Annotated in this window: 49 protein-coding genes, 1 tRNA gene and 1 pseudogene (2 of these 51 only partly in view); 28 read left to right on the top strand and 23 right to left on the bottom strand. The window is 67.0% G+C overall.

Features of this window, described 5'->3' with window-relative positions; translation table 11 throughout:
* The 6 genes from ACFHWT_RS02945 to ACFHWT_RS02920 form a co-directional block, all read right to left on the bottom strand.
* Positions 1 to 2309, bottom strand: the 5' portion of a protein-coding gene (locus ACFHWT_RS02945; RefSeq protein ID WP_416593010.1) for a glycoside hydrolase family 9 protein. It extends 22 nt beyond the left edge of the window; the window shows 2309 of its 2331 coding nt (coding positions 1-2309); it begins with the start codon at positions 2307 to 2309; its stop codon lies off the left edge, out of view.
* Positions 2310 to 2398: 89 nt separating this feature from the next.
* Entirely contained in the window at positions 2399 to 3334 is a 936-nt protein-coding gene (gene rsmI / locus ACFHWT_RS02940; protein WP_416593009.1) for a 16S rRNA (cytidine(1402)-2'-O)-methyltransferase, read from the bottom strand.
* Positions 3335 to 3362: 28 nt separating this feature from the next.
* Positions 3363 to 4100, bottom strand: a complete 738-nt coding sequence (locus ACFHWT_RS02935; protein ID WP_416593008.1) for a cation transporter — start codon at positions 4098 to 4100, stop codon at positions 3363 to 3365.
* A complete protein-coding gene (locus ACFHWT_RS02930; RefSeq protein ID WP_416593007.1) occupies positions 4100 to 4429 on the bottom strand; it encodes an ArsR/SmtB family transcription factor in 330 nt (109 codons plus the stop codon). The genes ACFHWT_RS02935 and ACFHWT_RS02930 overlap by 1 nt, the downstream gene beginning before the upstream one ends.
* Before the next feature lie 493 nt (positions 4430 to 4922).
* Positions 4923 to 6881 (bottom strand): hypothetical protein, encoded by a 1959-nt coding sequence (locus ACFHWT_RS02925; protein WP_416593006.1) that lies wholly within the window; start codon positions 6879 to 6881, stop codon positions 4923 to 4925.
* Positions 6878 to 7315 carry a DivIVA domain-containing protein gene (locus ACFHWT_RS02920; protein ID WP_416593005.1) on the bottom strand — a complete coding sequence of 146 codons (438 nt, stop codon included), beginning with the start codon at positions 7313 to 7315 and terminating at the stop codon, positions 6878 to 6880. Before ACFHWT_RS02920 ends, ACFHWT_RS02925 begins: the two co-directional genes overlap by 4 nt.
* Positions 7316 to 7675: 360 nt before the next feature.
* Between ACFHWT_RS02920 and ACFHWT_RS02915 the strand changes: the two genes are divergently transcribed.
* The 6 genes from ACFHWT_RS02915 (at position 7676) to ACFHWT_RS02890 (ending at position 10589) form a co-directional block, all read left to right on the top strand.
* Positions 7676 to 7897: a winged helix-turn-helix domain-containing protein gene (locus tag ACFHWT_RS02915; RefSeq protein WP_289211424.1), complete on the top strand. Its 222-nt coding sequence runs from the start codon at positions 7676 to 7678 to the stop codon at positions 7895 to 7897.
* Between the two features lie 103 nt (positions 7898 to 8000).
* Positions 8001 to 8264 (top strand): hypothetical protein, encoded by a 264-nt coding sequence (locus ACFHWT_RS02910; protein ID WP_416593004.1) that lies wholly within the window; start codon positions 8001 to 8003, stop codon positions 8262 to 8264.
* A gap of 11 nt (positions 8265 to 8275) precedes the next feature.
* On the top strand, positions 8276 to 8533 hold the full coding sequence (locus ACFHWT_RS02905; RefSeq protein ID WP_416593003.1) for a hypothetical protein: 258 nt from the start codon (positions 8276 to 8278) through the stop codon (positions 8531 to 8533).
* Positions 8533 to 9159, top strand: coding sequence for a hypothetical protein (locus ACFHWT_RS02900; protein WP_416593002.1), 627 nt, complete (start codon positions 8533 to 8535; stop codon positions 9157 to 9159). Before ACFHWT_RS02905 ends, ACFHWT_RS02900 begins: the two co-directional genes overlap by 1 nt.
* A complete protein-coding gene (locus ACFHWT_RS02895; RefSeq protein ID WP_416593001.1) occupies positions 9156 to 9584 on the top strand; it encodes a hypothetical protein in 429 nt (142 codons plus the stop codon). Before ACFHWT_RS02900 ends, ACFHWT_RS02895 begins: the two co-directional genes overlap by 4 nt.
* Before the next feature lie 72 nt (positions 9585 to 9656).
* Positions 9657 to 10589, top strand: a complete 933-nt coding sequence (locus ACFHWT_RS02890; RefSeq protein ID WP_416593000.1) for an Eco29kI family restriction endonuclease — start codon at positions 9657 to 9659, stop codon at positions 10587 to 10589.
* On the opposite strand, the gene ACFHWT_RS02885 is transcribed toward ACFHWT_RS02890, so the two are convergent.
* Both ACFHWT_RS02885 and ACFHWT_RS02880 read right to left on the bottom strand, forming a co-directional pair.
* Positions 10581 to 11357, bottom strand: coding sequence for a very short patch repair endonuclease (locus ACFHWT_RS02885; RefSeq protein ID WP_416592999.1), 777 nt, complete (start codon positions 11355 to 11357; stop codon positions 10581 to 10583). The two genes, ACFHWT_RS02890 and ACFHWT_RS02885, sit on opposite strands and share 9 nt — an antisense overlap.
* Positions 11354 to 12643, bottom strand: coding sequence for a DNA cytosine methyltransferase (locus ACFHWT_RS02880; RefSeq protein ID WP_416592998.1), 1290 nt, complete (start codon positions 12641 to 12643; stop codon positions 11354 to 11356). Before ACFHWT_RS02880 ends, ACFHWT_RS02885 begins: the two co-directional genes overlap by 4 nt.
* A gap of 147 nt (positions 12644 to 12790) precedes the next feature.
* On the opposite strand from ACFHWT_RS02880, the gene ACFHWT_RS02875 reads away from it, so the two are divergent.
* Positions 12791 to 13213, top strand: a complete 423-nt coding sequence (locus ACFHWT_RS02875; protein ID WP_416592997.1) for a DUF4259 domain-containing protein — start codon at positions 12791 to 12793, stop codon at positions 13211 to 13213.
* Positions 13214 to 13314: 101 nt separating this feature from the next.
* On the opposite strand, the gene ACFHWT_RS02870 is transcribed toward ACFHWT_RS02875, so the two are convergent.
* From ACFHWT_RS02870 to ACFHWT_RS02855, 4 genes are all read right to left on the bottom strand, one after another.
* A complete protein-coding gene (locus tag ACFHWT_RS02870; RefSeq protein ID WP_416592996.1) occupies positions 13315 to 16176 on the bottom strand; it encodes a Z1 domain-containing protein in 2862 nt (953 codons plus the stop codon).
* 74 nt (positions 16177 to 16250) lie between these two features.
* A complete protein-coding gene (locus ACFHWT_RS02865) occupies positions 16251 to 17237 on the bottom strand; it encodes a PD-(D/E)XK motif protein (RefSeq protein ID WP_416592995.1) in 987 nt (328 codons plus the stop codon).
* Entirely contained in the window at positions 17234 to 18742 is a 1509-nt protein-coding gene (locus ACFHWT_RS02860) for an ATP-binding protein (RefSeq protein WP_416592994.1), read from the bottom strand. The genes ACFHWT_RS02865 and ACFHWT_RS02860 overlap by 4 nt, the downstream gene beginning before the upstream one ends.
* Positions 18742 to 20757 (bottom strand): AIPR family protein, encoded by a 2016-nt coding sequence (locus ACFHWT_RS02855; protein WP_416592993.1) that lies wholly within the window; start codon positions 20755 to 20757, stop codon positions 18742 to 18744. Before ACFHWT_RS02855 ends, ACFHWT_RS02860 begins: the two co-directional genes overlap by 1 nt.
* A 397-nt stretch (positions 20758 to 21154) precedes the next feature.
* On the opposite strand from ACFHWT_RS02855, the gene dcm reads away from it, so the two are divergent.
* The gene (dcm, locus tag ACFHWT_RS02850; protein WP_416592992.1) at positions 21155 to 23122 is read left to right on the top strand and encodes a DNA (cytosine-5-)-methyltransferase; all 1968 of its coding nucleotides are present in this window, start codon (positions 21155 to 21157) and stop codon (positions 23120 to 23122) included.
* A 6-nt stretch (positions 23123 to 23128) separates the two neighbouring features.
* On the opposite strand, the gene ACFHWT_RS02845 is transcribed toward dcm, so the two are convergent.
* From ACFHWT_RS02845 to ACFHWT_RS02820, 6 genes are all read right to left on the bottom strand, one after another.
* Positions 23129 to 24439, bottom strand: coding sequence for an ATP-binding protein (locus tag ACFHWT_RS02845; protein WP_416592991.1), 1311 nt, complete (start codon positions 24437 to 24439; stop codon positions 23129 to 23131).
* A gap of 11 nt (positions 24440 to 24450) precedes the next feature.
* Positions 24451 to 24858, bottom strand: coding sequence for a very short patch repair endonuclease (locus tag ACFHWT_RS02840; protein WP_416592990.1), 408 nt, complete (start codon positions 24856 to 24858; stop codon positions 24451 to 24453).
* A gap of 243 nt (positions 24859 to 25101) precedes the next feature.
* Complete coding sequence (locus ACFHWT_RS02835) at positions 25102 to 26208, bottom strand: AAA family ATPase (protein ID WP_416592989.1); 1107 nt, start codon at positions 26206 to 26208, stop codon at positions 25102 to 25104.
* Complete coding sequence (gene drmB / locus ACFHWT_RS02830) at positions 26208 to 27989, bottom strand: DrmB family protein (protein WP_416592988.1); 1782 nt, start codon at positions 27987 to 27989, stop codon at positions 26208 to 26210. The genes ACFHWT_RS02835 and drmB overlap by 1 nt, the downstream gene beginning before the upstream one ends.
* A 20-nt stretch (positions 27990 to 28009) precedes the next feature.
* Positions 28010 to 31168 carry a helicase-related protein gene (locus ACFHWT_RS02825; RefSeq protein WP_416592987.1) on the bottom strand — a complete coding sequence of 1053 codons (3159 nt, stop codon included), beginning with the start codon at positions 31166 to 31168 and terminating at the stop codon, positions 28010 to 28012.
* Positions 31165 to 32757: an NERD domain-containing protein gene (locus ACFHWT_RS02820; RefSeq protein WP_416592986.1), complete on the bottom strand. Its 1593-nt coding sequence runs from the start codon at positions 32755 to 32757 to the stop codon at positions 31165 to 31167. The genes ACFHWT_RS02825 and ACFHWT_RS02820 overlap by 4 nt, the downstream gene beginning before the upstream one ends.
* 324 nt (positions 32758 to 33081) lie before the next feature.
* Between ACFHWT_RS02820 and ACFHWT_RS02815 the strand changes: the two genes are divergently transcribed.
* Both ACFHWT_RS02815 and ACFHWT_RS02810 read left to right on the top strand, forming a co-directional pair.
* Entirely contained in the window at positions 33082 to 33618 is a 537-nt protein-coding gene (locus tag ACFHWT_RS02815; protein ID WP_281555732.1) for an NADH-quinone oxidoreductase subunit B, read from the top strand.
* 174 nt (positions 33619 to 33792) lie between these two features.
* Entirely contained in the window at positions 33793 to 35049 is a 1257-nt protein-coding gene (locus tag ACFHWT_RS02810) for a DUF2252 domain-containing protein (protein ID WP_416593151.1), read from the top strand.
* A gap of 15 nt (positions 35050 to 35064) precedes the next feature.
* On the opposite strand, the gene ACFHWT_RS02805 is transcribed toward ACFHWT_RS02810, so the two are convergent.
* The gene (locus tag ACFHWT_RS02805) at positions 35065 to 36237 is read right to left on the bottom strand and encodes a serine hydrolase domain-containing protein (protein ID WP_416592985.1); all 1173 of its coding nucleotides are present in this window, start codon (positions 36235 to 36237) and stop codon (positions 35065 to 35067) included.
* 106 nt (positions 36238 to 36343) lie between these two features.
* Between ACFHWT_RS02805 and ACFHWT_RS02800 the strand changes: the two genes are divergently transcribed.
* Positions 36344 to 36820, top strand: coding sequence for a hypothetical protein (locus tag ACFHWT_RS02800; protein ID WP_416592984.1), 477 nt, complete (start codon positions 36344 to 36346; stop codon positions 36818 to 36820).
* Between the two features lie 79 nt (positions 36821 to 36899).
* On the opposite strand, the gene ACFHWT_RS02795 is transcribed toward ACFHWT_RS02800, so the two are convergent.
* A complete protein-coding gene (locus ACFHWT_RS02795; protein WP_416592983.1) occupies positions 36900 to 37466 on the bottom strand; it encodes a TetR/AcrR family transcriptional regulator in 567 nt (188 codons plus the stop codon).
* Between the two features lie 93 nt (positions 37467 to 37559).
* Here ACFHWT_RS02795 and ACFHWT_RS02790 point away from each other — a divergent pair, with 93 nt between their 5' ends.
* From ACFHWT_RS02790 to ACFHWT_RS02780, 3 genes are read left to right on the top strand one after another with little or no spacing between them, the layout of a single operon-like run.
* A complete protein-coding gene (locus ACFHWT_RS02790) occupies positions 37560 to 38009 on the top strand; it encodes a nuclear transport factor 2 family protein (RefSeq protein WP_416592982.1) in 450 nt (149 codons plus the stop codon).
* Positions 38002 to 38874, top strand: a complete 873-nt coding sequence (locus tag ACFHWT_RS02785; protein ID WP_416592981.1) for an NAD(P)H-binding protein — start codon at positions 38002 to 38004, stop codon at positions 38872 to 38874. The genes ACFHWT_RS02790 and ACFHWT_RS02785 overlap by 8 nt, the downstream gene beginning before the upstream one ends.
* An 18-nt stretch (positions 38875 to 38892) precedes the next feature.
* On the top strand, positions 38893 to 40104 hold the full coding sequence (locus ACFHWT_RS02780) for a PQQ-binding-like beta-propeller repeat protein (protein WP_416592980.1): 1212 nt from the start codon (positions 38893 to 38895) through the stop codon (positions 40102 to 40104).
* Between the two features lie 52 nt (positions 40105 to 40156).
* Here ACFHWT_RS02780 and ACFHWT_RS02775 read toward each other — a convergent pair whose 3' ends face one another.
* The gene (locus ACFHWT_RS02775) at positions 40157 to 41194 is read right to left on the bottom strand and encodes a glucose 1-dehydrogenase (protein ID WP_416592979.1); all 1038 of its coding nucleotides are present in this window, start codon (positions 41192 to 41194) and stop codon (positions 40157 to 40159) included.
* An 86-nt stretch (positions 41195 to 41280) separates the two neighbouring features.
* Between ACFHWT_RS02775 and ACFHWT_RS02770 the strand changes: the two genes are divergently transcribed.
* The 11 genes and pseudogenes from ACFHWT_RS02770 to ACFHWT_RS02720 all read left to right on the top strand — a co-directional run bounded on the left by ACFHWT_RS02770 (position 41281) and on the right by ACFHWT_RS02720 (position 54005).
* The gene (locus ACFHWT_RS02770; RefSeq protein WP_416592978.1) at positions 41281 to 41985 is read left to right on the top strand and encodes an NADH-quinone oxidoreductase subunit C; all 705 of its coding nucleotides are present in this window, start codon (positions 41281 to 41283) and stop codon (positions 41983 to 41985) included.
* Positions 41985 to 42950, top strand: a complete 966-nt coding sequence (gene nuoH / locus ACFHWT_RS02765; protein ID WP_416592977.1) for an NADH-quinone oxidoreductase subunit NuoH — start codon at positions 41985 to 41987, stop codon at positions 42948 to 42950. Before ACFHWT_RS02770 ends, nuoH begins: the two co-directional genes overlap by 1 nt.
* Positions 42947 to 44734 carry a hypothetical protein gene (locus ACFHWT_RS02760; protein ID WP_416592976.1) on the top strand — a complete coding sequence of 596 codons (1788 nt, stop codon included), beginning with the start codon at positions 42947 to 42949 and terminating at the stop codon, positions 44732 to 44734. The genes nuoH and ACFHWT_RS02760 overlap by 4 nt, the downstream gene beginning before the upstream one ends.
* A gap of 196 nt (positions 44735 to 44930) precedes the next feature.
* Positions 44931 to 45469, top strand: a pseudogene (locus ACFHWT_RS02755) (NuoI/complex I 23 kDa subunit family protein); the annotation flags it as partial.
* Entirely contained in the window at positions 45470 to 46009 is a 540-nt protein-coding gene (locus ACFHWT_RS02750) for an NADH-quinone oxidoreductase subunit J (RefSeq protein ID WP_416592975.1), read from the top strand.
* Positions 46009 to 46401: an NADH-quinone oxidoreductase subunit NuoK gene (nuoK, locus tag ACFHWT_RS02745; protein ID WP_416592974.1), complete on the top strand. Its 393-nt coding sequence runs from the start codon at positions 46009 to 46011 to the stop codon at positions 46399 to 46401. Before ACFHWT_RS02750 ends, nuoK begins: the two co-directional genes overlap by 1 nt.
* Positions 46398 to 48287, top strand: coding sequence for an NADH-quinone oxidoreductase subunit L (locus tag ACFHWT_RS02740; RefSeq protein WP_416592973.1), 1890 nt, complete (start codon positions 46398 to 46400; stop codon positions 48285 to 48287). The genes nuoK and ACFHWT_RS02740 overlap by 4 nt, the downstream gene beginning before the upstream one ends.
* 16 nt (positions 48288 to 48303) lie before the next feature.
* Positions 48304 to 49872 carry a complex I subunit 4 family protein gene (locus tag ACFHWT_RS02735; protein WP_416593150.1) on the top strand — a complete coding sequence of 523 codons (1569 nt, stop codon included), beginning with the start codon at positions 48304 to 48306 and terminating at the stop codon, positions 49870 to 49872.
* Complete coding sequence (locus ACFHWT_RS02730) at positions 49869 to 51482, top strand: NADH-quinone oxidoreductase subunit N (protein WP_416592972.1); 1614 nt, start codon at positions 49869 to 49871, stop codon at positions 51480 to 51482. The genes ACFHWT_RS02735 and ACFHWT_RS02730 overlap by 4 nt, the downstream gene beginning before the upstream one ends.
* A 142-nt stretch (positions 51483 to 51624) precedes the next feature.
* On the top strand, positions 51625 to 52512 hold the full coding sequence (htpX, locus tag ACFHWT_RS02725) for a zinc metalloprotease HtpX (RefSeq protein ID WP_416593149.1): 888 nt from the start codon (positions 51625 to 51627) through the stop codon (positions 52510 to 52512).
* A 218-nt stretch (positions 52513 to 52730) separates the two neighbouring features.
* Entirely contained in the window at positions 52731 to 54005 is a 1275-nt protein-coding gene (locus ACFHWT_RS02720; RefSeq protein WP_416592971.1) for an MFS transporter, read from the top strand.
* Between the two features lie 6 nt (positions 54006 to 54011).
* Here the strand turns inward: ACFHWT_RS02720 and ACFHWT_RS02715 are convergent, their stop codons facing one another.
* Entirely contained in the window at positions 54012 to 54506 is a 495-nt protein-coding gene (locus ACFHWT_RS02715; protein ID WP_123607343.1) for a YajQ family cyclic di-GMP-binding protein, read from the bottom strand.
* Between the two features lie 147 nt (positions 54507 to 54653).
* Between ACFHWT_RS02715 and ACFHWT_RS02710 the strand changes: the two genes are divergently transcribed.
* Positions 54654 to 54737 (top strand) — tRNA-Tyr (locus tag ACFHWT_RS02710).
* 244 nt (positions 54738 to 54981) lie between these two features.
* Here ACFHWT_RS02710 and ACFHWT_RS02705 read toward each other — a convergent pair.
* Positions 54982 to 55500, bottom strand: a complete 519-nt coding sequence (locus ACFHWT_RS02705) for a hypothetical protein (RefSeq protein WP_416592970.1) — start codon at positions 55498 to 55500, stop codon at positions 54982 to 54984.
* Positions 55501 to 56579: 1079 nt separating this feature from the next.
* On the opposite strand from ACFHWT_RS02705, the gene ACFHWT_RS02700 reads away from it, so the two are divergent.
* Together ACFHWT_RS02700 and ACFHWT_RS02695 are read left to right on the top strand one after the other, a co-directional pair.
* Complete coding sequence (locus ACFHWT_RS02700; protein WP_416592969.1) at positions 56580 to 56795, top strand: hypothetical protein; 216 nt, start codon at positions 56580 to 56582, stop codon at positions 56793 to 56795.
* Between the two features lie 28 nt (positions 56796 to 56823).
* Positions 56824 to 56903: the beginning of a putative bifunctional diguanylate cyclase/phosphodiesterase gene (locus ACFHWT_RS02695; protein ID WP_416592968.1), read on the top strand. It continues 2446 nt past the right edge of the window; the window shows 80 of its 2526 coding nt (coding positions 1-80); the start codon lies at positions 56824 to 56826; its stop codon lies off the right edge, out of view.

Raw genomic sequence — 56903 nt, 5'->3', positions numbered from 1 at the left:
ATGAAGGCCGCGATCCAGGACAGCGGGGCGTTCCAGTTGATGGTCAACTCGTTGGTGGCCCAGGACTCGATGTCGTCGACGTAGCAGAACTGCGGCGCGCAGCCGGTCAGCAGCCGCTGCGCCACCGGGTCCTGGATCGACGAGTTCGGACCACCGGCGAGCGTGCCGCGCGGCGGGTTCGGCAGCTCGGGGTTGAGCTGCCGGGCGTACCAGCGGGAGTGCTGGTTCTGCGACGACACCGTGCCGTAGCCGGTGACGTAGGAGATGTTCAGCGCGTTGCGGCCGAAGATGTAGTCCATCGTCTGCAGCACTCCGTCGCGGTACTTCTCCTTGCCGGTCAGGTCGTAGGCGGTGGCGATCACGATCGCGTTGTTGACGATGATGCTGTTCGAACCCCAGTCGTAGATGTTGCCGGCAGGGGCGTACGGGATGCCGTACGGGTGGGCCTTGAGCGTGGCCAGGTAGCGGTCGGCCGCCTCGATCACCGACGCCCGCACCTGCCACCAGCCCGGCAGGTCGCTTGGCGTCGTGGCCAGCGCCATCCGGCCCAGCGGAGCGGTCCACTGCCAGCCGAAGGCACCCTCCTTGAAGATGTCACCGGTGTGGTGCGGCGAGGCGAGCACGAAGTCGCGGAACTCCCGCTCCCCGGTGGTCAGGTACAGCTCGGCCGCCGCCCAGTAGAACTCGTCGGTGACGTCGACGTCGTCGTAGGGACCGCCGCCGATGGCGTCGGCCGGGTCGGCGTACATCTGCGGGTTGGCCTTGGCCGCCGCCCACGCGGTGCGGGCCGCGTCCAGGTTGCGGTCGGCGAAGGCCGCGTCGTACGGCTTGAACACCCGCGCCGCCTGGGCGGCGGTGGCCGCCAGGTTGAGCGTGGCGGCGGTCGACGGCGGGTGCAGCTCGCGCAGCTGGGAGTCGAGGTGCGGCAGCAGCGGCAGGCCGGTCCACGCCGCGTCGTGGATCTTGTGGTGGGCCATGCCGGCCAGCGGCTGCCCGGCCGGGACCTGCATCTTGAGCAGGAACTCCTGCTGCCAGCGGACCTCGTCGAGGATGTCCGGCAGCTTGTTGCCGCTCTCCGGCAGGTCGAGCACGCCGTCACGCTGCAGCCACGGCTTGCCCTGGTGCACCCGCAGGGCCCGCTCGTACTCGTTCATCAGCTGGTAGACGGAGATGCCACCGTTGACGACGTACTTGCCGTGGTCACCGGCGTCGTACCAGCCGCCGGAGACGTCCAGGGTGTAGTCACAGACGCCGGGCTGGCACGGTACGGCGGTGTCACCCTGGTTGGGTGCGACGCCGACGTGCCCGGCCGGGCGGCCGTAGCCGGGCCGCAGCTCGTCGCGGATCTCGATGCCGCTGCGCTGGGTGTAGTAGAACTTCAGCGCGTCGGCCCGCAGCTGCGTGTAGAAGCTGGTGCCGATCTCGAACGGGTGGCTGGTCTCGCCGTCGGTGACGAGCGTGTAGCCGGTGCCGGGTCGGACGAAGCGGCTGAACGTGATCGAGTGGACATTCTGCCCGGAGGATTCGTCCAGCCCACGCGGCTTGGTCTTGCCGTTGACGACGACTCTGCCGGTGGAGTCGTACAGTTTCCACGGCAGCGGGTCGGTGGCGTCGGTGACAAGGGTGGCGTTCTTCGGCCCCTTCGGCAGGTAGCCGACCTGATTGACCCGTACCCGGGGCCCGGTGTCCGGCACGTACTCCTCCGGTTCGGCGCCGCCGCGCAGCGACACGTCGTCTAGGCACAGCCGCCACGGGTCGGTGCTGCCGCCGACCTGGAAGGCGACCTGGGCGTTGGGCAGGTCGGTCGGGGCGGTGAACGTGTACGTGTAATTGTTGCCGGAGACGCTGACCTCGGGGTTGGCCGCCATGAACTGGGTCCACGGGTCGACCGGCAGTTGAATCAGCGCCCGGATCACCTTGTTGGGGGTGGCGGTGGCGAAGAACTTGTATTCGTACGTCTCGCCGGCGACCAGCGGGACGTCGTCCTGGCCGATGATGACGTCCCACGGGTTGACGGTGCCACCGGGGATGTCGGCGCAGAGCTGCTGGCTGCTGGAGTCGAGGGTGATGTTGGGGGTGCCCCACCAGGGGGCGTGGCCGTCGTCGAAGGTGCCGTTGACGATCTGTTCGGGTGCCTCGTCCTGCGCTTGCGCGGGAGTCGCGGCGGTGAGTGCGGTGGCGGTGAGCGCCGTCACCGCAGTGACAGCGAGCGGAACGGTCCGTCGCCGGGAGGGTATCGACACGCCTGGTCCTTTCGATGGTCGTGCGGCACCCGGCGTGGGCAGGACGCCGCGAGGTTGGTCGTGCATCGAAAGCAGCGGGTGGGAGCGCTCCCACCCGCGATACCCGATTATTCGCAGCGTGTTACGCGCATGTCAATAGATCTATGCGGGCGCCGTCAGCGGGGGCGCAGCGCCGACACCCGGTCGTAGACCTCGTTGCGGGCCAGCCCGGTCAGCTGACCGGTCAACGACCGTACCGTCCGGGTGTCCAGCCCGGCACCGAGCAGCAGCTCGATCACCCGGTCCGGGTCGAGGCCGCCGGCCCCGACGCCGCCGCCGTTGGTCGACTCACCCCGCCGTAGGCCCTCCACCACCACGGTGATCTCGCCCTTGACCTCGTCGCGGGCGGCCAGCTCGGCGTGCACCTGGGACAGCGGGCCGCGCAGCCACTCCTCGTGCGACTTGGTCAGGTTGCGCACCAGTGCCGTCGACCGATCGCCGAGCACCTCGCGTACGTCGGCGAGCATCTCCACCACCCGGTGCGGCGCCTCGAAGAAGATCAACGTGGCGGCCACCGGGGCGAGCTCGGTCAACGCGGTGCGCCGCGCCGCCGACTTGCGGGGCAGGAAACCGACGTACAGGAAACGGTTTGCCGGCAGCCCGGAGCCGACCAGGGCGCTCAGCGCGGCGCTCGCCCCCGGTAGCGGGTCGACCCGCAGCCCGTCGGCCAGCGCCGCCCCGACCACCAGGTAGCCGGGGTCGTTGACCAACGGCGTACCGGCGTCGGAGATCAACGCGACGTCGGTGCCGGCGTTCAGCACGGAGATCAACTCGGCGGTACGGGCCTGCTCGTTGTGGTCGTAGCAGCTGACGACGCGGACGTCGATGTCGTGCGCGTCGAGCAGCCGCCTGGCCCGCCGGGTGTCCTCGGCGGCGACCAACCCGGCGGTACGCAGCACGTCCAGCGCCCGCAGCGTGATGTCACGCGGGTTGCCGATCGGCGTCGGCACCACCGACAGCGTGCCGCGCCGCTCGTCACCCCGGCCGCTCGGGTCGACCTGCTCACCGGTGGTGCCCTGTTCGCCCCTGCGCTCATCGGCTGCCTCGTTCACCCGGCGATGGTAGCCACCGGGCCGGCCGTCACCGCTGCTGGCCGCACGAACCAGGGCTGGCCCCGGTCGGGGCGCAGCAGGTGTCGCCGCGCCAGGCCTCCCGGCCTTCCTTGACGGCGACGGCGGCGATGACGAGGGCGGCGGCCGGGTCGGCCCACCACCAGCCGAACAGCGAGTTGACCGCCAGCCCGACGAGCAGGACGGCGGACAGGTAGGTGCAGAGCAGGGTCTGTTTGGAGTCGGCGACGGCCGACGCCGAGCCGAGCTCGCGGCCGGCGCGGCGCTGCGCGGTGGCGAGCACCGGCATGACCGCCAGGGACAGCGCGGCGAGAATCAGCCCGACCGTGGAATGGTCCGGGCGGTGTGCGCCCAGCAGTGCCCGGACCGATTCGAATCCGACGTAGCCGGCGAGGACGAAGAACGACACGGCGATGACCCGCAGCGCGGCGCGTTCGCGGCGTTCGCGGCGCTCGTGGTCGGCGCCGGTGAACTGCCAGGCGACCGCGGCGGCGGAGGCCACCTCGACCACCGAGTCGAGGCCGAACCCGATGAGCGCGGTGGAGGAGGCGACGGTGCCGGCGCTGATCGCGACGATCGCCTCGATCACGTTGTAGGTGATGGTGGCGGCGACGAACCATCGGACTCGCCGGGCGAGCGTCGCCTGCCGGGCGGCGGACGGCCGGGCCGGGCCGGAATGCCCGGACGGCTGGGTCGGGCCGGTCGTCCGGGGCGGGCCGATCGGGATGAGCGGCAGCTGGGCGGACATCAGCAGCAGTCGTCGGTGTCAGCCGACGGGCAGGCCGCCGGGTCGACGGACAGTACCAGGCCGAGCAGGTCGCCCAGGGCGTGGGCGAGCCGGGGGTCGGCCAGCTCGTAGCGGGACCGCCGGCCTTCGGGCACCGCCACGACCAGGCCGCAGCCGCGCAGGCAGGCCAGGTGGTTGGAGAGGTTCTGCCGGCTGGTGCCGAGCAGGTCGGCCAGCTCGGCGGGATAGCCGGGGCCGTCGCGCAGCGCGAGCAGCAGCCGGGCCCGGACCGGGTCGGACAGGGCGTGCCCGAAGCGCGCCAGCACCTGTCCGTACGTCAGCGTCTCCATGGTTTGCGACAGTACATCGACTACTGAATAAAGCAAAGGCTGAACCGTTGCTCCGTCTGCTCTGGCTGCTCCGCCTGCTCGGGTCGCTTCGATCGCTTGGCTGCCCCGGAGGCAGGGTGTCTCTACAGGCTTGATGCCACAGGTGCATCACGATGCATCTCCGGCATCAAGATGCACCGGTACCCATGACTTCGATGGTCACGCTTCGTCAACGTCAGGGTTCTTATTGTCACCGACTTGTCCTGTGCAGACCCAATCTGTTGTCGCATTAGCAGCGGAGCGCGCATCGAGGTGAGGCTGACGCACGTCATTCTGCGTTTTGACGTGCGTCAGCCTCACCTCGATGTGGGGTCAGGCGGCGGCATCGACGGCTCCGGTGAGTGTCGCGGCGGTGTCGATGTTCGCGACGGTGAGGACGAGCTGGGCGCGTCGCCCGCTGTCGGGTGCGGTCGGCGCGGTCTCCCGCTGGTGGCGCCGAACCGGCGGCGTTCAGTCAGATGTCGGCAGTCACCGCGGTGACTGCTCCGTCGAGGGTGGCGGCGGTGGCGATCAGCCTGGTGTGGTGCGGGCCGTCGGGCAGATGCACTTCGCATCGCCGTGGGGTGAGCAGGACGGTGACGGCGGTGCCGGGGTGGTGGGTGGCGAGCGCGGTGAGCGCCGGCACCGGGTCGGGTAGGCCGTTGTCGGGCTGGGCATCGCCTGCGCTGTCGGGCTCACCTGGGCTGTTGTGGAGGTTGGTCGGCACCGGGATCGGGGTGGTCGGGTCGGCGGGCACGGTCTGGTCGGTGGCGTTGGGGAGGTACTCCAGGGCCTGCGCGATCGCTTTCGGCAGGCTGGGGCTGTGTGCCCCGGGATCCCAGCGGCCGAGGTGGCGGGTGGTGTCGGGTGGGGCGAAGCGGATCCCCCACCGGAGGCCCTGCACCTGGTAGGGGATGCCGTCGTTGCGGCGGTGGTCGGCGACGCTGACGACCAGGGCCAGGCCGAGGGCGTACGCCAGTTTGACCACTGTGGCCAGGGGCGGCACCTTCGGCGGGGTGGCGTGCAGCAGGATCCGCCCGCCGGGGTGCCCGTTGGTGACATTTTCGAGGTACGCCGTGACCGGGTCGCCGCCGGGCCGGTGCACGGTGGCGTAGCCGTGCAGCAGCTCGTGGTCGCGCAGGTGCATGGTGAGGCCGTCGAGAGTGGCCAGCTCGGTCGGGTCGAGGCCGAGCGCGGTCAGCTGGTGGGTGAGCTGGTATTCCGGTGGGAGCTGGTGGATGGCTTTGCCGCCCGGGTGGTAGCCGATCCAGGGCGGTGCGGCTGGCGGCGTACCGCCGAGGGGTGGCCAGTTGAGGTGGCGGACCCGGCGGCGGCCGGCGGCGATGGTGACGGTCGCACCTTGATAGATGCGGTGGCTGCCGCCGCAGGTGCGGCAGCCACCGATCGGTTCGCAGTCGCAGTCTTCCCAGTGGGGCAGGTGGGTGCAGTCGGGGCAGCGCCGGTGCGGGATCGGTGGTCCCTGCCACGATGGTGGGGGCGGCTGCCAGGAGCGGGCCAGCCGCCCACCGGTGCCGGTGTGGGTGTCGGTGGTGCGCAGGGTGGTGTGCCACCAGCGGCCGTCCCGCCAGATGGCGTGCGCGCCGGGGGTCGGTTCGCCGGTGAGCACGGCGGTGCAGTCGGCGACGATGCGGCGTTCGAGCTGGTCGACGTCGACGGGTGGCGGGCCGAGGCTGATGCCGTTGGCCGGGCGCGGGGTGACGTAGTGGGCGGGGGCGTGCTGGCTGCGGTCGACCAGCTGGTAGCAGGCGCGGGCGACACTGACCCGGGTGGCGGCCTCGGCGAAGCTGCCGTAGCGGCCGGTGCCGGCGGGGACCGGGCTGCCGGGCAGTTCGAAGCGGACGTCCCAGCGGAAGCGGTCGCTGTCGGGGGCGAGTGGGTCGCGGCGGGCTTCGACGACCAGGTCGAGGCAGAGCAGTTCGGCGGTTTCGCAGAGTTCGCCGAGGCGGCGGGCCGGGTCGGGTGGTGGTGGGGCGGCGGTGCGGCCGTACCAGATCCGCCATGGTTCGTAGCCTTCGCCGGCGATCGGTGCGGCTTCGAGCGCGTGCCGCTGGTGGTCGGGCAGGTCGGGCTGCCAGCCGGCGGGCAGCTCCGCCCACGGGGCGAAAATCGGTTCGCCGGGTAGTTCGGGGTCGTAGACGTGGGCGGCGCCGACCCGGGCGGCGAGGCCGTCGACGACGGGTGCCAGGTCGAGGCACCAGAAACGGCCGTCGTCGGTGCGGGTCGGGGTGACCGCGCCGGGTACGACGTTCGCCGACGCGACGGTGGCGGTGTCGATGTTGGCGACGGTGAGCACGAACTGGGCGCGGCGTTTACCGGCCCCGCCGCAGCGCGGGCACGCTGCGGCGGGGCTGCCGTCGCAGCGGGGGCAGCTGACGACGGTGACGGTGTGGTGTGGGGTCGGGTCGTGGGTCACGACTGCCCCGCGTACGCGCTGGTGGTGGGGGCGGCGGCGCCGGTCCAGGCGGGCAGGTTGACGGTGGCCTGCGCGGCGCGGGCCTGGCTGGTCTGCCAGCGGCGCAGCGCGTCCTTGATCCGGTCGTTCTGCTCGTAGGTGCGGTCAAGTTCGGCGTAGACGACGCCGAGGTCGTGGGCGACCCGTTCGAGGAAGGCGGCGACTTCGCCGGGGTCCAGGCCGGGTCCATGGGCCTTGCGGGCGACGGTCGGGAAGCGGTGGGCGCGGATCTGCCAGGGCCGGATCGGCCGGTACGCGGCGGGTCGCTGGTTGCGGCTACGACCATCGGCGGGTACGCGGTAGACGCCGCTGCCGTTGGGCCAGTCACGCGGTGGCGTGCCGGCCATGGTGCAGCGTTGCCGGCGCAGCCGCCAGCGTCGCCAAAGCTCTCGCATCACGTCTTCCTCCCCATTCCTTCGCTGCTGGTGTTCGGGCCTCGCGGTGTCGTGGACCGTGTGTCTGGACGGGGGGTGGCCCTGCCGCTTGCCGATCCCGGCAGGGCCACCCCCACCCCGATCGCCGCAGCCCTCCTCGGCAGTACGGCGACCAGGGCAAACCTTCGGGGCCGGGACGCCCAACGGCGTGACCCGCTGACCGCCCCGACCGGAGCACCCGTGGCGGTCTGGGTACTCCTCTGCGTCCCTGCCAGGTTTGCCGACCGGAGGGAGGCGCGATTCAAGCTCCCACAGGTCCCCTTGGGTAGTCAAGGGCCAGTCGATGGTGGTTGACTTTTACTGCCGACCGGAGGGACCACCTTGCCACCGCGTTACCGATACGAGCAGATTGCCGACGAGCTGGAAGAACGTATCCGGGCGGGAGAGTTCCCGCCCGGGTCGAGGCTGCCCAGCAGACGGGAGCTGACCGAGTACTACGACGTGACCGAGCCCGTCATCGACCGCGCGATGCAGAACCTGCGGGTCAAGGGCCTCACCGAGACTCTGCCCGGCGTTGGCGTCTTCGTCGCCGAACCGAAGTGACTGCTTCCTGACACTGTCGAGGACAGGGCAGGAAGCAGGATGACTGGCCTCGATAGGCTCGACCGGCGCGGCGGAAGCCGAGCGGACATCGGGAGGCGGCAACATGTCCAGCATCCAGGAAGTCAAGGCAGGGCTGGCGCAAGCAGGTCAGCACGGCAATGCCACCGTCCAGCAAATTCGGTCAGCGGTCGACGCTCTCGATCGCATGATCGCCAACCTGCGCGCCGCAGCCACAGGCACCGGCCACCCCACCATTGGCGAGGCGATCAGCCGTTGCGAGCAGAGCAAGAAGCTCCTCAACGATGCGACATCCCTTGTCCATGGTGCCGGCGAGGCGACCCGCAACTACAGCAGCTTGCTTGGCTGAGCGCCGCTGACATGACCGTCGATGACATCAAGAGTGACCTCAACCGTGCCAGGACCCTGATGATGCAGGGGAAGGCAGGCTTCGAGGAGGCCACCGAGACGGGCGCGCAAGGTAGCGCCTTGGCGCTGCACACGGTGCAGGACAGTGCCGATGACGACATCGAGAAGGCAGCAGCGGCCCTCAAGGCGGCTGACGACGAGTTCAACCGGGTGCTCAGTCGGGTCAACGCGGCGATCGAGCTGGCCGACGCCTACCGGGACGCGCTCTGATGTCGGCCGGCATGGAGCAAGTCATTGCGCAAGTGCGACGCGCCAAGGACCAGTTGGCTGAAGCCGCTGTAAGCGCGATGCGGGCCAAGGCGGACTTTGACGAAGCCTACAGATTGTATTTCCAGCTGTCCGAGGGATCCGCTAATCCGAACATCAGTCGCGCGGCGTCAGAAGCACAAACGGCCGCAGCCAAAGCAGGTAGATATGCCAATCTACTCGATCGAGCGCAGCGGCACTACCAGGCGTACTTCGCAAGAGTCGCACCTGCCGCCGACTTCGACGAGCCGTCGGGTATGCCCTCGGGCGAGTCGCTGTTGTCGGACTCTGATCGTCGACGCCGTCGGCAGGATGCCTTCTGGAATCGTCAAGTTCAGAAGGCGGACGATATTCAAGACGCTTTCGCGAATGCCGAGACGCACGCCAAGGCGATCTTCAAGAGTCTTCCGGAGCCGCCGGGTGCGACCAGCTCAAACCCTGTGAAAGTCGAGCCTGCGCACGGCGTTGACCGTGTCGAGGTGGACAATCCGATCACAGCTGCTGCAATGGCGGCCGGCGCAATGGCGGTTGCTGCTAGGTCTATCTGGCAAGGTGCAAAGAAACGCCGAGAAAGGAAGCGGTCGCAATGACCCTGCATCCCGAGTTGCCTATGTACATCCGTACCCTGGTCCGAGGAGAAAACGATCTGAACGACGAGATCGAAGCCAGGCTGGACCGAGACGGCTGGGACGGGTTTCCGCGCTTCCTCGCCTCCCTGTTCTTCATCGCCGTCGACCGCAGATTCAGCGAGGATGCTCCTGCTGGTGAGATCATCAGATTCGTCGCCGCGCTGCGCGAGGACTTGAGCCATGGGGGCCCAGACATCGATCCGATCGGTGCGGAAGTTTTGATCAGATCGGCGCTTGACCCGGCTGTCGATTATGAGCTGACGCCAGAGATGGTCACAAAAATTCAGGCTGCAACGATGTACAAAATCTTCTCTGAGGGCGACCTGTCCGACGCGGAGCTAGACGAGATCCTCGCCGAGGCGACCGAGTTCGCAACGCAATCCTGATCGGTGGGGCGGGCGTCGAGGCACGAGGCGCAGGGGTCACGATGTCGCATCAGGTTGGGGTAGCCTCGGACCGTGCCACTTCCAAAGAATCGCAACAATCGCGGCCAAAGCATAGTCAAGCAACTCGCGGCGCTGGTCGACGAGCTGGAGACTGCTACCCTTCCGGACAGGGTCAACATTCGGAACTCGCTGCGCGAGGCTCTGGCGGCGGAGGTGGCTCGCCTCGAACTTGCCGTCAGCCGCCTTGACCCGACCCTGCGGCCGAGTAGCATCTTCGACCCCAGCGCGCCGGAGACGACCGGCCGCGTTGTGGCGCTCACGGCGATTGCCCAGCCCCGTCACCCCTTGACCAAGCTCCGGCCCTTTTACGGCGCCGGTGTCTATGCGCTCTATTACAAGGGGCCCTTCGACGCGTATTCTCTTCTCGCCAATACCGAACAGCCAATCTACGTCGGCAAAGCTGATCCAAAGAGCGCCGAGGCAAAGAACGCCGTCGACCAAGGGACGAGTTTATTCGACCGACTCAACGAACATCGGAAGAGCATCGAAAAAGCAACTTCGACCCTGCGACCCGAGGATTTTGACTGTCGATTTTTGATCGTGCAGACGGGTTACCAGCGCGCAGCCGAGCAGTATCTGATCAACTTTTTCAAGCCGATCTGGAACAGCGAAATGAGGATCTGCTTCGGAATCGGCAAGCACGGAGACAGTTCAAAAACTCGGGCAAACAAGCGGTCGCCATGGGACACCATCCACCCTGGCAGGCGCTGGGCTGACAGCCTGGTTGATGATCAAAAGTCGGAGAGCCAGATCAGGAGCGAAATTACTGAGCATCTATCTCGACTGCCGCCGCATCGGACGCTTGAGTCGATCCTTGCGGACTTTTTGAGTGATCTTGGTCAGATCGCACAGGGTAGCTTCACGACCGCTACGGATGACGAAATTCCTGTCGAAGATGAGTCTGCGCTTGAGGCTGATCAGGATCGTCCCGGACTCTCACCCTAACCGTGCCACAGCGGCCATGACTCGGTCGGCGGCCTCGCTCGGCTCCTCGTGTTCCCAGACGCGAATTGCCGTCCAGCCAGCTTCGGCAAGGATTCGGTCGGTTTCTCGATCGCGTACCCGGTTGCCCTCGATCTTCTCCCGCCAAAACTGAGCGTTGCGCTGTGATGGCCGGTGGTGATCGGGGCAACCGTGCCAGAAGCAGCCGTCGATATACACGGCGACGCGGACTCGTGGGAACGCGATGTCGGCAGTGCGGCGGACCGATGGGACAGGCCGGAAGTTGACTCGGTACCGCAGGCCAGCCTTGTGAAGGAGTGAGCGAACCTTCCTCTCGGGGCGGGTGTCACGTCCCTTGTTGGCCCGCATGATCGCCTGGACGGCTGGGCTCGACGCCCAGGACGTGTCGCTTGCGGTCTCCTTCACCGCCAGCAGCTCACGCGACCAGGCGAGCCGCCAACCCTCGGCGAGGTTTTCTGCCCTGGTGGCGTGACTGACCTCGCCCAGGTAGCGGGCGGGAGACTTGCCGCGGTCGGACCAACGGAGATAGGCGCGGATGCGCCTGGACTTGGGCAACAGCTTGAGCTCCACTGACGCGCGGGCCCAGCGTCCGTCGCCAAGATCCACCCATCGCTGGTCGTGGCCGCCGGCGGCGCGATCCTGCTCGGCGACGACCGACTGCCGACTCCGACCCTTTCGACCCTTCCACGCACGTGCGCTCGGGAGCTTGTCGGCCCAACGATGATCGGACTGTTGGAGATCCTCGGTCATGGCTGCTGGCCGGCCTCGTCAAGCGCGTCGGCAATCTTGCGGGCGAAGAACTCGCCGAGAACCACGGGGACGGCGTTGCCGAGCTGTCGCATCTGCTCACCGCGAGGCCCAGCGAGCTTCCAGTCGTCGGGGAACGTCATCACCCGAGCTGTCTCCCGTACGGTCATGTATCGGTGTCGGTAGGCGTCCGCCGAGGGGTCTAGATCGTCTGTGAGCATGACGGACTCCCCACCGGGTACGCCGTGCACGCCAGCCTTGACGGTCTTCGCCGGCCGGTCGAGCTCGTTCGGAGTGTGGCCGGCGTAGATTCGCGCACCGGGCCAGCCGATGTGGTCGGTGACCCCCCCCAGCAGATGTTCCTGTCGGTCGAGTCGATCCCAGGGCATCGGAGGTAGGGGCGGCTGGCCATCGGTGCCAGCGATCGCGTCGCGTAGCGTGCGCCAGGGGAGAGTGCCGTCAGCGATGGTGATCGCACCGGACAGCCGCGACATGACGCGCCGGCGGACATGGCTGGGCACTCTTGGATGCCGATCCCAGTAGGTCCCGTCCAGCATCGTCCGGGCTAGGGCGGACTCCGAATGCGTCGGCCTGACTGACTGCTCGAAGCGGTCGAGGTCGACCCCGAGATCAGTCCTGAAGGCCACCAGGATGATCCTGTTGCGAATCTGTGGCACTCCGTAATCGGCGGCGTTCACCGGAAAGGTCCGGACCTGGTAGCGCTGCTTCGGGTCGGATGGCGTCTCGCCAAGCCTGCGACGGAGGATCTCGTCGTGCTCCTGCCAGGACGCCGCCTCATCGCGCTCCTCGAAGGGGAGCTGCAGCTCCCGCTCGATGTAGTCGAAGTAGGGACGGAACGACGGCCGGAGTAGCCCGCGCACATTCTCACAGATTACGGCTTTGGGCTGGATCTCCCGGATCGCGCGGAACATCTCCGGGAACATGTTGCGCTTGTCCTCGTCACCCTTGGCGACGCCGCCCAGGCTGAAGGGCTGGCAGGGGGGACCTCCCGCGAGGAGATCGACGCGATCCCACAGGTAGCGGAAGTCGACCTCGCGTACGTCACCCTCGACCAGTGGCCACCGGTCCTCGCGTGTCGGGATCCGCTCCTCCTCCCCGCGCGTCGTGGCGGCGTTGAGCTTCAACGTGTCACAGGCGTACCGGACTATCTCGTTGACCAGAAGGGGGCGGAAGCCCGCTCCGTGGACGGCCATGGCCAGACCGCCGCCGCCGGCGAAGAGCTCCACCGACGTGCGGTCCACGGTTGGCTCTTCTGGCAGATCAGACATGGCAGAACTATACCGCGGAGTTGTAGATCTTGGAAGTCCGGCTCGCCGGAGCAAGTCGGTGTGACCGAGATGGGCAGGTGCGGGGGACACCCTTGCTTGACCGCCGCCAACATGTGGTTGGGTCTACATGCGTTCGAGGGAGGGACGATGGCGACCTGGCAGGTAGGCCCGTTCGACAACGATGAAGCGGTGGAGTGGTGCGCCGCCTTGGAGGACGCCGATCCTGATCAGCGTGCCGAGCTGACGCGCGCGGCATTCGCGAAGCTGACGTCGCCCGTCGGCATCGGAACTGCGGAGGACGCGGCTCGCGCCATCGCGGCCGCAGCTGTGGTCCTCCAGGCGCTCACCGGCAAGCCGGTCTCCACGTCGGCGTACAGCCCTCGGTTCCTGGAAGGGCAGGAGTGCATCCAGGCCAGCCCTGAGCTGCGGGACCTAGCCGCGCGCGCACTCGACGCCGCTCTCGCTCCCGGATCCGCCTGGCGCCTACAGTGGCATGACGACGTCGAGGAGGAGGAAGCGATCGCGGTAGTAGAGCAGCTTCGACGCGGCTTGGGCTCAGAGGTCTACTAAGGAGCCAACCACCGTCGCGCTCTGCGTCGCGCGCTGCTCAACGCAATGCAGCCGGACGATGGTTGCTCAATTCGTCAGACAATGAACTCCCAGCATGTCCCTTATGCGTCTACTACCACTGCCATTGGGTCTCTGCTGCTGCGAGTCTGCCACTTGATCAACTTGCCATTCAATGGCATGGTGCTCATGGGAGTTACAAGATGAAACGCAAGCGTTATCTGGTCATCCGGGGCGGGCTTGTCGACATAACGACTTGTGTCCTCCACGGACGGATACATGATCAGTGCGCCCGTGCCCGGCTTGTTGAGTGAATCTGCCGCTGGGTCGGGGACCGGTGTGGATATCCCGGCAATTCGATTGGCGGCATTGCGATGGCGTGACTCACTAACGGCTCTCAACGAGCCTTTGGACGGCGTCCATGCGCGTTTAAATATGCTGAACGGACCGTGACTCATGACATCTTGGACGATCCCACGGTTCGACGTCTGGAATGGGAAAAGGACTATCCATCGGTTGAGCTGGTCGGTACGGAGGTTGCTGAGCCAGGCGAGTTCGGGTTGGAAGGTATCTGGACTGCTCCAATGGAGTGAACCCAGAATGCTGAGCATCTCGGCGTGCTCGACCTCGGCTACCTTAGAATCAAAGTAGGTACCAGTTTCCTGCATTAAAGGCGCACCATTAACACTGGACACCCTAACCGTCTTGAACTCCTCAAGACTGATGGCGCTGGCCAGTACGGGACTCCAGAGCTTGTTGTTGTCCAGTGTTCTACGTGCGTTTCTGCCGGCGGGGTGAGGGTAAGCGACAGGCTCCATGGGCTCGCCTGGGGAACTGCGCTCCACGAGTCGAGCGTTCCACATCTTGTTACGGCCGGTGGGACGTAGATCGGGGCGATGTTGGGCGATCAGCGGTGGTATCTGTCGTGGGGTAATCTGTGCCTTGCCGTCAATAGGCTGGGCGTACCGTCGGAGCTCAGTACGCAAAAACTCCTCGTCTCGACACGCTGCAGCAAACATGCTGTGTAGTTCTTCCGTCGTGTAAAGACGAACCAGATCTCGATAATGCGGTCGAAAACCGAACCACCGGCCCATCTGCATCAATGTGTCAACCTGGGCTGTCGTGCGCCGATAGTACGTCACAGTAAGGCCTTCGACGGTAAACCCACGGGCAAGCTTATTGCCACCGACAAGAATGCGCCAAATTGGTCGACGGTCAAAGTCAAGGCTTTCTTGTTGGCGTTCGAGTTCGGGATCACTGTTAACGACGATAACTGGGCCGGCATCCCGATCGGGAGGACTGATCTTGCCGACTGCTGCACTGACGTCAGCCCGTAGACTGTCGAAATTGGTCGGCGTAGCCAATTGTGGTGCGGAATGCTGGCTGACAGGGAGTATGTCGGTTTCGTACAGGCGGCGAAGGCGACGCAAGCCCGACGGACCATGGTAGTCGCCGCTATTCCACAAGAAGTTAATCGTCGCCGCTGCCTCCCTATGCGTGTCACGTCCCATGGCTTCGTGTACGAGCATGGTGTGGTGGCGGTAGCTTGCCTGCCCCAGCCGCTGGCGGTGCAACTTCACGGCGCCCGTCAGTACGTACATGTCCAGCGCGGCGCGAAGCTCGCCGTCATCCGGTTCTTCGCTGAGCAGACGCACGTGGCGGCGTTCCTGAGAATCGGAAAATCCGCGATTATCGGATAGGGGATCCGTATCGAAATCGTGGAAGTCCTCAGCGCCCATGTATCCAACCGGGCGTGGGAGCGAGACCAGGAAGTCTCGGGGAAAGATGTCCTCGACGTCGGACGGGTCTACGAAGACATTTGCGTAAGGGGTTGCTGTATAGCCGACGTATTGTGCGCGGGGCATCATCTGCAGTAGTTTGCCAATTAGTCGATTGATGGCAGTGCGTTCACGGCTGTCAGCTTTCCACTTCTTCGGACTGGTGGTATTGATTGAGGCTTGATCCGACTCGTCATCGATTATGAGCACCGGAACCTCACCGAGACGATCACTGATCCTGCCTAGGTCCGCTACGAGATCCTCAAGGATGTTCTTGTTCTTTTTCGCAACGATCAGGCGGGCGTCGCTGGTGAACAGGTTCACCGGCTCGAAAAGTCGCCTTGAGCGGTCATGACGGTGGTATTCAAGCGCGGAGAACCCCTGCCTTAAGCGGCGATAATCCCAAGCATGAGTACTGAGCCGTCGGATATCCGGAAATCCTGCGTCGGAAGGGCGGCTGCCGTGACGTATAAAGCGATTTCCGAGCCAATCAGGATCGTCCTGATATTCGTGACCATGCGTATCGTGAGCTGATATCTCGAGTTCGAGATTCTCGCGCCCTAGTAGCTCAATGTCCAAGCGGCGCTGCGTCTGGGCGCGTAGCATATTTGTAGTCCCTGTCAGTACTAGGACCAAACGGTATCCAGCGTCGACAGCCTTCGCTATAACCCCAGTGAAGTTGGCAGTCTTGCCGCTCTGGACATAGCCTACTACTAGCCCTTTTGCCTGGTATGCTTTGCCTCGAGTTGGGTCCGACAGCCGGCGTACTACCTCCTCGGTTGCAAGATCGAGTCCAGTCACCGCCTCCGAATGCCAACCTTTGTCGAGCAGAAACTTTCGATAGTGGGGCCAATAGAAATCATGTTCGTGGCGCCGCTGCTCGGTTCGCCATTCCTCCCAATCATCTGCGATGACAATTGGTGCAATATTGGCACCGTATGGGAAACGGTCGGCGAAGAGCTTCCGAGTAGCGGTGTCCAGATTGAGTGAATCAAGGATGGCGCTGCGGCGTTCCGCTGTGCCGGGAGAAGTTCCCGCCGCCCAAGTTGCGTCGGTGGCGGCTTGGTCCCAGCCTCCGAGAACATGCGCGAATTGGTGGCGAAGTGCGTCCTCCGGACCTGCATTCTGAAGGTGAGCAAGCAGCGCCGTACCGTCCGCCAAGTTGCCATCACCCAGCAACGCAGCCAATGGGTGGAGGCTTTTGGGCCCGGTGCGAGACATAGCCTCGAGAGCCGCACTGTAGGCAGTGACTAATGTGCCACTCATTGAAGCTCCAGTTCTCCTGCCTTTACGGCACAATCCAGTAGACTTGGCGCTTGGTCCCTAGACCTGCCGGTGAGGTCAACGCGGTAACTTACATTGGTGATCGCTTGTAGGTCGGCGCCAGCGGTTGCGAGGAGTGCGGGAGTGAGTCGAGGGAAGTCTCCTGCGACTTGGAACGTCGCAGGTTCGTTACGTAGGCGCCAGCGTTGTAGCGAACCATGTTCATAACGATGTCGCCAGCCTGCCGTACGGACGCGTAAATCGAAGTCTTCCCGGTTTGCTAAGGTGGTAAAACTGCTGCGGACCTTTGCGATAAGTTGGGCCACCGTGACGCCGGCTGTTCCGGCCTCCGTAATCTGCAACGAGAGCAGCCATAGAGGACGGTTTGCGGTAGGCTGTAACTGAGTGAGTGACGAGACGCGGTGTGTGCGACTCTCGGACGTTGTACTTTTTACCTCAACATCAAATTCCGAAAGGCCGAAGTCGTGTTCCTCGGTGCCTCTACGCCAAGCAGAGATTGCCGCATCCGGACTCATCGTGTTCGCTAGTCCGGCGAGTAGAGCGAGTTCGCCGAGCAGTCCGGTCTCCACCTCACGGGTCAGCGTTTGCTCGGATCGGATCAGGTGGCCTAGTCGTCGTAGCGTCACCTGCATGGCTTGGCTAACGGTCATCCCGTCCAGCTGTGATCGATCTGCGATGCCGCAGAGAACTGGGTACGCATCGAGAAAGAGCTGCGGCTCAGTTACGGCAACCTCTACCATTCGACGGCCACTGTAGTGCACGATCGACATTCTTAGGTGCTCTAGACCCGTGCTGAGGCCTTCCTCGTTCCTGTGAGCCGGCGCCCGCAGACCGATTCGGTGACGTTCAGGATCAAAGAAGAGGATCACCCGAGGCTTACCCTGAATCGGGTGATCAAGCCTCAGGCCGGTGGCGATGTATTTAGCGAAACTGTCGCCGCTGAGATGGCGCTGCACGTCAGTCATGCTCGCCTCGTATACGTGTCGAGCTCAGCCATGGCGGCGATGGTGAGAATTTGCTGCCAGAGCTCGATATTGTCTCGGTCGCGCGCCCCGAGGTGTGAGCCTTGGAACAGGTTTTCCATTAATAGGAAAATGATGCTTTTCAGTAATGGTGCATCATTTAGTCCGCCGCGACGTCCGCCGAGGACTGCGGTCCGGTAGCGGTTGTTAAGCCGCAATGTGCTGTTGGCACGATCTACTTCGAAGAAACTCTCATTATCGAATCTCGCCCAAATTATATTGAGTGGCGATTCATTCAATTGTGGTAGCTCGTCGACGATCTCGCGAGCGACTTTAGGATGGAGCCCTTTGCCGGGAGGGAGGACCGCGCTACGTTGGGCCGTAGCTCGTCGGTTAGTAGTAGACCAAACTGATTCTGCGGCCTGTAGATAGTCGGTGATTGTAGTTCCGTCGGGCGCCTTGGCCGCAGTTATAGCCCGAGCGAAGTCTGGACCTACGGTTACCCGGGACTTCTCGGGATTCATGGAAGCTAGACCGGCGACGTCTCCGTCAATATCAATACTTGCCCGGGCAAGCTGCAGCTTCTTGTCGGTAGCATGTATTCCCTCCCAGCCGCCGGCGTGAAGAAGTCGGTCTCGCCGGTAGAAATATAGACCTTGTCTATTTTCCGCCCCTCCAGGAAGCCTGTATTCCGGCTCATTCGACCTTCGGGGCCAGATGTGACACACTAGATTGAGGCGCGTGCCGTTTGTTTCGGCAGTAAGCGTGCGAGGCCACCCCGGAGCGGGCCTAGGATAGCCGAATGGGTCGATTGGTGCGACCTCCGCTGAGCTTCCGGCCGTATCATTGACGTCTTCGACGTCAATTAATATCCTTCTTTGTTCTGTGCCAAGTAGGCGGTGAAACGTTAATCCTAAGTGGCCGCGGATATGGTTGATGGAACGTGTTAAAAATGTGGTGACCCTGCTGTCGTCGCTCGTTGCTGGAAATCCGTGCACTCGGTCCCATCGGATAACTGTACCCGATGGTGTCGTGCTGAAGACCCAACGACGGTCAAGCTCGGCTGCGGCGAAGTCCGTCGGCACGATATCGCACAGAAAGCTCGTGCTGCCCTCTCGTAACCAACGTCTACCAACGGCAGGATGTCCGGCGGCACGGCTAAGGACGGTCAGGCTCGCAGCTTGGCTGAACGAGGCGGCCTTGAGCCCGATTCCGAACCGGCCTAGGTCGCCGTCACGGTAGGTGCGTCGACCGCCTATCGTCATCGCAGAATCGATCTGGTCCGGGGTTAATCCACGGCCGTCGTCCACGACGTATAGGCCGATCAGTTGCGCTCCGCTTCGGATGAAGCGAATTAAGACGTTGCGTGCTCCGGCGTCGATACTATTGTCTACCAGGTCTGCCAATGCGGTCTCGAGTGAGTGGTTGCGCCCCAGTGAGTCCAAAGCGCGAGGGTCGGGCCGAAGCTCGACCGTTCCATCCGTTGGGACTTCACTGGTCCAAGTCATTATGCTCTCCTCGCGGCTTCGCTGCTGCGGTTGTGTGGTTGGCTAGGCCGAAACCCTCGATCTAGGGCGAGCCCCATAAGTCGGGAAGCTGCGCGCAACTGTTTCCCTGCAGGGATATTGCCCTGTGCTAGGGCATGAGCGACGTCACGGACCGCCGCTCGCTGCTGGTCATCGAAGGTGCCTGTACTCGCGCCCCAGGCTGCTAGGTCCTGCCAGTCGCCAGCTTGTGAGTCGCGCAGTGCCCTGACGTCGTCGGTATAGCTGTCCAGCGGCGTGAGTTCGGCATTGAACGTTGGGGGTGGAACCCAGTCGATGTCGCGAACAGCCTCCCAACACTCGTCCTTTTTTGTCCATTCGCCAACGTGTGTGCTACTGCCAGGAGGAGATGTGATTATCTTCTGAACGAGGATGGAGATCTCGGTTAAGCTCTCAGTGAGAGCTGGGGTTATTGCTTGTTCGCGCCAGACTCGGTCGAGGTCTACTCTTGATCCAGTGGCATGGGCGATCTTTGCGACAGTGTACGCAACGATGTTTGCTTTGTACCCGCCGAAGTTCTGTCGGGCTACAAGCCGATCTGCTTGTCGAAAGAGGATGGCCTTGGCGACGAGGCGTTGACAGTAATCCTTATCTACAAGTGGTTGCCGTTGATCGATCCATTCGGAGAACAGTGTGAAGTTTTTCTCTGCCCCTAGGCATACCTGCTGGGGAAGCATTGCCCACGATGCTTCGTATTTTGCCAACTCAGATTTAGTAATTTTCTGACTTGCGGGATTAATTTCCTTGAATATCTTCTGGCGAGATCTAGTCGATTCGGCTGCCAGGGCGTTCGCGTATTGGCCTCTGGCGCGTTCATAGAACCAGTGGGTATCGTTGTCGTGGGTGGGTCCTGGTGGTGCCCACAGTGTCCGCATGATCCGTTCGACATCGACGTGGAAGCCGGAATTTGCCTTAAGGTCAGATGCGGTTACCTTGTTCTGGGTGTTCGAGTAAGCGGAAATTCGTGGAACGATCTCGTCAAGCCGCTCAGGTGACACCACGGTTAGCTTCATTTGCACTAGCACCGAACTTATATTGGTCGTGCGACGCGCGTGGTGAATGGATGCTGTTGTCTGTCCTCCATTTACGATCTGGAGATCGTAAATGCGGCGAATTTTCCGCTGCTGATCGGGGCCGCCTTCGTCGAAGTCCACGGCAGAGGCTGTTGCTGCGATGCCATTGTTGTAGGCCAGGAAGCGTTCGGGATATTCTCGCAAGGTGCGTTGAATTCCTGCGTTCACAGCGCCACGTACCTGCAGGAAAGAGCGAACGTTCAGTTCAAGCAGTCGAGCGCCATGGCGTGCGTAAAGCTCGGCTAGGTCGACTCCGGGGACGATTGTAAGGAGGACCGAGTAGTCGTCCGTTGTGTTCGGTGTGCCGAGGCATGGTAGGCCTGCCGGAAACTCGGCAATGATGGGCTCTGCGCGGCTGCCAGATGTGGTCCAGTTCGCCAACCGGCGGAGATCCCAGACCTCACGCGTGACAGCTCGGCCATGGAGCTGTATCGGAACGATCGGATCCTTCGTGACGCTCCGGGCATTAGTGATGAGTAAGAACCGAACCCGATCGACCCTTGGGTAGCTCTCTACCACGCGGCGGATCAGCCCAGTAACCTCCGAGGAGGGATCCTTCCTGGCAAGCGCTCCTGACAGGCTGCGCGAGACGAAGTTCTCGAGTCTCCGGAAGGCGGCCTCGATCTCAGTGCGATTGATCTTGTGGGCATGGTCAGCTCTCGGGCTGTAGTTCGTAATAAAGAGATCTAGGCTGCGGTTATCCGATGTCACGCCGAAGCCGCTCACCTCTACGCCGTGGTCCCTAAATCGTACGACTGCCGGATCCTCGGTCAGCCCATCTCCGGCGAGCTGCTCGAGCATCACGCTGGCAAACGCCTCCTGTGGATCGGAGTCGTTCGTCTCCGCTAGGGCCCTTACCTCCTCGAGGAGGTTGTAGGCGTAGGTATCGACGTCCGACTCACGCATCGAACACCTCCGTCAACGTACGGGAAGCCGACGCCTGCCCGACTGGAACACCAGGGTGGGTGCTGACAGCGGACATGGTCACTCCGAGGGCCGAGCGGCCTGCCATGTCGTTGACTTGGCCGACCGCGTGGGAAGACATCCAGCATAGGGAAGAGGCTCGGGACCGCCATCGTCGGTGGAGTCTCTGCGTCACTGCCGTTAGCCTGGCCCATCCCGTAGGACCAGGTCTGCCTGGCTGAACGGTTGCGGAGGAACCGGAGCTCGTCGCGAATTCTGTCCGGGTTGCCGTTGACAACTTCTCGGTCGGCGGTTCGACGTGCTGTAGGTCCTGGGCGCGCCCGACGGCGACCGCGTCGGCGCTGGGAACGCTGGCCTTCTGACGGTAGTGTGCGTTGTCGTGCCTGCCGCCGACGAGGACTACTCTCCGCCCACACGTGATCCTTCCGTCAAGCGGGGTGCGTATGCCGTCAGGCTTATCCGCGGGCCGTTCGTCCAGTTGCCGAAGCATCCGGACGCATGCGACGAGCCCGATGCGATGCTCACGTACGCGGAGCAGGCCCGTAGCCGTGGCGAGCGGCTCGCTGCGGACTTGTTCAGCGGTGCGGGCGGGCTCAGCCTTGGCTTGGAGGAAGCCGGCTACCGGGTAGTCCTTGCCGTCGACCACTACCCGGAGGCGGTCGAGACCCACCGTCACCATCACGCCGGTTTGAGCGTCAACTGGGACCTCGGCGACCCCGAGCGCATCCGGGAGGTTGCCGACCTGGTCAAGCGCGCCGGCGTCGAGTTGCTTGCCGGAGGCCCGCCCTGCCAGCCGTTCTCCAAGGCTGGTCGGTCGATGATCCGACACAAGGTCCGCAACGGCCTGCGGGACCCGTACGACGAGCGCCGTGACCTGTGGCGGTCCTTCCTCGAAGTGATCCGCCTGGCGTGTCCGCCTGCGGTCCTGATGGAGAACGTGCCGGACATGGCCCTCGACAAGGAGATGTTCATCCTCCGGACGATGGTGCACGAACTGGAATCCCTCGGCTACGCGGTCGAGGAACGTGCCGTCGACACCTGGCGCTACGGCGTCCCGCAGTTCCGGCAGCGACTGATCTTGGTAGCGCTGAGGGACGACATTTCGTTCCAATGGCCCGCTGAGTCACCGGAGCGGCCCACAGTGTGGAACGCCATCGGTGACCTGCCTGAGGTGGAGGGTGGCTGGCGTCCGGCTGGTGGCGCCGACGGCTGGGCCGACTATGCCGGGCCGAGGACGGACTTCCAGCGACGGATGCGCCGCAAGGTGGTACCGGAGGACGAGGCAAAGGTCTTCGACCACATCACCCGTCCGGTCCGCGAGGATGACCTTGAGGCGTTCCGGCTCATGGATGCGACGACCCGCTACTCCGACCTGCCTGCGGAGATGAAGCGGTACCGAGACGACATCTTCGACGACAAGTACAAGCGGCTCGACATGCACGGGCTGTCCCGCACCATTACGGCGCACATCGCGAAGGACGGATACTGGTACATCCATCCTGAGCAGCATCGCACCATAACCGTCCGTGAAGCGGCCAGACTGCAGACCTTCCCCGACGACTTCCGGTTCGCAGGGCCACCGTCGGCGGCGTTCAAGCAGATTGGGAACGCCGTACCCCCTATGCTCGGCGAGCACCTGGCCAACGCCATCTCGACGTCCCTGCAGGCCGCCACTCCGGCGAAGGTGAACACCCAGCAGGTCGCGGCGGCGCTCGCCGAGTGGTTCGACGGGGAACACGTTAACGGCATCCCGTGGCTGCGGGCCCAGACCCGCTGGCAGGTTATCCAGGGTGAGATCCTGCTCGACAGGACACATCCTGACGTACTCCGGCAGGTGTGGCGCATGCTGCAGACCTGGCGGCAGCCTCAGGACACAGTCGCGCGCGAGGACGATCTGCGGAGAATAGGGCGCTTTATCTCCCGGGAGGCGCGAGCTGACACGGTGGCCCAGCTTGCGCGCACCCTGGCGGATGATCCGACTCTGCTCCGCGATGACGACGCCCTGCGGCGGGTGCCAGGACTCTACGAGTCCGTTGCTGACCTGGCCATCCTTGTCGTTCCCGCCGGCGATGACGACAACGCTGAGGAGCCGGTCCTCGTCACCAAGGGCGTCCTGCGCGTCGCAGCACGGTTCAGCGGTGCTCCGGTCGGAAGCCGGAACCGGCTCACCGATGGGCGGCTCGAGGTCGCTCGGATGATCGGCATCGACAGTGACGCACGAAGCGCCCACCTAGGCCTGATCGATCTGGCGAACACCCTGTGCCGCCCCCAGGAGCCGGTGTGTTCAGCCTGTCCATTGGCCAAAATCTGCGTCGAGACCAGGACCCAGTCGGACCCGCTGTTCTGACCGGCGCTACCGTTCGAGCCCGAGTAGCTCCACCACCTCCGGTGCGGTCTCCCGGAGGACAGATTCGATCTGCTCCCATGGCGCCCACTGATCAGCCTGCATCGCTGCCATCCGAAGGGCGAGCCCGGCGTGGACTGCAGCCTGGCTGACAGCTCGTACCTCGGCCGGTGAGCGGAGATCGGCAGGGACCTGAGCGCGGTCCCCGCTGCGGGACGTCTTCCGGTACGCGTCGTCGGCGAGGATGCAGAGCTCGTTGACCGATGGTTCGATTAGCTGTCGGAGCTGAGCCGGAATACTGACCTTCATCTTTGCGACATTGATCGTGAAAGCTGCATCGAGGTCGGTGTCAAAATCAACGGCGGCGCGGGCAAGTTTGGTGTGTTCGTCAATTCCCCGGATGCCTCCCCAGCCGCCCCACTGGACCAGCCGGTTCGCGCGGTAGACGTACAGCCCTTGCTGCCGGTTCCACTTGAGCGGACCGGACATGCGGTCGAACCCTGCCGGATCGGCGAACTTGTCCCGTGCCGGAAGGACGAACCTTCGCAGAGCCACCTTTCCGTTGATCCCGGACGACTCGATCTCGAACCGTTGTTCCGGAAGCTCAACAGTCGCCGGCTCCTGCGATGCGAACGGGTCCCACGGCTCGACCTTCTCTCCGTTGACGGTGACGACCAGCTCAGGCAGCCCGCCCACGCCCTCGATGAAGCGGTGGAAGACCATCCCGAGATGTTCAGCGGTCCGGGTTGCGAGTGTCTCGAGGCGGCGCCGTGCCCATCCGCCCTCCGGCCGTCGCTCGGGGAGAACTCTGTCGAGGTTCTGCCAGACCACGACCGTGCCCGTTCCCTCTGCAAGCCACTGTCGGGCACGGGCGACCATCGGTTCCGTGCTGGCGGGATCGATGATGACCCACTGGTCCAGCTCGCCGATCAGGTCAAGGTCGAGTGCTCTCGCGCAGGTGCGGGGGACGGCCGCCGAACTACGACTGACGACGGTCAGGAGGCGGCACTGGGACAGTGACGCGGTTTTGAGGCCGAGACCGTAGCGCCCGAGTTCACCACGCTCGTAGTCACGACGGGTGCCGAAGCGCAGCGCCTCGAGGAGGCCGGACGGCGGCATGCCCCGTCCGTCGTCGGCGATGAGGACCCGTGAGTCGGCACCGTCATGCTCGATGGTCACCTCGATGCGGGTTGCGCCGGCCGCAACGCTGTTGTCGACCACGTCGGCTACTGCGGTCTGGAAGTCGTAGCCGATGTCCCGCAGCGAACTCGTCAGCCGTGCCGCCGACGGCGACACCTCGTACCACGCTCTGCCGGCCACTGCGTCCTCCGTCACGTAGTCGGTGACGACCAGGATGCCACAGGATCCCCAAGATCAGTTAGGCGACCCGTCGGCCTGTGGACAAGGTTGTCCCGCAGCGTGCGCCAAAGGTCCTGAATCCTGTCGGCAGCCGCGACAACATCCTCATGTTCCCAAATGTGCAGGACGTTCCAACCCATCGTGAGCAGCAGCTGGTCCTTCTCTCTGTCCCGTTCGACATTCCGTTCCAGTTTTGCTTTCCACCAATCCGCATTATTTTTCGGTATGGTCGAATGCGTAGGGCACATGTGCCAGAAACAGCCGTCGACGAAGATGGCAAGACGAACTCTGCTGAAGACGATGTCCGGTCGGCCCGGCAGGCCGGCGAGGTTCACCCGGAACCGTAGGCCTCGCCTGTGCAACTCGCGCCGCAGCAGCATCTCGGGTTTGGTACGTGCCCGGGGCATCCGACGCATCTGAGCCGAGACCGATGGGCTGAGCGGGGCTGGCGTTCGGCTCAACGACGTACCCGATGTCCGTTGCATCTCGAGCGGTTCGCTGTCTACTAGTGACGGTTGAGCTCCACAGGAGGACGGCCACCGGAGGCGGGCGTCTGCCTGTGGAGCAGCTACGGTTGGGCGGGACCACTTTGCCGAGGTGTGATCGGTGGGCTGCATGGCCAGTCAATCGGCAGGGATCGAGGTGTCGACTAACTCCTTGGGCAACAGCGCGATGAGACTGGGCTCTCCGGCGCCGCTGTACATGAGAGTCAGGTTGCGGCGTGCCCTTGTCGCAAGAACAAAGAGCTTCCTCCGTGCGTCGTCGGTAGTCGGATCACCCGGCGCCGACTGGAGCTCGGGTAGGAAAACGGAGTCGAACTCAAGTCCTTTGGCGCTCGTCGCGGTCATCAATTTTATGCCTGCCCCGGTGAACGCAGGGTTAGAGAGGGGGCCTGTTCGCCGGTTGCTTACGTAGCCTTGGACTGGATTCACCGCACGGTCGGTCAGCGCCCGGTGGAACTTGCGGAGGTCTTTGGCCAAATAAAAAATCACGCCGATCGTCTCACCCGGATGTTCCCTCTCGTAGCGGGCAATATATTCCGCCGCACCCACATGGTCCTTGTGACGGATCACCTGCGGCAGTGGTCCGTGGGGCGACCCGCTGGCGTTGCTCCGGGCCGCAGGATTTAGGTGAGCAGCGAATTCCGTGATAGGTCGACTGTTGCGCATATTCCTTGACATGGTCAGGGTCGATTTGATTCCAGCATGACTGGCGATTTCCCTGACGGTGCTCTGGTTCGCGCTGATACGCTGATCTTCGTCGGCAAACACGGTCAAATATGCTGGCATTAACCGAAGGGTGAGATAGAAGTCTCTCGGAAGATCCTGCCCTTCGTCAATGACGAGATGCCATGGATCTAGCTTTATGGGTGGCTGATCCATGATTTGGTTAACGCAAGCTACCCAGTCAATCTCCCAGCGGGCGATCATGGGCGGGCTTTTCCCGTAGCACGCACTCCAAAAATTATGAAACCATTTGTGATAGGTTGTTACGGCGTTGCCGGCTCCGAGGCCGGCGGCAGCGCCGTGGCTATACGCCGACAGAACTCTGCTGTACATGAGCATTGTGGTCCGCCTGCCAGACTGGAGTAGCCAAGCGGAACGGTGAACGGCAGTAGTTGTTTTTCCTGTTCCGGGCCCTCCTGTAACAAGACAGGAGTGATTGAACGGAAGCTCTACTACTTCACGTTGCACGGCGCTGAGGTTCCTGAATGCGGGTACATGCAGCATCATTTAGTCCCTGCCCGTACACTGATCAGCTCGGCGAGCGGTTCCATCATGAACCCATATTCGTCATGAATGACGAGATTTCGATCGAGCAGGACGTTGCCCAACGTGCAGCTGGTCTCAGCCGCGAGAGTGCATGCGTGGCAAGCAGCCATTGATAGGCCATCAGGACCTTGCGCTGTGGATTCGGAGCAGACTGGGTCGAGTGAGCACCATTGGGCGGAGGCGAGGGCGGACGTGATAGTCACCGCCAGTCGAACGGCTTCGCCTGAGCGGGCGAGCCCGCCCAGCGTGCCCTCGCTATCGCCAGCGGCGGTGTAAATCAGGATCCCAGCCATTGGTATTTGCGCCCCAGGAAGGCTCGCGTAGACCCGTTCGCGCAGGGAAGAGGATGGGTACCCTGCGTCAAATGCCAGCTGGCGCATCAGCAGATGCGCAATGGTATGCAGCAGGACTAGTCGTGGCATTGGCTCAGCTTCGATCCATCGAGCATGCATGCTGCCAGCCAGCCGTCGGCGTAGCTCTGAAACGCGTTGGAGTACTGGTCGCTTGTACTCCCACTTCTGGAGTGCAGCATCGTTGAACCGAACGAAGACTCCTTCGCCGAAGATCTCGATAGCGGGCAGTACGCCGGTCCGCTTGCCGAGGTCTGCTGGGATATAGCTATCCATCGTGTGCCGGCGGAATCCCCGAAGTACGCGGATTTCCCGCAGCCGAGAAACCATGACTACATCGGAGATTCGGCGAACGAGTTGATCGACAACCGGCTGTAGCGCGCCATGTCCTGCTGGAGCCGGAAACGGTACTCTCTGGCTGATGAAGCGGTCGCGGTGATCGTGAGTGCTGCGCGGGTTTGTCAGCGCTAGCCATTCCCGTTCGATGAGATCCCCAGGCGGGTCGCTGGAAGCAGCCGCCATGCCGAGGCGGTCGTCAAGAACGGCGCGCACCTGTGCCGTCGTTACTCCATTCTCGTCCGCGATCACCTCGATCAGGTTCTCACTGAGTGGCCCGTCGGGCCTTTTAAGTAGGGTGAGGAAGTACGGGTTTTGTTCGATGCGGACCGCGTCCTCGCTCCAAGTTGTCCAGTCGGAGTCCGGCGGAAGATCTATCGCTGACCCCACACTAGGGAAGTAGACACTTGATGCCCCGCGCTGAAGAACGACCGGAGGCTGGTCACATGCAACAGCCTCGTTGTCGTTCTGCCACGGCTGCCGTCCGCAGCACTGCAGGTTCAGCCGGCTCAGCGCCTGAGGGGAGGTGAGATTGGCAAGGTCCCTCTCCGCCTTGCAGGTACTGCAACGAATGCGAAGCGACTCGAGTCCACCGCCAACCGAGTTCACATGAAGAAACTTCAGCCTTGCAATACCGCATTGTCGCTGCTCCCGTCCCACCTTCACGCCAGAGTGTGCCCAAGTGGGCCAAGGGACATCGTCGAGGTGCCCGTTTCCGCAAACTGCCACAAACCTCATTGGGACGAGCTGTGGAGAGCGATTGCAGTTGTCGCATCGGGGTGGTCTTCCGCTTTTCTCCCTGCTAATGCTCCACTGCGTCATTGATCGGCAGGATCCGCAGAAAAGCCATTGGGGAAAGCGGAAGTACGGCAATCCGGATTTGTTCGCTAGATCGGGTGGTGTTCGAAGCTCGACCGCGCCGAAGTCTGCCGCAATCCTAGCGGCCGGGATCGTATCGAAACGTCCTTTCCAACGGGTGATGTCCTCGGCAACGAAGGACTCGCCGAGCATGTCGACGATGGCGCCGACCCCGAACGGTGTCAGCGTCTGCATCCGTCGCAGCCTTCGTCCGGTCACCGGTTCTCCCCACGTACCTGAAGCCGAGTCTCGGTGTCGACATTTCGCATAGAGTCAAGTGTTGGCCACCCCGGTCCGGATGTCCCGAACTGGCGTAGCAGTTGCACTCGCTCACGCCCTCCACCACGATAGGTAAGCCCTCCCATAGGGCGGCTGTGGTCGACGAGGCCGGCCCACTCATCCTGTAACTGTTGTAGATGTCGTACTATGGCGTCTCGCTCGTCGGGATCTGCCACTGCGGCTCGGCTAGCGAAGGCATTGACCAGGGCGTGCCAGCCGTCGTCGTCCAAGTCGAAGTCGGCGGCGCTGTTGTCGTGTCGCCAGGTGTGTGCATGACGGGCGAGGATGACAAGACCAGCATGCAGAGCTCTCGTCCGAGCCGGCACCGAAAAGGGCGTGACCGAGGTCGGCTCGACTGCTCGATAGAGGGATGTGTGGTACGGCACGAAGGTCTCGTAATGAGATCGGTCGCGTGGCTTCGACGGTGAGTAGAGGGTAACCACCAGTCCAGGCTGGCGACGGCCTACGCGACTGGTGGCTTGAATGTACTCGGCAGTGGTCTTGGGCTGCCCGACCACGAGCATAAGCCCAAGCCGAGGAACATCGACGCCAACGGAGATCATGTTTGTGCTCGGGACGAATGACACGGCTCCTACTTGGCTTCGGTGCAGCGACAATCGCTGAAGGTAACGTGGAATTTCTACTGCTGGGACGTTGCTCGTCAACTCGATGATGTCGGAGTCATCAAGAGCTCGTCGGTCATCCTCAGCGGGAGCAATGACGCCAAGGCGGGCGGGTATGTCGTCATGGGCGAGTGTGACGGTCTTGCCGAGTTCCCGCAGACTATTGTGGTAGGCAATTAGCGTCCAGTAGGCGTCTGCTGCATCTGGGCCGAGTGGGACTTGGACCGGCGCGTTGAGCATTGCAGCAGACAGGTGCACCATCCCGGTGAGTGGAGTGTGGCCTTGAGGCATGATGCCGGCATAAAGGCGCCCCGGCCGCGTTTCGTCGGTCCTGACGAAGTAGGAGTCCGCCGCGTCGAGTCCGGATGGAGGGAAAAGTGCAATTGGCCGGCCAAAGACGCTGCGGGACTGGGCGTCGGCTCGCCTGATCGTAGCAGTTGAAGCGACGATTTTGGGCCGCACACCGTGGGTGGACATGACGACATCAAAGGCGGCTTCGTAAATCCCGACGACGGTGCCAAGCGGCCCCGAGATGAGATGGAATTCGTCCTGAACGATGAGGGAGGGGCCTGGATCGGTGCCGGCTCCGAGAAATACGCCAGCGCGGGGTTCGCGGGTGAGCCGTGCAAACTTGTCGACGGTTGCGACGAGAAGCGTAGGTGGAGTGGTGTACAGATCCTCGTCGACTGAGGAGACCGGTAGCGAGGTGTGGAACTCGCAGTCGGAGTTGGGGCAGTTGATGCGGAAGCTATTGTTGTCCGCGTGGATGCCCCACGCTTGTGGGGGCGCCTCCTGGCTGGGAAGAATGCTGGTTCCGCACCATGGGCACTGCTCCACCTGGAACCCGACAGTTGTCTCTTCGCGGTTCTTGATGTCGGCGAGCAATTTGACGGCTTCGGTGAAGCGGTTGGGGCTGTTGCCGCCACCGACCCAGATGCCGATCGTGATCGGACGAGACCCGAGCTCGTCCCTATTTTGGCGTCGGATCACTTCGCATGAGCAGATGAGAGTCGCAGCGCGTTGGAATTGCTGGGCGGTTAACAGCCTTAGGGTGTACCGCGTGATGACCGTCGTGCCCGCACCAGCATCGCCTAGGGTGAGTCGGCGATGCATCACCGTGAAGGCGACGAGTCCGAGGTAGGCCTCAGTCTTCCCACCCCCGGTAGGAAACCAGATCAGGTCGACGAGGTCTCGGTGCTCGTGTTCGGCTTCCACCACCGATCGCAGCGTGAGCAGGAGGAACGCGAGCTGGAAAGGGCGCCATCGGCGACTGGGATCGGCATAGTTGGGCTTTTGGGGCAGAGATTCATCCCAGGGCCGGACTGTAGCAGCGAATTGCGGTCCGGTATGAACCATCTGCATCAGCATTGCAGTGTTTGCCAGAGCGAATGCTCTTCGGGCTGTGGCGTCGGTCTCCAGCAGTTGCACCCCGTCACGCATCCGCTTCCTGGCCTCGTCAACCCGCGCACAGATGCGATCGGCGGCCTCCTGAAGTGATGGCTCGATCGAGTTGCGTGTTACTTGCAGATTTTCGGCCCATTTGTCGTAGTGAAAGACGAACTGGTCGAGCTGGGCGACGACCCCTTCGGTATTCGTCTCAATGTCGGCTAGTCGGACTAGGCAAAGGATTTCCTCCCAGGCGGTGTCCGTCTCGTTGCTGCGTCGGGGTAGACTGAAGGATATATCCGGTACGATGTGGTGTGGGAGCGATGTGGTCTCCACCGATATTGCGGCGGCGCCAGATGCTTTCCAAGTTGCGGCGGTGCCATGTCCGATTGCGAATACGGGAATGTCGCGGTAGAGAAGGGAAAGTTCTTCCTCCTCCGGATCAGCGAGCATCCTCAGGCTCGATGGATAAGGGGAAATTGATCCTTCAATCGGAATGCAACGCAGCCGGACCTGTAGAAGACAATCGGCGGGATCTAGCCTGCCGGCTGTGGATAAGGTGCGGTCATTGACCAGTGAGACCGTTACAAGCGCGCCGTCACCAAAGGGTCGCCAGGCGATGCTAATGTACGAAGCTTCTCCTGGTACGTCGTGCCGAGTCCGGCCCGATGCAGCCGGCGGCTCCGCAGTGATGGCTCGTTCGCCACCAACCGTTATGGATCGACGCCGCCACCGCTGTCGACCCTCGCGCTCATAGCGGGCTGCTTCGATTTCAACCTGGAGTGCCGACCAGGCTGTTGTCACGAAACTCAAGCCGATGGAACTCGGCAGTAGCTGCCCTGCAAGTGCGACAGGGTCGTCGGCGACGTCATCACCCCCGCCGGATGTCGGAGAGTCATCCATTATGTCATCGTCAGTGCCGGAGGTAAGCGGGGCCTCTCGGGGGAAGAGTATGCCACTGAGATAGCGGCGGTCAGGGCGCTCGCCGAGTACCTCGTCCTCGCCCTCCCACGGCCCGATGAGCTGCCGGCGCAGATATTCTAGGACCAGACCCCTGTCCTTCTCGCTGGACGGGAAACGCGTCATTGGTTGGCCTCCGAACTGCCGGGGTGTTCACCGGCCACGATCCATAGCCCGACTCTGGCCCTGGTCATCCCAACGTAGAGACTCGGGATGCGTTGCGTTACGGCCAAACCGGCTGGATCTACATCCCCCAGAAGGACGAACGGGCTCTCGAGTCCCTTGAACTCCTCCACTTGGGCGAACGCGATCCGACCCCGTGTCGGTCGTTGCAAGCTGTGCAGGTTGAGCACGTCGATGCGTCGACGCCAGCGCTCCGGCAACTCTGAGAACAGGGAGGTCTCCAGCGGCAACGGAGAGAGGAGGGTGATGTCCCTTGGAGGGATTCCGCTCTCGTCGAGACGGTCGAGCTCGGCAGCTGCTGCGGTGGACTGTGCCGTGCGAGTCGGCTCGACGATTATTCTGACCTCGGGCCCGTCCCCGGCCGAGGACACTCCGACGTCTGCGCCAGTGGTTCGGCGCGTAGACGCCACGATCTGGCGGGTGTTGCGACAGTTGTCCCGTAGCGCCAGTTCAACGGGGCGCCACTCTCGTATGTATTGCAAGGCCTCGTCGTCACATGAGCCGACTAGCCCTCGCTGGTTGTTGCTGTCGAGAAACATGTACCAGGAGCCGTTGCTAAGGCCATCTCTCAATAGCTCGTCCAGCTTTGAAAGGTCAGTGAAGTTTATGATGTCTTGCGCTTCGTCTACGACTATGACATCAAATTTCTCAAAGCCCGACCCGGACAGGTTCGCGAAGGCGGTGACATGCACATCTTGCATCCCTTGCTGATGGCGAACGAAGCCGGATACCACCTGACTGTGGCAGGTGAATAGTGTCTTTTGTCCGGCAGCTGCCGAACGCCGGCACAACTCGGCGGCCAGCATGGTCTTGCCGGTCCCAGCGCCCCCTTCGATCAAGATGCGGGGGTTGCGGCCGTAGGCATCCAAGGTGCGGTACTGGTAGTCCGTGAGCGCTACCAGGTCCGCCTCGGCCTCGGTTGCGATCTGACGTAGGGTTGGCACCGTGTCGAATGTAGGGCGGAGTGCTTGGACGATGCTGTCGACGTCCAGACTGTCCAAGGTGGCTCGCCGATCACCCGGCTTGGACCGCCAGTAGGAGGCCAGTCGGCCGAGGCTTCGCCGTAGTCCGTCTGGTCTGTCCAGCTGCCTTCGGTCAATTAGGGTTTCTTCGCTCCACTCGACGGAGGATTGTGACAGGTTGCAGTCCGGTACAACGACGGCGTAGCCGACCGGAACGTGTCGCATCGCCTCATGCCCAACGAGGGCCTCAAGTCGTCGCTGCAAGACGAACATCGCTTCTCTGGCCTGCGTGAACGGGCTTTCCCTGCGGCGTCGTTCGGTCCCGAACCGGTCGCGGTGGGTCCAGACGCCGTCCGAGCAGCTGATGTGCCCGCCCTTAACCTCGAGTATGTAGATGCCTCGTGGACCGATGACCACGAAGTCGACCTCACTGACCCGCTTCCAGGAATGTTCGGGCAGGTTGAGGCTGTGCAACGCCACAATCCAGTCGGACTCGAGTAGCTTCAGCCTCCGGTAGAGGGAGACCTCGGCCGCGCTCTTCGTGGAGGGGGAGATCGGTTCAGGGACCATCCGCACCATCGAATTTTGCACCACGCAGCAACGCCGTGGTCCGTCGGGGCTTGGTTGTGCCTGATGGCCACAGTAGAACCTGGGTTGTGCTGCGACGAATGACTCTGTGCTGCGATGATCGGCGCTGCTTGGTGGTTGCCGGAGGCGCCGCCGCTTAGGTGGTGATCGCAGCCTTTCCCTGCCGAGATCGTTACGATGTGTTCCGCAAAATGGTGCAGACCGTTATGTAAGCCGTTGAACTGCTCCGCACTTCACATGGTGGTGTGGTTGACTGGGTGGTACGTACGTGGGGGAGCAGGGCCCGGAGGAGGTGGCGGCGCGGTGGTGCAGGTGCCGGCGGTGCTCGGTGAGCCGATCCGGTTCGTGCTGAACTGGGGTCGCCGCTACTCGCTGTGGGTGTTCAACTTCGGCCTGGCCTGCTGCGCGATCGAGTTCATTGCCACCAGCATGGGCCGGCACGACTTCATCCGGCTCGGCGTCATCCCGTTCGCCCACGGGCCGCGCCAGGCCGACCTGATGGTCGTCTCCGGCACTGTCACCGACAAGATGGCGCCGGCGATCAAGCGGCTCTACGACCAGATGCCCGAGCCCAAGTACGTCATCTCCTTCGGCGCCTGCTCCAACTGCGGCGGCCCGTACTGGGACTCGTACTCGGTGACCAAGGGCGTCGACCAGCTGATCCCCGTCGACGTGTACGTGCCCGGCTGCCCGCCCCGGCCCGAAGCCCTGCTGCACGGCATCCTGCGCCTGCAGGACAAGATCGCCGCCGAGCGGTCCGGCATCGGCGGCGTGCACCGGCCCGACCCGCTCGCCTCGCCGGTCGACCGGCTCACCGCACCGGTCGTCAAGCCACCGAGCTGAGCCGGCCCGCCAGCCAGAACCCGACTGACCGGCGGGCTGACCCGGCGTACCGCCGGGATCTGACCTGGCGCTCAGCGGCGCGGTTGCTGAAACGCGGTAGCCTGCGCGAACGTGAGTGATTCTCAGCGCGCGACGCAGATCGTCGACATCCTGACCGCCGAGTTCGGCGAGCTGATGGCGGTGGACCCGGCCGCCTTCCGCCGCAAGTTCCGCAAGATGGCCGCCAGCCCGTTCGCGTTCTACCGGGGCACCGCCTGCCTGTTCTACGCCGACCAGACCGAGCCCGACGGGCCGTTCAACGACGACGGCTTCTGCGACAAGCAGACCAGCCGGGTCTGGATCCACGGCGACCTGCACGCCGAGAACTTCGGCACCTACATGAACGGCTCCGGCGAGCTGGTCTTCAACGTCAACGACTTCGACGAGGCGTACGTCGGCCCGTTCATCTGGGACCTGCGCCGCTTCGCCGCCAGCGTCGCCCTGATCGGCTACGCCAAGGCGCTCTCCGACGACATCATCGGCACCCTGGTACGCACCTTCGCCACCGCCTACCTGGCCGAGCTGCGGGCAATCGTCGCCGGCGGCGAGGAGGCGATCGGCTCGATCACCCTCGCCAACGCCGACGGGGTGCTGCGCCACGTGCTGCAGGAGGCCCGGCTCAACACCCGCGTCGGGCTGCTGGAAACCCTCACCACCATCAACGACTACGAGCGGCGGTTCATCATCCGCGACGGGGTGTACGAGGTCGACGACGACACCCGGGCCGCGGTCACCGCCGCGTTCGCCGACTACCTGGCCACGTTGCCGCACCGGGCCGGCGGCGGTCGCGCCGTCGCCGCCCAGATCAAGGACATCGTGCTGCGCAAGGGCGTCGGCATCGGCTCGGCCGGGCTGCCGTCGTACAGCATCCTGCTCGAAGGCCACACCCAGGCGTTGGAGAACGACGTCGTCGTCTACATGAAGCAGGCCCAGGTGCCGGCCGTCGCCCGGCACGTCCACGACGAAGGTGTCCGGTCGTACTTTCGGCACCAGGGCCACCGGACCGCCGAGTCGCAGCGGGCGCTGCAGGCCCACGCCGACCCGTGGCTCGGCTACACCGAGCTGGCCGGCGTCGGCCAGCTGGTCGCCGAGGTGTCGCCGTACGCCGCCGACCTGGACTGGTCCGACGTCAACGAACAGGACGAGCTGACCGGCGTCGTCACCGACCTGGCCCACTCGGTGGCCCGGATGCACTCGGTCGCCGACGACGAATCCAGCCACGACCTGGTCGACTACTCGACCGAGGAGGCGATCGTCGCGGCGATCGACACCGACGAGGCCGGCTTCGTCGCGGGCCTGGTCGACTTCGCCCACCGGTACGGTGCCCGCGCCCGCACCGACCACCGGATCTTCGTCGACCTGTTCCGCAACGGCCAGCTGCCCTGGGTCTGAGCCGCCCGACCGCCGTCAGTCAGGTTGCCGGGTCACCGCGTCCCGCAGCGCCTGGACAAGGGCGGTCGTTCGAGGGTCCGGTCCCATCGTGACGCGGAGTCCGTTCGTCACGTACCCGAAGGCGATGCCGCTGGCCGGATCGGCGTAGCCGAGCGAGCCGCCGTGGCCGGGGAAGCCGAAGGCGGTGGGCGACCACCATGGCTGCTCCGGCAGCGGCAGGCCGAAGCCGAGCGCCGGTCGGGTCGGGACCATGAGCACCTGGTCGATCCCGTTTGTTTGTTCGCGGGTGGCGGCGGCGAGGGTGGTCGCGTCGAGAATCCGGATGCCGTCGACTTCGCCGATCAGGCCGGCGTAGAAGCGGGCCAGTGACGAGGCGGTGCAGATGCCGTTGACCGCTGGGATCTCCGCCGCCCAGGTGCGCGGATCGGTGAGGTCGATCGGCGGGTCGGTCACCGCCATCGACCGGACCACCAGAGACGTCGGATCGGTGTACGCGGCGAGCACCTGCCGCATCTGCTCTGGCACCGCCCCGGCCGCAGGTGGGGTGGCCGGCTGCTCCACGGTCCGCGCGACCCGGTGTGCCTCGGTGTCGGGCAGGCCGATCCAGAAGTCCAGGCCGAGCGGTTTGGCGATCTCGTCGGCGAAGTATGTGCCGAGGCTTCGGCCGCTGACGCGCCGTACCACCTCGCCGACCAGCCATCCGTAGGTGAGGCCGTGGTAGCCGTGCGCCGTACCCGGCTTCCAGGCGGGTGCCTGGGCCGCGAGCGCGGCGACGACCGGCCCCCAGGCCAACGCCTGCTCCAGTGGGACCGGGCGGTCGAGCACCGGCAGCCCGGCCTGATGGGACAGCAGCCAGCGGACCGGGATGTCGCTCTTGCCGGCTGCCGCGAACTCCGGCCAGTACCCGGCGACCGGTGCGTCCAGGTCGAGCTGTCCACGCTGGGCCAGCAGGTGCGCGCAGGCGGCCGCCGCGCTCTTGGTGGCCGAGTAGACCACCTGAAGCGTGTTCTCCCGCCACGCGCTGCCGGTGGTGGGATCGGCCACCCCGCCCCACAGTCGGACCACCTCGCGGCCGTGCCGGTAGAGGCTGACGGCCGCACCGATCTCGGACCGGGTTCCGAAGTTCGCCAGGAACGCCTCCCGGACCGGCTCGTAACCCGCCGCGACAGTGCCGCTGACGAAAGACATGCGCTCTCCTTCGGATTGTCGGGCCTGGGCGACGACCGGCCGCGAGTCGCTGTCAGGGTATCCTGACAACGTCGTCAGGATACCCTGACGGACCTATGCTGGTGGCGTGGCGGAGGAGATGGTTCCCGGGCATGCGGACCTCATCGGGTTCCGGCAGCCGGACGGGACGCTGAGCACCGACGCCGAAGCTCCGGCCGGCACAGTCGGCTACCGGGCCCGCTGCAGTTGCGGCTGGCTCGGCACCAGCGACTACCCGGCTGCCGAAGAGGGCCGCTGGATGGCCACCTCCGAGTGGGCCGGACACATCAGGCCGATCCTGGCCGCCACGCCCCCCGGATGGCTGCTGAGCCGCTCCGACACCCTCCGCGACAACGTCGCCGAGCTGGCCACCACCTGGCCGTTGCAGGCACTCGGCGTCCTCGCCGATGTGGAACGCTGGCAACGGCAGTTGACCGAACGCGCCGTGGTGGCCGCCCGGGAGGCCGGGCTCTCCTGGGCCGAGATCGGCAACGCCCTCGGCATCAGCCGACAGTCGGCACACGAACGGTTCCGCGGCATCGTTCCGCGCAAGGAAGCTGGGTAACGGTCCGCTCCACTCCCGGGCGCCGCCGTCCAGACGGTTGCTGGCGCTGCTGACCTGTCCGGGTGACGGGCCAGCCCGGTCAGCTCAGGACGGCGCGGATCAGGGCGACGACGCCGGCCCGGATCCGCTCCGGCGGCTCGTCGCGCAGCTGGTGCAGCAGGTCGCTGCGGACGGCGGCGAGCAGGGCGTGCGCCAGGAAGTCGGCGTGCTCCGGGCCGCGTACGCCGGTGATGATGTCGGTAAGGCGTCGGTGCAGGTCGCCGTACGCCGGATTGAGGTACGGGCTGCCCCGGCCTGCGCTCTCCAGCGCCAGCGCCAGTGCCCGGTTGGCGTGTTTGTAGTCGAGGATCGCGTCGAAGATCGCGATGACCCCGGCCACCGGATCCTGGCCGGCTCCCTGCCGAAAGTCTTGCAGCGTGGCCTGCAGGGCGGTGCTGCGCTGGGCGGCGAGGGCCTGCAGCAGGCCGGTGCGGTCGCCGAAGCCGCGAAACAGGGTGCCCTTGCCGACGCCGGCCGCCTGGGCGACGGCGTCCATGGTGACCTCGTCCGGGTCGTCGGCGGCGTCGAGCAGCCGGCCGGCGGCGGCCAGCACGGTTTCCCGGTTGCGGGCGGCGTCGACCCGTTCCTTACGTGCTGCTGCCGGCACAGTTGACCGTCCTCTCGCCCCCGCCTCGAATATGCGGACCGACGGTCCGTATAGTTGATGCGGACCGCTGGTCCGTATCTTAGAGGAGGCACCGTGACCGAAGCGCCCAGCCCCACCGTCAGCCCCGCCGCCCAACTGCTGCACCGCTGCGTCGACCACCTGCTCGCCAAGGACATGCCCGGCTTCCTCGCGCACTGGCACGACGACGCGGTCGCCGAGTTCCCGTTCGCCCCACCCGGCTACCCGCGCCGCCTCGACGGCATCGCCGCCGTCACCGGCTACCTGATCGACTACCCGAAGCTGATCGACATCGCCGAGTTCCCCGACGTGACCGTGCACCAGAGCGTCGACCCCGACGTGGTGATCGCCGAGCTCACCGCCACCGGCACCGTCGTGCCGACCGGGCAGCCGTACCGGATGTCGTACGTCGTCGTGGTGACCGTGCGGGACGGCCGGATCGCCCACTACCGCGACTACTGGAACCCGCTGGCCGCTCCCGACCTGACCGGCGCCGCTGTGATCCCGGTGGGCACCGATGTCTGACCAGCGGACCGTCCTGGTCACCGGGGCGACCGGCAACATCGGCCGGCACATCGTCGCCACCCTCGCCGCAGCCGGCCACCCGCTGCGGGCCGCCAGCCGGCACCGCCCCACCGACCCGGCCGCCGCCACCAGCCACGTCCCCTTCGACTGGCACGACCCGGCCACCCACCAGCCTGCCGTCGACGGCGTCCACGCCGTCCACCTGATGCCGCCGCCGGCCAGCGCCGACCCGGTCGGCCAGGTCGGCGCCTTCCTCGACCTGGCCCAGGACGCCGGCGTACGCCGGATCGTGCTGCTCAGCTCATCGGCGATCCGCACCGGCGACCCCGGCCCCGGCCAACTGCACGCCACAATCGTCGACCGGTTCCCGGAGTGGACGGTGCTGCGCCCGTCCTGGTTCATGCAGAACTTCGTCGCCGAGCACCATCACCACGGTGCCGGCATCCGCCGCGACGGCGAGATCGTCACCGCCACCGGCGACGGCCGGGTCGGCTTCATCGACGCCGCCGACATCGCCGCCGTCGCCGTCCGGGCCCTGACCGACCCGGTGCCGCACAACGCCGAACATCTGCTCACCGGCCCGCAGACCCACAGCTACGCCGACGTCGCCGCGATGATCAGCGAAGCCGGCGGCCGACCGGTCCGGCACCGTACGGTCGACGTCGACACGATGCGCCACCGGCTCACCAGTTTCGGCATCCCGGACGGCTTCGCCGCCCTGCTGGTCGGCATGGACGGTGCCATCGCCGGCGGAGCCGAGAACCGGACCACCAGTACGGTCCACGATGTCACCGGCCGGGCACCGACCAGCCTGCGCGACTTCTGCGCCGCCCACGCCGACCACTGGCGACGGACGGTGGCGTGACCGGGCTACCGTCGAGTGGTGGCCCGACCCGGTTGGCGGTTCGAATCGACAGAGTTGCTGAGCGCCCCACTGGTGGCCGGTGGACTCGTCCACGTCGCCGGCGAGGACGGACACGTCCACACCCTCGACGCCGGCAGCGGCCGGCCACGGTGGCGGGCCCGGCGGGGCGAGCCGAAGCCGAACCCGTACTTTCCGCCGCTGCCGCCGGTGCTCGCCGGTGACACCTTGGCCGTCACCGCCTCCCTCGGCGGGTCCGGCTGGGCGGACGCGGTGCTCGGGCTGGCCGCCGCCGAGGGCACCCAGCGGTGGACGTACCCGCTCGTCGGCACCAGCGTCACCGGGCTCGCCGCCGACGACACGGACATCGTCGTCACCGGCCGCGACGGTCTGACCTGCCTCGACCCGGCCGACGGGCGGGTGCGCTGGACGGTGCCGCCGCCGACGGCGACCGGGCCGTGGCAGGCCAGCTTCGACCAACCGGCGGTCGACGACGACCACGTGTACGCGATCGCCCGGTTCAGCCGACCGGACACGGCGCTCGACGGCGGGTACCTGATCATGGCCTTCGACCGGTCCACCGGCGCCGAGGTCTGGGGCGTGCAGGTCGACGGCGGCTGGGGTGCCACGCTGACCGTCGGTGGTGACCTGGTCTGCGTCGGCGACGGCAAGGGGCGGTTCATCGTGCTCCGCAGCGACACCGGAGACACGGCCTGGTCGACGCAGATCCGGCCGAAGATGGGGCTGCCGATCCGGTCCGGGCTGCTCCCGTTCGCCGGGCCGACCGGGGCGGCGGCGTTCGCCGGTGAACAGGTCGACCGGCCGGTGCTCGCCGAGCAGGAGATCCACGTGCCCAGCCGCAACGGCGACGTCCACCTGATGGACCGGGACACCGGTGCGGTGCGGCGCGTCTGGCGGATCGGCGTACCGGCGCTCAGCATCGCCGTCTCCGACGACCTGCTGCACGTCGGCGGCATCCATGGGCTGCTGGTCGCGTTCCACCTGGACCGCCGCGAGGTGAGCTGGTGGCGGAGGCTGCCGATCGGCCGGATCGACGCGTTGACCGTCGCCGACGACCTGCTCCACGTCGGCGGCGAACGGCACGTTGCTGCGGTCGACCCGGCCACCGGGGCCGGTGCCTGGCGTCGCCTCTCGGCCCGGGTCCAGCGGTCGTCGTACCCGCCGGGATCGGCCGACCGGGAGCTGACCAACGCCGACCTGCCCTGGGCCTGACAGCCCGTCCTCGGCCCGGAGCGACGGCCCGCCGGCCCGACGAGTGGACCGGTCAGAACTCGATGACCGTCTTGATGCCTTCCTCCTCGGCGTACGCCTGCTGGTAGTCGTCCAGCCCGTACCGGTGGGTGATCAGGCCCATCAGCCAGTCGTGGTCGGCGCGGGCCAGCGCGTCGGCTGCCTGCCGCCAGTGCCGCCGGTTGGCGTTGACCGTGCCGAACAGGACGTTGTTCTTCAACACCAGGCAGCGGTTCAGCTCGTTGAGGTCCAGCTCGATGTGGTGGGCCTTGGCGTTGATCCCGGTCAGGCAGCCGATGCCGTTCGGTGCCAGTTTGCTGAACACCTCACGTACCACCGGCGGCGCGCCGGTGCACTCGATGATGACGTCCGGGTCGAAGTCCAGCTCCTCCACCGGCACCGCGTGGTACGTCGCACCCAGCCGGCGGGCCAGCTCCGGCTTCGGCCCCGACGTGCCCCGGGCCAGCACGTGTGTCTCCAGACCGCGCTGCACACTCAGCAGCGCCGCCAGCAGCCCGATCGGGCCGGCCCCGGTGACCAGCACCCGCTGCGGCGCCCAGAAACCACGCGCGCCGATCCTGTCGACGTGGTCCCAGGCCTTCGCGACCACGCTGGTCGGCTCCAGCAGCACCCCGGCCAGCCCCAGCTCCGGCCGCAGCGGTACGGCGTACTCGGCCGGCACCCGCCACCGCTGCCGGGCGAACCCGTCGATCGCCTTGATCCCGCACTCGGTGTACCGCCCGTTGGTGCACATGTCCCACTCACCGGCCGCGCAGTACCGGCACGGCACCGGGTCGGGCCGCCGGACGATCCCGGCGACCAGGTCACCCGGCCGGGTCGTCCCGCTCGGGTCCTCGACCACCCGGCCCAGCGACTCGTGGCCGAGGACCAGCGTGTCCCGGCCCGGCGGCGGTTCGCCGTAGTCACCGCCGAGGATCTCCCCGTCGGTGCCGCAGATGCCGACCGCGACCGCCTCGACCAGCACCTCACCCTCGTCGGGTGACGGCTCCGGCGCGTCGTCGACGAGCCGCAACGAATCGGCCTTGCCCGGGGTGACAGTCAGCGCACGCATGCCGTGGATGTTTCCCCGCAGGTCAGTACCTACACGGGAAATGTCGGACCCGCTCGCGCCCCACCCGCGCCCTTAGGATCAGACCCATGACCCCCGAGGAGATCGGCGCGCACCTGGCCAGCCTGCTCGGCCAGCCGGCGGCTGCGTCGGCGGCTGAGGCGGAGGCAGCGCAGGTCACCGCCACGGTCTCCGGCGGCGGCGACCGGTACGCCCGGGCCACCGTCGACGTACCGGCCGACAGCTGGCCGGCCGCGCTCGCCGCCGCCCGCGACGACGCCGACCTGGCCTGCGACTTCTTCGACTGGCTCTCCGCCGTCGACGAGCTCGACGGCGGCTTCGCGATCGTCGCCCACCTGTGGTCCACCCGGCACCGGCACGGACTGCTGCTGCGCACCCGGGTGCCGCGCGAACGCCCCGAGCTATTGTCCGTGGTCGACGTGTTCCCCGGCGCCGACTGGCACGAGCGGGAAACCCACGAGATGTTCGGCGTCCACTTCGTCGGCCACCCCGCCCTCACCCCGCTGCTGCTGCCCCCCGAGTTCGAAGGCCACCCGCTGCGCAAGGAGTTCGTCCTCGCCGCCCGGGTCGCCAAGCCGTGGCCGGGCGCGAAGGAGCCGGGCGAACCGGCCGGCGGCGGCGGGGGAGCCCGGCGGGCCCCGATGCGGCCACCGGGCGTACCACTGCCGACCGAATGGGGTCCGCAGGCCGCCAGGTCCGCGCCCGACGCCGACCCCGACGGCGGTACGCGGTCCGCGCGCGACGCCGGCCGACCCGACGGGGGTACGCCCTGATGCCGCTCTGGCTGGAGTTGACGATCCGGGTCGGTGCCGTCGTCGTTGCGTTCCTCACCCTGCCGCTGCTCGTCGGGCAGCTGGAACACAAGGCGATGGCGCACATGCAGGGCCGGCTCGGCCCGATGTACGCCGGAGGCTTCCACGGCTGGGCGCAACTCATCGCCGACGGCGTCAAGTTCGTGCAGAAGGAGGACATCACCCCGCGTGCCGCCGACCGGCCGGTGTTCCGGCTCGCCCCGGCGATCGCCCTGGTGCCGTACCTGCTGGTCCTGCTCGTCATCCCCCTCGGGCCGGGCGACCTCGTCGGCCAGCCGCTCGACGTCGGCCTGTTCTTCGTGCTGGCCGTGATGGGTGTCGGCGTCGTCGCCGTGCTGATGGCCGCCTGGGCGTCGGCCAACAAGTACAGCCTGCTCGGCGGGCTGCGCGGCGCCGCCCAGCTGCTCGCCTACGAACTGCCGCTGGTGCTCGCCGCCGCCAGCGTCGCGATGGCCGCCGGCACCCTGTCGCTGTCCGGCATCGTCGAAGCGTGGCGGCCCTGGTGGCTGCTCTGGCAGGCACCGGCCCTGGTGGTGTTCTTCCTCGCCGGCATGGCCGAGATCCGTCGCCCACCGTTCGACATGCCGATCGCCGACTCCGAGCTGGTCTTCGGCTACCTGACCGAGTACACCGGGCTGCGGTTCGCGTTCTTCCTGCTCGCCGAGTACGCCGGCATCGTCGTCATCGCCGCGCTGACCACCGTGCTGTTCCTCGGCGGCTGGCAGGGGCCGTTCGGCGTCGAACAGCTCGGCTGGCTGTGGACGCTGCTGAAGGTCTTCGCCGTAGCGTTCGTGATCATCTGGCTGCGGGTGTCGTTCCCCCGGCTGCGCGAGGACCAGCTGCAACGGTTGTGCTGGCTGGTGCTGGTGCCGCTCGCCCTGGCCCAGCTGGTGCTCACGGCAGGGGTGAAGGTGACCATCGGATGACCAGCGCCACGCACACCCAGGAGCGTGCGGACGGCCGGGCCGACCGAACCGCCGGGCCCGACCGATCCGACCAGCCGGCCGAGCCGCCGCCGGCCGGCACCGCTGGGGCGCTGGGGGACCGGCTACGCCAGCCGACCCGGGACCGGCTGCGCTGGCTGGACCGGGACCGGCTGCGCTGGCCGGCCCGGATCGCCCTCGCCGTGGCCCTGGTCGTCGGCGCCGCCGGGCAGATCATGGTCTGGGCCGCCGGCAACTGGTTGTGGAACGACGAGACCGCCATCGCCATCAACCTGCGCCGCACCTTCCTCGAACTGACCCGGGGGATGGAGTTCCAGCAGGTCGCCCCGGTCGGCTGGCTCTGGCTGGAGAAGACTCTGTGGTTGGCGTTCGGCGACGGCGAACGGGTACTGCGGCTGCCGTCGCTGGCCGGCATGCTGGCCGTCCTGGCGCTGACCGCGATCATCACCCGCCGGCTGGTCGGGCGGTGGGCGGCGGTCGCCGCGACCGCGCTGATCGCCGCCGCGCCGATGATCCTGACCTACGTCGGCGAGCTCAAGCAGTACGCCGTCGAATCGGCGGTCGCCCTGGCGATACTGCTGCTCGGTGACCGGTACCTGGCGTCGGTCGGCACCCGCCGGGGCCGGTCCCGCTGGCTTGTCCCGGTCGGCTGGGCGGCGGCCACCGGGGTCGCCGTCTTCGTCAGCCTGACCGCGGTGCTGGTGCTCGCCGGTGCCGTCGCCGGGATGACCCTGCTGCTCGCCCTGCGCCGCCGCTGGACCGACGCGGCGGGCCTGCTCGCCGGCTCCGCGCCGGCGGTCGCCTTCGCCGGCTACCTGATCCACCGCCGCCGCCGGTTCCCGTTCATGCCCGGCCAGTCCGACTACTTCGCCGACGGCACCCCGCCGGCCGGCTCCGGGCCGGTGGAGATCCTCGCCTGGCTGCCCCGGATGTGGTCCAGCTTCGTCACGGTGACCCTGGACTGGCGTCAACCGCTGCTGGTCCTGCTGCTCGCCGTGGCCGGCGTCGCCGTGCTGATCTGGCGGCGCCGGTCGCTGTGGGCGGCGATGCTCGGCGGGACCCTACTGGTGGCGGTGGCCGCTGCGGCGGCCCGCGGCCTGCCGCTCGCCGACCGGGTGGCGACCTGGCTGATCGCCCCGACGGTGATCCTGGTCGTCGCCGGCCTGGACGGCGGCGTTCGGCTGGCTCTGCGCGCCAGCGCCGGGGCGCGGCGCGCCGGCCGGGTGGCGGTGGCGTCCCTGGTACTGCTGCTGGCCGCCGCCGTGCTGCCGGTGATCGCCCACCCGGCGGCCGTCTCGGCGTACCGGCAGGTGGTTGACCCACGGATGAAGGACGCCGGCCCCGCCGCGCTCGCCGACGTGGCCGCTCGGGCCCGGCCCGGCGACCTCGTGCTGTTCTACTGGTTCAGCTACCGGATGGTGGTCTGGTACGGGCCGCAGCACGACCTGGCGCCGCATACCGTGCGGCTGTACCCGTCCGGTCACGACAAATGCGACCCGCAGGCGTTCGGCGAGTGGCTCGGTGACGCCGACCGGGTCTGGTACGTGCACGGCCGCAGCCTCAGCAGCGCGCCGGACGACTACGTGACCCGGGTCGCCGCCGAGTTCGCCGAGTACGGCACCATCGTGGAAGTCCGCGACTTCCCCGCCGACCGCTGGTCGACGTCCACGGCGGCCTGGGTGCTGGTCGACCTGACCGCCGGCCCTGACCCGCAGCCGCCGGTCGTCGCACCGGATCCGGAACACGCCTGCCTCGCCCGCTGGTGACAGTCGTGGCGAGTGGCGACGGAGACCGCAGACAGCGGAGATCGAAGGCAACGGAGATCAGATGCTCGCGTGCCCGGCACGGATTCGGCAGGATGAGGCGCATGGACCGACGCGGCGGACGATTGGCATGAGCGGCGAGGAGCACGACACCGGACACAGCGCGACCGGACACAGCGGTGTCGGGCACGGCGAGAGCGGGCACCGCAGCGGGCACGGCGAAGGGCTGCTGAAAGGCCTGGCGACGACCTTCAAGACGATGGTCTCCCCGGCCCACACCCAGCAGTACCCGGACGTCGCCCCCGACCTGCCGCCCCGCTCCCGTGGGGTCATCGCGCTGCTGGCCGAGAACTGCACGGTCTGCATGCTCTGCGCCCGCGAATGCCCCGACTGGTGCATCTACATCGACTCGCACAAGGAGGAGGTGCAGGTGCCGGGGGCGGCCCGGGCCCGGCAGCGCAACGTCCTCGACCGGTTCGACATCGACTTCTCACTCTGCATGTACTGCGGCATCTGCGTCGAGGTCTGCCCGTTCGACGCGCTCTACTGGTCGCCCGAGTTCGAGTACGCCGAGTACGACATCCGGAACCTGCTGCACGACAAGGAACACCTCGGCGAGTGGATGGCGAGCGTACCGCCGCCACCGGCGCACGACCCGAACGGCGAACCGGCCAAGGAGGAGACCGCCGCCGCCCGCAAGGCCGCCGCGCCCGGCCGACCCGCACGCGGGGCGACCGCGTGACCGGTACGGACGTGCTGCTGCTCGCCCTCGGCGCGGTCGCCGTCGGCGCTGCCGCCCTGGTGGTGACCACCCGGCACCTCGTCCGCGCCGGCCTCTACCTGGTCGGCTGCCTCGGTGCCGTCGCCGGCCTGTACCTGGTGCTCACCGCCGAACTGGTCGCCTGGGTGCAGGTGCTGATCTACGTCGGCGCGGTCGTGGTGCTGCTGCTGTTCGCGGTGATGCTCACCCGCGCCCCGATCGGTGCCGCCACCGACCTGGACCGGCCCGGCTGGCCGGCCGCGCTGATCGGCGGCGGAGCCGGGCTGGGGCTGGCCGCACTGTTCGTCGACGCGTACCGCTGGTCGCGCGTCGACCTGCCCGACGCCGGCACCGCCGACCGGCTCGGCACGGCCGTCTTCGGCAGCTGGGTGCTGCCGTTCGAGGTGCTGTCGGTGCTGCTGCTGTCCGCGCTGATCGGCGCGATCGTGCTGTCCCGCCCCGACGTCGGCGCCCCGCCTGAGCAGGCCGGGGAGCCTGAGCAGGGCGGGCGGGGCTGATGCGTCCGGTCATCCCGTACCTCATCGCCGCCGCGCTGTTCGGGCTCGGCCTGTACGGCGTACTGCGCCGCCGCAACGCCGTCCTGCTGCTGATGTCGGTCGAGCTGATGCTCAACGCCGTCAACCTGGTCCTGGTCACCGCCGACACCACGGTGCGCGCCGCACTGCCGTACACCGGGCAGACGTTCGCCCTGTTCATTATCGTGATCGCCGCCGCCGAGGTAGGTGTCGGGCTGGCCATCGTGCTGCACCTGTACCGGCTGCGGGCCAGCGTGGTCGTCGACGACGTGCCGCTCGGCGATGACGCGGCCGGGCCGCTCGACGTAGACCCGCAGGTCGACACCGCTGCCGTGCAGGTCGACCCCGCCGAACGGCAGGAGGTGACCCGGTGACCGGGTCGACCCTGGGCCACCTGCTGCCCGCCGTACCGTTCGCGGCCGCCCTGGCCGGCCTGCTGGTCAGTCTGCGACCCGACCCGCTGTCCGCCACCCGCCGCCGGTTCGCCGCCGGGCTCGGCATCGGCGGTGCCGCCGCCGCGCTGGCCACCGCCGTCGCGCTGCTGGCCAGCGGGGCACCCACCGTCGAGCAGTCCCGGCCGTGGGTCGACGTCGGCGGGCTGGCGGTCACCTTCGGCGTACGGCTGGACGGCCCGGCCGCCCTGGTCGCCGTCGCGGTCGGCGCGGTCGCGCTCGCCGTACAGCTGTATTCCGTCGCCTACCTGGCCGGCGACGACCGCTATCCGGCGTACGCCGCCCAGGTCAGCCTGTTCACCGCCGCGATGCTGCTGGTCGTCGTCGCCGGTGACCTGATCATGCTGCTGGTCGGCTGGGAGGTGATGGGCGCCTGCTCGTACCTGCTGATCGCGCACGACCGGCGGCTGCCCGAGGCACCGACGGCGGCGGCGAAGGCGTTCCTGGTCACCCGGGTCGGCGACGTCGGCTTCCTGCTCGGCATCGCGGTGCTCGGCATCGGTGCCGGCAGCTTCCGGATCGCCGAGGTGCTCGCCCACGACTACCCGCCGGCCACGGTCACCACGGCGGCGCTGCTGCTGCTCGCCGGAGTGGCCGGCAAGAGCGCCCAGTTCCCGCTGCACACCTGGCTACCGGACGCGATGGCCGGCCCGACGCCGATCTCCGCGCTGATCCACGCCGCCACCATGGTCGCCGCCGGGGTGTACGTGGTGATCCGGCTCTACCCGATCTTCGTCGCCGCCCCGGCCGCGCTGATACTGCTCGGCGTACTCGGCGTCGTCACCCTGCTGCTCGGCGCGTTCGCGGCCACCGCCGCCGACGACATCAAGCGGGTGCTGGCCTGGTCGACCGTGTCCCAGCTGGGCTACATGACCGGCGCGTTGGCCGTCGGCTCCCCACCGGCCGCGCTGTTCCACCTGCTCACCCACGCCGCGTTCAAGGCGCTGCTGTTCCTCGCCGCCGGCTGCGTGATCCACGCCGTCGGCAGCAACCTGATGTCGGCCATGGGCGGGCTGCGCCGGCCGATGCCGGTCACCTTCGCCGCCACCGCCGTCGGGCTCGGCGCGCTCGCCGGGCTGCCGCCGCTGGCCGGCTTCTGGAGCAAGGAGAGCGTGCTGTACGCGGCCGCCGAAGCCGCCCGGCACCCCGGCGACGGGCCGGTGCCGGCGTGGCTGGGCTGGCTGGTCTGGACCGCCGGTCTCGTCGGGGTGGCGGTCACCGCCTGGTACGCCACCCGACTGCTGCTGCGCACCTTCCTCGGTCCGTCCCGGGTGCCCGCCGGCACCCATCCGCACGACCCGCCGGCGTTGATGCGCTGGCCGGTGCTGGCCCTGGCGGTGCCGGCCGGGCTGCTCGGCTTGGCCGCGTTCAGCCCCACCTTCACCGGCTGGCTCGGTGCCCCGCCGGACGAGCTGGTCCACTTCGGTCCCGACCTGGTGCTGCCGGTGCTGCTGCTGGCCGTCGGCGTCGGCGCGGCGGTGTGGCTGCACCGACGCGACCCGGCCGCCGATCCGGCGCGCGCGCTCGGCCCGCTGCGGCCGGCGTTCGCGGCGGCGTTCTGGCTCGACGCGGTGCAGCGGGCCGTCGTGGTCCGCCCGGTGACGGCGCTCGCCGCTGCGGCCCGGGTCGGCGACGAGTCCGGCGTGGACGGCGCGGTCACCGGCACCGGCCGGGCGGTGACCGGGCTGGGCGACTGGCTGCGCCGCCGGCACGCCGCCCCGCTGCCCCGGGCGGTCACCATGGTCCTCGCCGGCGTACTGCTGATCGGGTTGGCGACCGCCGCCGTCGCCCTGGGGAGCGCGGGATGACCGGGGGCAGCCGATGATGACGTACGCCGACGACACGTGGACCGTCGGGCAGTTCGCCCTGCTAGCTGTGCTGGTCGTGCCGGCTCTCGGCGCGCTGCTGCTCGCCCTGCCGGTCGGCGGCGACCGGGCCGGCCGGATCACCGGCACCGTCTTCGCGGCGATCACGTTCCTGGCCAGCTTGCCGTTGCTGGGTGATCCGACCAGGGTCGGCTGGTTCGCCTACGGTTCGCCGCTGGACGGCCCGCCCGGCGTGCTGCCCTGGCATCAGCTCGACCTGCCCTGGGTGCCGGCCCTGGACCTGCGGTTCCACCTCGGCGTCGACGGGATCTCGTACCCGCTGGTGCTGCTCACCACCGGGCTGACCCTGCTCTGCTGCGGGTACACCGTCTGGCGCGCCCCGCAGGGTCGCAACGGGCGGGCGTTGGTCGCGTTGCTGCTGGTCGTCGAGGTCGGCATCGTCGGCACCTTCCTCGCCCTCGACCTGGTGCTGTTCTTCGTCTTCTTCGAGGTCGTGCTGCTGCCGATGTACGCGATCATCGCCGGCTGGGGCGGCACCACAGGGCAGGCCGATGGCGCGCACCGGCGGGCGGCGACCAAGTTCGCCGTGTACACCCTGGCCGGGTCGGTGCTGCTGCTGGTCGGCGTGGTGACCGTGACGACCGCCGCCGGCACCGCCGACCTGTCCGTACTCACCGGCGGCGACGGACTCGGCCGGGGCACCCAGCTCTTCGCGTTCACGCTGCTGGCGCTGGCCTTCGCGGTCAAGGCACCGCTGTGGCCGCTGCACAGCTGGCTGCCCGACGCGCACAGCCAGGCACCCACCGTCGGCAGCGTGATCCTCGCCGGGGTGCTGCTCAAAATGGGCACGTACGGGCTGATCCGGGTCGCCGTCGGCGTCGCCCCCGAGGGAGCCCGCTGGGCCGCCCCGGTGCTCGGTGCCCTCGCCGTCGCCGCGATCATCGTCGGCTCACTGGTGTGCCTGGCGCAGACCGAGCTGAAACGGCTGATCGCCTACTCCAGCGTCGGACACATGGGGTTCGTACTGCTCGGCATCGCCACGCTGAGCGCCACCGGCATCCAGGCCGCGCTGATCGGCAACATCGCCCACGGCGTCATCACCGGCCTGCTGTTCTTCCTCGCCGGAGCGGTCAAGGACCGCTACCACACCGGCGAGCTGGCGGATCTCGGCGGACTGCGGGAACGCTCCCCGGCGCTGTCCGGGCTGCTCGGCTACGCGGCGATCGCCTCCCTCGGCCTGCCCGGCCTGGCCGGCTTCTGGGGTGAGGCGTTCGCGGTCGTCGCCGCCTGGCAGCACGGCGGACCGCTGTGGACGACGCTGGCCGTGTTGGCGGCGGTCGGCGCGGCGCTGACCGCCGCGTACCTGCTGCGGATGCTGCGCCGGGTCACCCACGGCCCGGCCGGCCCGGCGGTCCGGGCCGTGACGCCCGCCCCGGCTATCAGCCGGCCCGAGGCGCTGGCCTGGGCGCCGCTGGTGCTGCTGGCGCTGGCCATCGGGCTGGTGCCGGCGCTGGTACTCGGCGTCGCCGAGTCACCGGTCACGATCCTGCTGGAGGTGATCCGGTGACCGACGGGACTGCCGCACAGACGATCGACCACCTGGCGCTGCTGCCGGCGTACCTGGCGGCGGCGACGGCGGTCGTGGTGCTGCTGGCCGACCTGTTCGTCGGCCGGCGGGCGGTCACCGGGGCTACGGCGGTCGCCGGTGCCGCCGGGGTCGGCCTCGCCGCGCTGGTGGCGCTGGCGCATCCGGCGCGGGCCACGTTCTGCGGTACGCCGTCCGGCGTACCCGCCGAGGGCGGACTGCCCGACGGCGGGCTCGTTGACGGCGGGCTGGCCTGCTCGTACGTCGCCGATGGCCGGGCCGCCCTGGTCGCGCTGCTGTTCGCGGCGCTCACCGCTGCCGTGCTCGCGCTGTCCGCGCCGCTGCTGAACTCCGGTGCGGTGCCGGCCGGCGAGTACTGCTTCCTGCTGGCCTGCTCGATGACCGGCGGGGTGGTGCTCGGCGCCGCCGGGGACCTGATCACCCTGGTCGTGGCGGTAGAGACGCTCACCCTGCCGCTGTACATCCTGGTCGGGCTGCGCCGGCAGCGGCCCGCTTCGGCCGAGTCGGCGGTGAGCTTCTTCGTGGTCAGCGTGGTGTCCACGGCGGTGGCGCTGCTCGGCGTGGCGTTGCTGTACGCCGCGTACGGCGTGGTGCACCTCGACCTGCTCGCCGGCGCCAGCGGCCTGGCCGAGCCGGCCGGTACGGTCGTCGGCGGCTCGGCCGACGGGCAGGCCCGGCTGGCCCGGGTCGGTGTGGTGCTGCTGCTGACCGGACTGGCGTTCAAGGTGGCGGCGGTGCCGCTGCACGCCTGGGCGCCGAAGACCTACGACGGTGCGCCGCTGCCGGTCGCCGCGTACCTGTCGACCGCGTCGAAGCTCGGCGGCGTGGTGGCGATCGTCGCGGTGGTGACCGAAGGGCTGACCCCGCAGCTGGCCGCGTCCGGGCCGGTGCTGGCGGTGCTGGCGGTGGCGACCATGACGGTCGGCAACCTGGTCGCGCTGCGGCAGCGTCGGATGGTGCGGTTGCTGGCCTGGTCGTCGATCGCGCAGGCCGGGTACATCCTGGTGCCGCTGGCGGCGGCCGCCGGGGTGGCCGGCCGGGGCGCCGAGGAGCAGGCGGTGGCCGTGGCGGCGGTCTTCGCGTACACCGTCTTCTTCGTGTTGTTGGAGCTGGCCGCCTTCGCGGCGGTGGTGGCGTTGCGGCCGGCGGCCGGCGACGGCGGTCCGATCGCCGCGTATGCGGGCGCGGCCCGCCGCCGGCCGTGGGTCGGTGCGGCGCTGACGCTGGCGTTGATCGGGCTGGCTGGTCTGCCGCCGGGCCTGGCCGGGTTGTTCGCCAAGGTGGCGGTGGTCCGGTCGCTGCTGGTCGGCGGGGCCGGCTGGCTGGCGTTGGTGGTCGCCGCCAACGCGGTCCTCGGCCTGGTCTACTACCTGCGGGTCAGCGCCACGCTGTACGCCCGGCAGCCAGCGACGCCGCCGTCGGCTCGGGGCGCGGTGGTGCCTGGTGCTGCGGTGGCGGTGCCCGGTGGTGCGGTGGCGTGGCCAGTGGTGGCGACGCTTGCCGTCGCGACCGTTCTGGCGGTTTTGCTCGGATTCGCGCCACAAGTGGTCTTTGACGTCGTCGCGGGCTGAGTGAGAGTTCCTGTCTGAGTGAAACATGCCCGCCAGGTCTTGATTGTCAGCTAACTCTCAGCTATTGCGGGATGCGCAATGGGTACGTGGGCGTTGCACCTGCCGTGGGGTCTCCAGACGACCCGGTGGAGAGGGAGTGAACGTGCACAGCCACCACAACGGTCTCAAGACGGCAGCCCTGCTCGGCCTGCTCACCGCCATGATCCTCGGCGTTGGCTACTGGTTCGGCGGCAGCGGCGGCCTGATGATCGCCGTACTCGTATCGCTGGCGATGAACGCCGGCACCTACTTCTGGTCGGACAAGATCGCGCTGCGCTCGATGCGGGCCCAGCCGGTCAGCGAAGCGGAGTTCCCGGCGCTGCATCAGATGGTCCGGGAGTTGGCCGCCGCGGCCGGGCAGCCGATGCCCCGGCTCTACGTCAGCCCGACCATGCAGCCCAACGCGTTCGCCACCGGGCGCAACCCGGCCAACGCGGCGGTCTGCGTCACCCAGGGGATCGTGCAGATCCTCGACTACCGGGAGCTGCGCGGGGTGATCGGGCACGAACTGTCCCATGTCTACAACCGGGACATCCTGATCTCCAGCGTCGCGGCGTCGCTCGCCGGCATCGTCACCATGCTGGCCCACCTCGCCTGGTTCCTGCCGTTCGGCGGCGGGGACGACGACGAGGGCGCCAACCCGGCGGCGCTGCTCGCCATGCTGATCCTCGGCCCGCTGGCCGCGTCGATCATCCAGCTGGCGATCAGCCGCAACCGCGAGTACCAGGCGGACGCGTCCGGCGCCGCACTGACCCGCGACCCGCTCGCGCTGGCCAGCGCGCTTCGCAAGATTCACATGGGTACGCAGCGCATGCCGCTGCCGGCCGAGGGTCAACTGGCCAGCTCGGCCCACCTGATGATCGACAACCCACTGCGCAAGGGCGGGCTCGCCGCGCTGTTCTCCACCCACCCGCCGATGGAGCAGCGGGTGGCCCGGCTGGAGCAGTTGGCGTACGCCGGTGCCGGCGGCCCGGTGCAACGCCGGTTGTGAATTCGCGTGTGGTGCCGCGCCGATCGGCGCGGCACCACACGACGCGAGCTGAGCTGTGTGAGCGGCCTCGCACCCCGTATCGGACGGAATCCGGTGGGGTGCGGGGCCGTCGCCGGGTTAGGGTCGGCAGGCCGAGCGGTCGTTACCGCCGTCGGCCCATCGGCCGGTCCGCAGCACGTCGGCCGCCGGTGCCACCAGCCGGTGAAGGGAACGGAACAGTGTCCGGATTGCGGAAATATGTCGCCGTCTGGCGCATCCCCGGCGGGCCCACCCTGCTGATCCCGGGCGTCATCGGCCGGCTCAGCATCGGGATGACCCCGCTCGCCCTGCTGCTGGTGATCAGCGACTCCACCGGCCGGTACTCGCTCGCCGCGATCGCCGGCGGCGTCTACGCCCTCGCCGGTGCGGCCCTCAGCCCGGTCGCCGGGCGGATCGCCGACCGGCTCGGCCCGAGCCCGGTGCTGCTGGCCACCGGGATCGCCCACCCGGTCGCCCTGATCGCCCTGCTGTTCGCCACCCGCAGCGGCGGCTCGATCCTGCTCGTCTTCCTGGTGTCCGGCCTCGCCGGTGCCAGCTATCCGCCGCTCAGCGCCGCGATCCGGGGCGCCTGGAACAACCTGACCAGCCCGGCCAGTGGCCGGTACCCGCTGCGCAACACCGCGCTCGCCGCCGAGACCACCATCTTCGAGGTGGTGTTCGTGATCGGCCCGCTGCTCGTCGCCGGGCTCATCGTGCTCGCCGACGCCGCAGCCGCGCTGGTCGCCGCAGCCGTACTCACCCTGGCCGGCACCACCATGGTGGCGCTCGGCAGGGCGATGCGCGGCTGGCGACCCCACTCACGGGAAGGCCACGCCCGGGGCCTCGGCCCGCTGCGGGTGCCCGGCTTCCCGGCGTTGCTCGCCTGCGTCGGCGGGCTGGGCATCGGCTTCGGTACGGCCGGCGTGGCGGTGCCCGCGTACGCCTCCAACTACCTGGGCACCAGCGACGACGGCGGCAGCCTCGCCGGCGTACTGCTGGCGGTCTGGGCCGTCGGTAGCGCCACCGGCGGGATCTACTTCGGCATCCGCCGACCGGCGGTCGACGCGTCCCGGCAGTTCGCCTGGCTGCTCGCCGGGGTCGCCGCCAGCTTCGTCGTGTACGCGGTGATGCCGCACCCGCTGGCCCTGGGCGTGGCACTGACACTCGGCGGCGCCGTGATCGCCCCGGCGCTGACCGTCGAGAACACCATGGTCGGCCGGATCGCCCCGGTCAGCATGCTGAACGAGGCGTACACCTGGGTGACCACCGTGGCGGTCGGTGCCAGCGCGGCCGGCGGTGCAGTCGCCGGGGTGCTGGTGGACCGCGCCGGTGGCCCGACGGCAGCGTTCCTGTTCGCCGCCGCCGCGCTCGCCCTGGCTGCGCTGCTGGCCGGCTGGCCGGCCGGTCCGATCAGCCGCGCCGAGGCCCGCGCGGCGGTCGACCTGGACCGGGCCCTGCTCGGCGACCCGGCCTGAGCTGGGTCAGCGGTAGTTGGTGAACTGCAGGGCGATGCCGAAGTCCTCCTGCTTGAGCAGTGCGATGACCGCCTGCAGGTCGTCCTTCTTCTTGGCGGTGACCCGCAGCTGGTCGCCCTGGATCTGTGCCTGGACACCCTTGGGCCCATCGTCGCGGATCTTCTTGCTGATCGCCTTCGCCTTGTCCGACTCGATGCCCTGGATGACCTTGCAGTCGATCTTGTAGGTCTTGCCCGACGAGCGTGGGTCACCGGCGTCCAGCGACTTGAGCGAGATGTTCCGCTTGACCAACTTCTCCTTGAAGACGTCCAGGCTGGCCTTGACCCGCTCCTCGGTCTCCGCCTGCAACGTCACGGCCTCCTCGCCGGACCAGGTGATCTCGGCGCCGGTGCCACGGAAGTCGAAGCGGGTGGACAGCTCCTTCTCGGTCTGCCGGAGGGCGTTGTCGATCTCCTGCCGGTCGACCTTGCTCACGATGTCGAACGACGGGTTGGCTGCCATGGTCTGCTCCCTGCCAGTGCGGGTCTCGGACGGTGTATCGGACGTTGCCGGACAGTTGACTCCCGCTGACGGTACCCGGTTGCGGGAGAGCCCCGTCATGCCGCTATCCTTTCCTGCGTCGCCTCGCGTGACGAGGCGGCACGCCCTGGCGGGTTGCCCGAGCGGCCAATGGGAGCGGACTGTAAATCCGTCGCGAAAGCTACAGAGGTTCGAATCCTCTACCCGCCACCAGGCGCACCAACAGCCCTTGACCTGCACCAACAGGTCAAGGGCTGTTGCCGTACGGCCGGCATGTCGTCCCACCCAGTCCCGCCGGATCCAGCCGTCTGCGGGCGGATCGGGGGCAGGTTGGTCCCGTTCTTAGACCGGCGCGGCAGCCGGAAGCCCCGACCTCGACGGCAGCCAACTGCGTCGATGGCGGGGACGACGGAATGAACGACAAGATCGGCGGCGCGCTCGGATGAGTGTCCGGGGTTCAGCCGTTCTCGGCTGGGGCGTCGTTGATCAGGCGTCGAGCCTCAGCGGTGACAGCTGCGTCGATCGCCTCGACCTCGGTGCTGGGCTGCCGGTGCCCCTCGTAGATGGCGTCTACGTACTCGTAGGCGTTGCCAAGGTTGATCAGCTCGGCTGCCAGGGGAGTGCCCTCGTGGGTGATGAAACCGTACGCCCAGGATGTGAGGTCGCGCGGTCCGATGGTCCCGGCGAGCAGCCGGTGAGCCATGACCCTGAGGGCCGCTTCCTCGCCTGCCCGGCTCCCCTGCCGGTAGTAGGCCAGGGAGAGTTCCGTGAGCGCGTCTTCGAGCCAACGGCGCAACTCGTCACTGTCGTTGCCTCGGGTCGGCGTGATGCTGGCCAGGATGCGCAGGGTCGGGCTGTCCAGGCCTACGACGAGACAGCCACAAGCAGCGTCGATCACGTCGGTGGCCGTCCCCGATCCGGCGCTCCAGAGGATGGCGGCCTCCTGGAAGCGGGTGAGCGCGTCGCTGCTGTGCACCGGTACATGGTGCTCCGTCTCGCCAACGTTGTCGGCGAGGTCCGGCCGGCGGTGCGGTGGGCGTGGGCGGATCGCGGGCGGTGGGGTCGGCGGGTGCAGACGCAGGCCAGGGCTTCGACACTGGCAAGATCGTGAGTGCCTGCAGATCCGTCGCGGAAGCTACGGAGGTTCGAATCCGCTACCCGCCACCAGGCGCACCGACAGCCCTTGACCTGCACCAACAGGTCAGGGGCTGTTGTCGTACGGGCCTGTGGTCGTACGGCCGGCGCGCCGTCGCGCCCGGTCCGGCCAGATCCAACTGCCAACGCCTTCCGGGACGACGGCTCTGGGACTGCCTTCCTGGACCCCAAGGTGCCTCTGCGGGCTTGATGCCACAGGTGCGTCAAGATGCACCTGTGGCATCAAGCCCGACCGGTGCCACCGATCCGGGATGGTTGCTCTGCGCCAATCGATCGTTGCGTATCGTTGTCGGTGGGTCTCGGAGGTCGACGACTGGCCCGCGTGCCGTGCCCGCCGGCCTGGACGGGGTAGTGTTCTCGGCCGCAGTACACCGTTTGGGCTGCGATTTCCGAACCGGCGAGTAGCCACCGACACCGAGCCGTGACCGAAAAGGGTGCCCTCGAGCGGCCAGCAGGGCTTAGCGTCGAGACCCGGCGACGGTCTGCTGTCGGCTGGCTGATGACTCGGTCAGTTGACCATCTATCCCGAACTTTAGTTACATAAAAGAGCAACAAATCACTTCCTTCATTGATTCATAATAAATCCGGCATGTCGGTCACAGTAATGGCCCGGTTGCGTCACTGAGTGCGGGGTTTGCCTAGTGTCCGTGGCCGCCAATCCTCCGCGCGGCGTCACTGGCTGTCGTCGAGCCGGATCACCCCGACTGAGCAGCAGCGGGACGAAAGCCGCAGGGCAAAGCCGCCGCTAAGGTTCTCCTCGTCCGATTGGCTAGGATGGGCGGTGCCGAAGGTGCAGGCCGGCCGCGTCAACCTACCGTTGGTGCGGTCCGGTGTGGCACCATCAGGACTCTGCCCCTCATTCGCGTAACTCATTCGCCTCCTTGGACGGGAGTCTGTAACATGCGTGGACACACGATGGGCCGCCGGCTCGGCAGGGTCGTCGCGGTCGCCGCACTCGGGATTGCTGTCTCGTTCACCGCTGGGACCGCCGCCCAGGCTGCCCAAGCCTGGGTTACGGTCGGTGACGAAGTGCCTGTGGTTTCCCCGGTGGACAAGTACGGCTTCGACGCTTCAGTGGATACGCAGGTCTCGCTCTACGACTTCAGCTGGACCTGATCGCCGCATCCGACACCAAGGGGATCGAGTGCCAAGGCCACAGGCGATCTCACGGCATTCTTCCGGGCGGGCCTGGTTCGTAACCGGGCCACTCGCTCTGATAGCCGT

It is taken from the genome of Micromonospora sp. LOL_021, from assembly GCF_048060215.1.
In the GTDB taxonomy this organism is placed as follows: domain Bacteria; phylum Actinomycetota; class Actinomycetes; order Mycobacteriales; family Micromonosporaceae; genus Micromonospora_E.
This window is presented reverse-complemented; position numbering and strand designations above follow the sequence as displayed.

What these genes read in the sequence shown, in the direction of transcription:
- ACFHWT_RS02935 (WP_416593008.1), bottom strand. Translation starts at nt 4,100, where the DNA reads ATGTCCGCCCAGCTGCCGCTCATCCCGATCGGCCCGCCCCGGACGACC.
- ACFHWT_RS02930 (WP_416593007.1), bottom strand. Translation starts at nt 4,429, where the DNA reads ATGGAGACGCTGACGTACGGACAGGTGCTGGCGCGCTTCGGGCACGCC.
- ACFHWT_RS02920 (WP_416593005.1), bottom strand. Translation starts at nt 7,315, where the DNA reads ATGCGAGAGCTTTGGCGACGCTGGCGGCTGCGCCGGCAACGCTGCACC.
- ACFHWT_RS02910 (WP_416593004.1), top strand. Translation starts at nt 8,001, where the DNA reads ATGTCCAGCATCCAGGAAGTCAAGGCAGGGCTGGCGCAAGCAGGTCAG.
- ACFHWT_RS02905 (WP_416593003.1), top strand. Translation starts at nt 8,276, where the DNA reads ATGACCGTCGATGACATCAAGAGTGACCTCAACCGTGCCAGGACCCTG.
- ACFHWT_RS02900 (WP_416593002.1), top strand. Translation starts at nt 8,533, where the DNA reads ATGTCGGCCGGCATGGAGCAAGTCATTGCGCAAGTGCGACGCGCCAAG.
- ACFHWT_RS02895 (WP_416593001.1), top strand. Translation starts at nt 9,156, where the DNA reads ATGACCCTGCATCCCGAGTTGCCTATGTACATCCGTACCCTGGTCCGA.
- ACFHWT_RS02885 (WP_416592999.1), bottom strand. Translation starts at nt 11,357, where the DNA reads ATGACCGAGGATCTCCAACAGTCCGATCATCGTTGGGCCGACAAGCTC.
- ACFHWT_RS02880 (WP_416592998.1), bottom strand. Translation starts at nt 12,643, where the DNA reads ATGTCTGATCTGCCAGAAGAGCCAACCGTGGACCGCACGTCGGTGGAG.
- ACFHWT_RS02875 (WP_416592997.1), top strand. Translation starts at nt 12,791, where the DNA reads ATGGCGACCTGGCAGGTAGGCCCGTTCGACAACGATGAAGCGGTGGAG.
- ACFHWT_RS02865 (WP_416592995.1), bottom strand. Translation starts at nt 17,237, where the DNA reads ATGACTGACGTGCAGCGCCATCTCAGCGGCGACAGTTTCGCTAAATAC.
- ACFHWT_RS02860 (WP_416592994.1), bottom strand. Translation starts at nt 18,742, where the DNA reads ATGACTTGGACCAGTGAAGTCCCAACGGATGGAACGGTCGAGCTTCGG.
- ACFHWT_RS02855 (WP_416592993.1), bottom strand. Translation starts at nt 20,757, where the DNA reads ATGCGTGAGTCGGACGTCGATACCTACGCCTACAACCTCCTCGAGGAG.
- ACFHWT_RS02840 (WP_416592990.1), bottom strand. Translation starts at nt 24,858, where the DNA reads ATGCTGCTGCGGCGCGAGTTGCACAGGCGAGGCCTACGGTTCCGGGTG.
- ACFHWT_RS02835 (WP_416592989.1), bottom strand. Translation starts at nt 26,208, where the DNA reads ATGCTGCATGTACCCGCATTCAGGAACCTCAGCGCCGTGCAACGTGAA.
- drmB (WP_416592988.1), bottom strand. Translation starts at nt 27,989, where the DNA reads ATGCAGACGCTGACACCGTTCGGGGTCGGCGCCATCGTCGACATGCTC.
- ACFHWT_RS02825 (WP_416592987.1), bottom strand. Translation starts at nt 31,168, where the DNA reads ATGACGCGTTTCCCGTCCAGCGAGAAGGACAGGGGTCTGGTCCTAGAA.
- ACFHWT_RS02820 (WP_416592986.1), bottom strand. Translation starts at nt 32,757, where the DNA reads ATGGTCCCTGAACCGATCTCCCCCTCCACGAAGAGCGCGGCCGAGGTC.
- ACFHWT_RS02810 (WP_416593151.1), top strand. Translation starts at nt 33,793, where the DNA reads ATGGCGGTGGACCCGGCCGCCTTCCGCCGCAAGTTCCGCAAGATGGCC.
- ACFHWT_RS02805 (WP_416592985.1), bottom strand. Translation starts at nt 36,237, where the DNA reads ATGTCTTTCGTCAGCGGCACTGTCGCGGCGGGTTACGAGCCGGTCCGG.
- ACFHWT_RS02785 (WP_416592981.1), top strand. Translation starts at nt 38,002, where the DNA reads ATGTCTGACCAGCGGACCGTCCTGGTCACCGGGGCGACCGGCAACATC.
- ACFHWT_RS02775 (WP_416592979.1), bottom strand. Translation starts at nt 41,194, where the DNA reads ATGCGTGCGCTGACTGTCACCCCGGGCAAGGCCGATTCGTTGCGGCTC.
- ACFHWT_RS02770 (WP_416592978.1), top strand. Translation starts at nt 41,281, where the DNA reads ATGACCCCCGAGGAGATCGGCGCGCACCTGGCCAGCCTGCTCGGCCAG.
- nuoH (WP_416592977.1), top strand. Translation starts at nt 41,985, where the DNA reads ATGCCGCTCTGGCTGGAGTTGACGATCCGGGTCGGTGCCGTCGTCGTT.
- ACFHWT_RS02760 (WP_416592976.1), top strand. Translation starts at nt 42,947, where the DNA reads ATGACCAGCGCCACGCACACCCAGGAGCGTGCGGACGGCCGGGCCGAC.
- nuoK (WP_416592974.1), top strand. Translation starts at nt 46,009, where the DNA reads ATGCGTCCGGTCATCCCGTACCTCATCGCCGCCGCGCTGTTCGGGCTC.
- ACFHWT_RS02735 (WP_416593150.1), top strand. Translation starts at nt 48,304, where the DNA reads ATGACGTACGCCGACGACACGTGGACCGTCGGGCAGTTCGCCCTGCTA.
- ACFHWT_RS02715 (WP_123607343.1), bottom strand. Translation starts at nt 54,506, where the DNA reads ATGGCAGCCAACCCGTCGTTCGACATCGTGAGCAAGGTCGACCGGCAG.
- ACFHWT_RS02700 (WP_416592969.1), top strand. Translation starts at nt 56,580, where the DNA reads ATGCGTGGACACACGATGGGCCGCCGGCTCGGCAGGGTCGTCGCGGTC.